The organism is Jatrophihabitans sp. YIM 134969 (assembly GCF_054456675.1).
The window spans coordinates 1-57215 of record NZ_JBTJEQ010000014.1; the positions used below are offsets into that span (position 1 = coordinate 1).

The window sequence follows — 57215 nt, forward strand, 5'->3', positions numbered from 1 at the left end:
GGTACGGCGACCAGCTCGCCCGCCTCGCCCGCGCCCTGCCCCGCCGGGCGGACGTCCAGGTGTTCGCCGCGCTGGCGCCGAGGTGCCGGGCGGAGGCCGCGACCGGCGAGTACGGGACGGCCCTCTCGCTCGCCTCGGCGCTCGGCGCCGCCCGGCGGGTGCGACTCCCCGAGCTGGAAGAGCTGGTCGCCGCGGCCACCCGCGCGACCGACGACCAGGTGGTCCGCCGGGCGATCCGGTTGTGGCTCGAGCCGTCGGCGACCCGCGACGACCGGGTGGCCCGGGTGGTCGCGGCCGACCGGTCGACGATCACGATCGACGAGGTGGCGACCGCGGTGGCCGCGCGCCGCACCGACCTGCTCGACGACGTGCTGCGCCGGCCGTCCGAGGGGCGGTTCCTCCCGCGCAAGCTGCGGCTGCTGCCGGGAGTGGGGCAGTGGTCGGCGCGGTGGAACGCCACGCAGGTGGCGGCGTTCCGTACCGCTGCGACCGCGCTCGCCACCGACCCCGGCCAGACCGCGGCCAACCGGCTCGCGGGACTGCGGCAGCTGCGACTGGTGCCCGGTTCGGACCCGGTGTTGCTGGGGTTGGCCGGAGATGCCGACGTGGTCATCGCGGAGGCCGCGCTCTCGGCGTTGGGGGAGAGCGAGGAACCCCGGGCGGTGCTGCGCGAGCTGGTGGCGGCCGCGACGACCGACCGGTCCCGCGTCGCGGTGCCCGCGCTGCGGCGGTGTCTGGAACGCCTCGCTCCGGACGAGCTCGCGGCACCGGTGCGCGACCTGCTCGTGGCGCCGAAGGTGACCGTGCGCAAGGACGCGGTCCGGCTGGTGGTGGATCTCGAGACACCCGACGCCGTCGGCCTGCTGGAGCGGGTGTGGCGCACGCCGGGCGAACACCGCGACGTGCGACGGGCCGTGGCGCCGTCGCTGCGCAGCCGTCTCGACGACGCGCGGGCCTGGACCGTGCTGGCCGAGGCGGCTGCGGATCCGCGGACGGCGTCAGCGGTCCTCGACCTCTCACCGGTCGGTGTGGCACCGCGGCACCGCGCCCGGTGGACCCGTCTGCTGATCGACGTGCTGACCCCGACGGTCGACGACGTCGTGGCCCGCTCCACCCTCGCGGCTCTCGCCCGGTGGCTCCGGTTCGCACCCGCCGAGGTCGCCGCGGCCATGGTCCCGGTCGTGACCGACCTCGGGCCGACAGGTCGTTGGCGCGCGGCGGTGACAACACTGGTGCACGGTGCAACAGTCCTCGCCGACCTCTCGCCGGTGCTCGGGGCGGCCCAGGAGCTGCTGCGGAACAGCGGGTCGGTCGCCGACGTCGACGCCGGCGCGGACCGCGACCGCCCGGTCCGGCAACGGCTCACCGTGCTCGCGGGTGTGGTGGCCGACCGGTCCGCCCATGACCCCGTCCTGCGGTCCCAGCTGGCCCCTCTGGTCGACCTGCTCGCCGGCACCCCGGCCACCCGCGACCTCGCGGTCGATCTCGCCGCCGCGGCGGTGGTGTGGGACGGGGACCCGGTCAGGGGCCTGGAACGCCTCGTCGCCGTGGCCGAGGGGCCGGTGCTGGCCGGTCGGGCGGGCTCGGCGGTGGGCGCCCGGCTGCGGTCGGTCATCGGCGTCGTCGGTCACCGCGCCGTGCGCGGTGCCCTGGCTGCGGCGCCCAGCGGCTCGACCTCGGCCGCCGCCCTCGTCCGCCTCGGTGTGGTCCGCGTCGTCGGCGAGGACGCCGGGTGGCCGTCGTGGTGCCGCGATGCGCTGAGGGACCTCCGCGCACACGACGATCCCGACGTCGTGCGCGCCGCGGTGCAGGTGGTCACGGCTTCGGAATGACCGACGGGCCCCGAGGTGGACCGCTGCACTACGCAACGATCAGCGCGGCGAACAGTCGCTGGGGAAGCCGGCGTCGGCGACGGTGCGCAGGGTGTCCGGGCCGATCTGGGCGCCGACGCCGTCGGTCGCACCGGGTACCGGCTCGACCGGCAGGTCGCGCACCGCGACGTCGCCGAGGTCGGAGTCGGCGAGGCGCAGCAGGTCCGTGACCCCCGTGCCCGCGTCGGTCCGCAACGACCCGGTCGCCGTCCACGCCAGCGCCTGCACCGTCCACGGTCGTCCGGACGCGGTGCGGACCGCGCCGGCCAGCGCGCCGAACACCTCACCCACCGACGTCGTGCGTCGACCCGTCCCGGTCACGTCGTCGACCGGTGTCCAGCGTCCGTCGACCAGCGTCTCGGGGTGACGCGACCGCACCAGGGCCAGGGCCTGGGCGCCGTCCAACCGCAACCGGCCGGCGTGCGGGAGGTCGAGCCCGCTGCCGCGGTCGCGGACCGGCGAGGGGATCTCGACCGTCACGCCGCCGACGTCGTCGACCGCCCCGGCGAACGCGTCCATGCCGATGACGACCAGGTGGTCGACCGGCAGGTGCAACGTCCGGCACAACCCGTCGACGAGGTCCTGCGGGCGTGCCAACAGCAGGGCGAGTCGACTGATCGAACCGTCGCCCGCACTGAGGAGCAGGTCGCGCGGGACCGAGATGGCCGTGGTCCGGCCGTGCGCGACGTGCACCGCGACGACGGCGTCGGCGTGGTCGCCCGGAGCGTCGGCCGTGGTGCCGAAGGGCCCGGCGCCCGCGGGTGCGTCGGACCGGGCGTCGGACCCCACCAGCAACCAGGTCGCGCCGTCACCCCCGCCGGGCAGCGTCACGTCCAGGCGGTCGATGCGTCCGCGCAGCACCAGCACGTCGACCCCGACGGCGGCGACCAGCAGGACGACGACGAGCCCCACCAGCGCGAGCGACCGGCTCCACCACCGGCGCGGCAGGTGCATCCGCCGACGGAGGCGCCGCGGCCCGGTCTTCCGGCCGCGACGCGACCGGCCGACCGGGCTGCGTGACGTCACCCGCCGGGGGAGACGACGATCGCCGGACTGCTGCCCGTGTCGCCACCGACCGCTACGCACCGCGCGGCCGTCGGGCAGGCGACCGACGCCAGCGACGACGTCGTCGAGGCCGGCTCCGCGGTCCAGGAGCCCGCCGCGGTCCGACGCAGCAGAAGCGGCCCGTTGCCCGCCCCGACCGCGACGCACGACGTCGCGTCCGCGCACGCCACACCGAACAGCTGGGCGTACGCCCCGGTCGGTACCGGCAGTGGCTCGCTCGACCACGTCGTGCCGTCGAAGACCGTGGCTGTCGTCGCGTTGCCCGGCGAGCCGACCGCGACACAGGCGGCCACCTTGGCGCAGCTCAGGTCAGTGAGACCAGCGGGCGGCCGGGGCCCGACGGTGTACCTGGTGCCGTCCCATGCCAGGTCGATCCCGCGGGGGTCGAAGGTCTGCTTGTCGTAGCCGCTGCCGACCACCCGGCAGGTGCCCGCCGTGCAGGACACCGCGACCAGCCGCGGGTTGACGACGCCGCCGGTCGGAGGTGTACGCGTGACCTTCCACGTCGTCCCGGTCAGTGCGATCCCGATGACCCCCTGGTCGGACGGGCCCGCCGAGCCGACCGCGAGACACGACGTCGCCGAGCGGCACGCCACGTCGTTCAGCGCGGCCCCGTCGGCCTGGGGCAGCAGAGTGGACGTCCACGCCGTGCCACTCCGCTTCTGCAGCAGCAGCGGCTGCTGCCCACCGGAGGTCACGTCGTCGATCCACCCGACGGCGACGCACACGGTCGACGTCGGGCACGCCACGCCGGTGATCCGCCCGAACCCGATGTCGGGCAGGGTCTGCTGCGACCAGGTGTGGCCGTTCCAGCGGTTGACGAACGGCGTCGTCGTCTCGCTGTACGGGTCCCGCGCGACCCATCCGCCGGCCGTGCAGGCGTTCGCCCCGCTGCACGCGACGGATTCGAACCGGCCACCGAGGAAACCGTCGGGCGCCGCGGCGCCGAGGTCGTCCCAGCCGGACGAGGTCCGGACGGCGGCCAGCGGGACGTCACGGGCGTCGCCCACCGCGACGCACCCACCGGGCCGCACGCAGGAGACGCCCTGGTACTCGTTCGGGCTGCCCACTCCCGGATCGGCCTCGGCGATGGTCCACCGCCCGTCGACCGACGTCGCCGCCACCGCCGTCTGCGCGGCGGCCGGCTCGTTGCCTCCGGTCGACCCGACCGCGACGCAGGAGCGGGCCGAGGGGCAGGACACGGCGTCGAGTCCGGCGGCGAGGGTCGGGTCAGGCGAGGCGACGCGGGTCGACCGCCAGTTGGCGTCGGTGAGGCTCTCGACGAGCGGGTGTTCGACGCCGTCACCGTCGGAGGTGACGCCGACCGCGACGCACGAGGAGGTGGTGGCGCAGCTGATGTCCGACAGTCGCGGCGAGGACGAGAGCGGGACGTCGGCCAGGGTGCTGGAGTGCCACACCGTGCCGTCGAAGACCTGGGCCGTCGGCCGGTTGGGGTAGCTGTAGCTGTCGGAGCCCACGGCCACACACGTCTGGGCGCCGGCGCAGGACAGGGCGGACAGCCCCGAGCGTGGGCTCGACGGGATGGGGTCCGCGAGCTGGGTCCAGGTCGTGCCCCTCAGGCGGTAGGTCGTGGCGGAGTACCTGCTGCCCTCGGACAGGGAGCCGGTCGAGCCGATCGCGTAGCAGGTGGTGCTGGTCGGGCAGGACACGTCGACCAGCGATCCCTCCCGTTCACCCGCGGGCGCCGGCAGCACGCTCGTGCTCCACGTCGTGCCGGCCAGTTGCGCGACGAACGCCGCGTGACCGGTCGCGGTGGTGGCGTCGCCCACGGCGACACAACGGGTCGTGGCGGTGCAGTCGACAGCGGACAGGTACGCGGTGTCGGCGCCCGCCGGTGTCGACACCGCGACGACGGTCCACGCCGTCCCGTCCCACGTCTCGACCACCGGGGTCCTGGCGTTGTTCGCGTAGCCGACGGCCACGCAACCGGCGATCCCAGACGTGCCGGCGAGGGCCGCGGCGGGGGTGCAGTCGACGTCGGTGAGGGTGCCGTTCGGGACGTTCGGGAGGGCGGGAGTCTGCGGAGTCCACGGCGCGGCGGTGCTCGCGGTCACCGTCACGGCCCGCGAGCGGTACGGCGCCTGCGAGGCGTAGCTGTCGCAGGTCGCGGCGAGCGTGTACGTGCCGGGCGCGGTGGACACCGCGAGCGTGAGCGGGAGCGTCCAGGTGCCGTCAGGCTCCGGTTCGACCGAGGTCGCGGTGACGTAGCCGCCGCTCGCGTCGGTCAGCGTGACGTACACGCGCGTGGACCGCTTCGGGGTGCAGCGCACGCCGGTGACCGTCGCGGTGGTGCCGGCGGGGATCACGCTGGGGCTCACGACCGGGGCCGGGAGCAGGACGGCCTGGGGGGCGACCGGGGTGGCGTCGGCGGTGGTGGTTGTCGCGAGCACCGGCAGGACCGAGGCGACCAGCGCCGCGGCGAGGACGAGGAGGAGCCGGCGGGGCCGGGGGCTGGAGGTCGAGGTCATGCGGAGGGGCGCTCCTGGAGTCGGCGAGGCCGGGCGTCGCTCGCTCCGGGTCTCGCGGAGCGTGGCGGGAGTTTCGCGTCGTCGCAAGAGCATCCTGTGTTCGGGTCTCGTCAGCGCCGGGGACGATCCGTGCGTTCCCCGTCGAACAGGACACCGGCTCAGACCGGCAGGGTGGGCACCGCGATCCCGGGGTCGCGCCCGAGCAGCACGCCGCGGGTGACGGCACTGGTGCCGAACTTCTCCCGGACGGCGTCGAGGGCGCCGTCGAGCGCGCGCGTCGGCACCCCGAACGGCAGCTCCGGTTGCAGCACGTCGGCGCCGTCGAGGCCCCCGAGGGTCACGCCGACCAGCGACAGCCCGGAGGCGGCGATCAGCGACCAGTTCTCGTTGAGCAGCGCGCGTAGGGCGGACAGGACGAGGGCGGTGTCGTCGGTCGGGCGGGCCAGGGTGTGGGACCGGGTGACCCGGACACTGAGGTCGTCGAAGCGCAGGCGCAGCGTGACGGTCCGGCAGGTGCGCTCGGCGGAACGCAGCCGGCGGGTCGTGCGGTCGACCAGTGTGACCAGGTCGGCGTCGACTGTTGCACGCTGCAACGGTGAGTGGCGGCGGGCGCGTTGGGCGCCGATGGAGCGGCGACGCCGGCCGGTCTCGACCCGGCGTGGGTCGCGGTTGTGGGCCAGCGCGAACAGGTGGCGTCCGGAGGCCGGGCCGAGCATCGCGACCAGGGTGTCGGGGCCGAGTTCCGCGACCTGGCCGACGTCGTGGATCCCGCGCTCGTGCAGCTTCGCGGCCGTCTTGGCCCCGACGCCCCACAGTTTCTCGACCGGGAGGGCGTGGAGGAACGCGAGTTCGGCGAGGGGTGGCACGCAGAGCAGGCCGTCGGGTTTCGCGACGCCCGACGCGACCTTGGCGAGGAACTTGGTGCGGGCGACGCCCACGGTGATGGCGAGCCCGACCTCCTCGCGGACCCGTTCGCGCAGCCGCCCTGCGATCTGGACCGGGGTGCCGGAGACGGCCAGCAGGCCCGAGACGTCGAGGAACGCCTCGTCGATCGACATGGCCTCGACCACCGGCGAGGTGTCGTGGAAGACCGCGAAGACGTCCTTGCTGGCCTGGCTGTAGGCCTCCATCCGTGGGGGCACGACCACCAGTCCGGGACACAGTGACTTCGCGAGCCGCCCGCCCATCGCGGACCGCACGCCGTGCGCCTTGGCCTCGTAGCTCGCGGCCAGGACCACGCCGCCGCCGACCGCGACCGGCCGCCCACGTAGCGACGGGTCGTCGCGCTGCTCGACCGAGGCGAAGAACGAGTCGAGATCCGCGTGCAGGATCGACGACCCCAGCGGATCCACGAACACATGTTCCAATACCGGGGCGGGCCCCGTCAACCCGGGAGGGCGGCGACCACCTCGTCGACGAGGTCGCCGACCGGCCGGGTGGCGTCGACCCGCAGATCGGCCAGCTGCTCCAGCCACGGCCCGCGGCTCGCCAGCTGCGCGCGCAGCATGTGCCCGACGTCCTGCTCGTACCGCGGCCGGTGGGCCCGGCTCTCGAACCGGGCCCGCAGCACCTCGACCGGTGCGTCGACCCACACCACGAACGGCGTCGCCAGGGCCGCGCGGGTCTCGGCGCGGTCGACCACGCTGGCCGCCGCGGCGACGACCACCGTGGGGTCGGCCAACGCGTCGAGCAGGACCCGTGCCTCGATGTCGTGCAGCGCGTCCCGGCCGTCGGCGGCGGCGATCTCCGCCGCGGTGCGGCCTTCGTCACGCTCGATGTCCTCGTCGCTGTCGCGCACCGGACGACCGAGGCGGTCACCGAGCGCGTGGGCGAGGGTCGACTTGCCGGCGCCCATGAGCCCGAGGACGACGATGGCACTCACCGGGCGCGCCCGCAGACGTCAACGGTGTGGGAGGCCGTCATCGCGGCGGCATGCGGATCGCGCCGTCGAGGCGGATCGTCTCGCCGTTGAGCATGGGGTTCGCGACGACGTGCACGACCAGCGCCGCGAACTCGTCGGGACGGCCGAGCCGGCTCGGGTGGGGGATCTGCTGGCCGAGGGCCTCGCGGGCGGGCTCGGGCAGCGAGGCCAGCAGCGGGGTGTCGAACAGGCCGGGCGCGATCGTGACGACCCGGATGAGGTGCTGGGCGAGGTCACGCGCGATCGGCAACGTCATGCCCACCACGCCGCCCTTGCTGGCCGAGTACCCGGCCTGGCCGATCTGGCCGTCGAACGCCGCCGCCGACGCCGTGTTGACGATGACGCCGCGTTCCTCGCCGACCGGGTCCGCCGCGGCGATGCGTTCGGCGGCGAGCCGGATGACGTTGAAGGTGCCGACGAGGTTGATGTCGACGATCCGCTGGAACTTCTCCAACGGGTAGACGCCGTTCTTGCCGAGGACGCGGATCGCGTCGCCCGTGCCGGCGCAGTTGACCGCGATGCGCAGCGGCCCGAGTTCGGCGGCGACGTCGAGTGCGCCGGTGATCGACGCCTCGTCGCGGACGTCGCCCGCGACGAACCGCACGCGCGAGCCGAGTTGCTCTGCCACCGCCGGACCGTCGGAGTTCTCGAGGTCGACGACGACGACCGAGGCGCCGGCCGCGGCGAGGGCGGTGGTGGTGGCGAGGCCGAGGCCCGACGCCCCCCCGGTCACGACGGCGACGGCTCCGGTGATGTCCATGTGCCGACGGTATCCAGCCGCGACGGTGTGCACCGGCCCGGGCCCGCCCTCGCTTCGGTAGCGTCGCGCGCGTGGCTGCGGGCGGCGTCGAGGTCGAGCGTGACGGCGCGGTCGTGACCGTGCGGCTGTCCCGGCCGGAGGCGTTGAACGCACTCGACGTGCCGACGCTGGCCGCGCTCGCCGACGCCGTCGAGACCGCCGCCGCCGACGACACCGTGCGCGTCCTCGTGCTGGCCGGACGGGGGCGCGCGTTCTGCGCCGGCGCCGACCTCGGTGGCCTGGACCCGGCCGATGCCGGGGACGCCGGCGCGGTCAGCATGGAACTGTTGCACCGGATCACCACGGCCCTCGCCGGGGCGCCCAAGCCGACCGTCGCCGTGGTGCACGGCCCAGCCGCCGGCGTGGGAGCGAGCTTCGCGCTCGCCTGTGACCTGACCGTGGTCGCCGAGTCCGCCTACTTCCTGCTCGCGTTCGCGAACGTCGGCCTCATGCCCGACGGCGGCGCCACCGCGTTGGTCGCGGCGGCGGTCGGGCGCGCGCGGGCGATGCGGATGGCCCTGCTGGGTGAACGGATCCCGGCGCCGACGGCTTTCGAGTGGGGACTGTTCTCGCACCTCGTCCCCGACGACGAGCTGGCCGCCACGGTCGACACTCTCGTCACGAAACTGGTGTCCGGGCCGACCGCGGCGTACGCGCGCACGAAGACGGCGATCCGCGCGGCCGCGCTGGATCAGTTGCACGCTGCACTGGTCCGCGAACAGGACGGTCAACGCGAGCTGTTCGCGACGACCGACTTCGCGGAGGGGGTGGCCGCTTTCCGTGGAAGGCGGCCACCCCGTTTCACCGGCGCCTAGAAGATCGTTCGGTGACTGAGGCGAATCGGACTCGTCACTTCGCGGCTTGCACGGCTTTGTCCGACTTGACCGTGCCCATTCGGTCATGGGTCCGGTGAAGTGCTTGCGCAGTTGAACAGTGGCTTACATCATGTGGAACACACGGGGGCCGACAGACCCCCGATCGTCTGAGTTCGAACGACGCGTTCCGGAACCGCGAACGACGTCATGCAGGGGCTGTTCCCCATGCCAGCGCACGATCCGTGGATCGTGGTGCCGAACCCGTGTGCTCCGCACGGGCCCTCCACCCGTCTCGACTCCCGCGCCGTGCGGTCAGGAAACCCGCTGCTTCGCGTACCAGCCGATGTTCTTGATCGAGTAGACCGCGGGCAACTTCGACGCCGTACCGATCTGCGGACCCCAGTAGCTCGGCATCTCGCCGCCCATCTGCAGGTTGAACCGCAGGTGCCACCCCATGCGGCGCTGGAAGACCTCGCCGAACCACGGCGTGTTGGCCGGGTTGATCGTGTAGATCAGCCGCGAGTCGACGTACCACCGGATCTCCGAGGGATCCCACTCGACCGCGTAGGTGTGCCACTGCTGCGGATCGAACCCGAGCGAGACCGCCCGCGAGACCTGCTTCGGGTTGGTCGTGTACGACCGGTGGGCGGTGGCGACGGTCATGAACGGGGTGTGGCCGCCGACCTGTTCCATGACGTCGAGTTCGTCGCCGTCGGTCCCGTCGTCCGGCCGCAACCAGAACGCGGGCCACGTGCCGGCGGACGCCTGCGGCATCCGCAGCGTGGCCTGGATCCGGTAGCCGTTCGAACCGGTGGGCGGCGGGAAACTGACGAGACCACGCGACCAGAAGTACGCCGACGAGTAGGGGCGGTCGCCGCCGTCGCCGCGGTTCCCGATGAGGTCGACCTGGTTGTCGTGGACCTTCACGTTGTAGCCACGGATGCGTCCCTGGTCGATGGACAACGTGGTGTTGTCGAGCACCTGGTACTGCGTCGGCTTCAGGCTCGTGCCGGACAGGTCGGCCCGGTGCAGCGCGACGGGATAGCCCGTCGGCGCGCTGGCGGCGGTGCGGGTGCGCGCCTGGGTGGTGGGGGCGGCGACGACGAGCGTCCCCGCGAGCAGGGCGGCCGCGCCGACGGCGACGACCGCGTTCCTCGTGGTGCGCATGCGGTTCTCCTTCATGGGGGGATGACGCCTCCGACCCGTCGTGCGGCCGGCGTGAGGGCACGCGGCAGCAGGGTGAGGCGTCCGTGGGTGGACCGTCCGTCGGGACCGTCGCGTCACGACGGTGTGACGCGACGCGCGAGGCGTCCGCGCCTGGCTTCTTGCGGACGGCGGGAGGGCGCGGGTCCGGTGACCGGTTCCGACACCCTGTCCCGTGCGTCGAGGCCGTTGCTCGGCTCGTCCGACGCTGGTCGCGGTCGTGGTGAACCCCCCAAACGGTACACATGTGCACAGACGACTCCGTGCGCGTCCCGTCGGGTGCGCGCGGGGGGACGCTCGTGACCGCCACCCGACCCCGTCACGGCACGGTCAGCGTCGTCATCCCGACCCGTGATCGTCACGTCCTGATGCGTCGTGCGATCCAGGCCGTGGTGGCGCAGGATCACCCCGGTCCGATCGAGGTCATCGCCGTGTTCGACCACGCTCCGGTCGACGAGTCCGTGGTCGCACTGAGCACGCCGGACCGCGTGGTGCGCTGCGTGCCCAACACCCACGTGCCCGGGCTGGCCGGCGCGCGCAACAGTGGCGTCGCCGCGGCCGAGGGCGACGTGATCGCGTTCTGCGACGACGACGACGAGTGGCACCCCGACAAGCTGCGCCGTCAACTGGTGCACCTGACAACGACGACACCACTGGTGTCGTGTGGCGTGGAGATCGTCTACCGCGGCGAGCGGTTCACGCGTTTCCCGCCGACGGCGTTGACCACCCATCGTGACTTCCTCCGCCACCGCGTGCCGTCCGTCCACTCGAGCACGCTGCTCGCGGACGGGGACCTGCTCCGCGGCATGGCCGGTCCGTTGGACGAGGCGATCCCCGGCAGTTACGGCGAGGACTGGGACTTCCTGCTCAGAGCGACCGCGTCGAGACCGGTCTTCAGCGTCTCGGCCGCCCTGGTCACGGTCCACTGGCACGAGACGTCGTACTTCATCGACAACTGGACGACCGCGGCCGACGGCTTGGACTACATCGTCGACAAACACAGGGATTTCGCGACCGACCGCCGCGCCCGCGGCCGGGTCACCGGCCAGCGGGCGTTCTACCACGCGGCGGCGGGCCACCGCGGTCGTGCCGCGGTGATGGCCGTCGACGGCTTGCGTTCGGCGCCGACCGGCAAGCACGCCTGGGCGGCACTGCTCGTCTCGGCCGGCGTCGTGTCACCCGACCGCGTCCTCGGAGCGGCCCACACCATCGGGCGCGGGATCTGATGGCCGCCTCCGTCAGCCGGCGCGGCCACGCGCTTGCGCGGCGCGGAGCCCAGCCGCCCGGAACCCGGCGAGGTTGTCCGCTGACGCCGTCACGCGCAGCTCGCAGCGCTCGGTGGTCGAGTCGAACTGCACGACCGCCTTGATCCGCGGCAACAGTGCGAGGGCCGCCGGCACGCCGGCGTACCACGAGCCGACGGCGGTCCCGTGAGCCGCGTACTCCGACAACATCAGGGGTTTGTCCTGGCCGAACGGTGCGGTCTCGATCCAGCGGTACCACCGCGAGAACGCGTCGTACGGGTCACGCCAGACACTGTCGTTGCAGGTGTTGAAGTTGTACGGGTCCCAACTGATCCAGTCGACGACGTCGTCGCCCGGGTAGAGGTCGCGGTACCAGTCGTTGTGCACGGGCGTTCCCATCACCCACCACACGAACACGATTCCCGGCCCCTGGAGGACGTCGTGCACGTGGCGCCACGCCGCTCGGTAGTCGGCCGCGGTGCCGGCCACCCCGGTACCTCTCTCCAGTTCCTGTTCGGGTTCCTGGTTGAACGAGAAGAAGACCGGCCGACCGAGTCGGTGCAGTCCCTCCGCCGTTCGTTCCAGGTACGCGTCGTACCGCCCCGCGGCGATGTCCGCCCATCGGGCGTAGCCGCCGGTCTGGAAATCGCGCGCGCGGAGGTCGACGAGAAGGATGTGGTCGCGTGACAACTCGATGTCGACAGCATCGGGAACGATTTCGTTCCAACCGTGGTAACGCGTGAGGATGTCGAACTTGCGCCCGACGGCACGCTCGAGATCCTCGGTGTTGCCGATGAAATCGGTGGTCCGGGCGCCCGCAGCCGTGGTGCGCGGATAGATGCCCCAGAGGTATCCACACGGAACGACGAGTTGTGCGGTCGGCGGCGTTTCGCACGAGGTGACCGGGGCGCTGCTGCTGGCGCTGGTCGTCGCCGGCGGGACCGGGGGCGGCGGTGTCGTGCACGCTGACAGCAATCCGGTGATGAGTGCAACGATCGTCAGAAAGGTCGTGACGGTCGAGAAGAACGCGCGTGACAGGGCATGTCCGCGGCGGTGGTGATCGGAGCTGGTGGCCATGGCTGGCTCTCCTCGCAGGAGGGGCGCGTACTGGTCAGCACAGATCATTCGACGTCGAGCAGGCTCTTGACAAGGTTTCATCCCAGCATTCCAATGACGCATTCCCGAATCGTCGGCCGTGAAAGGCCGGACCTCCTGCACGGATGGTCGAAACCCGGTTCGGTCCGACACACGGGGGATCCACATGCACAGTCGTTCCGTCCTCGTCATCCCGCTGGTCGCGGCCCTCGTCGCCGTGGCGGCCACGGTCGTCCCGGCCGGCGCGGTGACACCACCGCCGGCACCCGGAACGGTCGCGTCCGCGAACCCGGCCGACACCACACCGAACGCCCTGAACGGAACGACCCGCGCCTTCGCCCAGATCGGTGACACCGTGTACGTCGGCGGTTCGTTCACCCAGGTCCGCGCTGCGGGTTCGTCGACGGTCGTGGCGCGCAACTACCTGTTCGCGTACGACCGCACCAGCGGTGCGATCTCCTCGGTGTTCACACCGAACATCAACGGCCTGGTCAACTCGCTGGCCGTGGTCGGCAACACGCTCTACGTCGGAGGCAACTTCACCACCGCCGACGGAGTGGCACGCCGGGCGGTGGCAGCGCTGGACGGAACGACCGGCCGCCTGGTCACGACCTTCAACGCCGCGATGGACTACAACGTCCGCTCCATCGCGGTGTCCGGTTCCTGGCTCTACCTCGGTGGCGCGTTCCACTACGTCGGGGCGCGGTCGCACGCCCTGCTGGCGCGGGTGAACCTCACGACCGGCGCGGTCGACCAGGGCTTCCAGATCAACGCCGACGTGCCCCGCTACAACTCGCCGTACGTCAGCACGATCGCGGTGTCGCCGGACGGCAAGTGGCTGGTCTTCGGAGGCAACTTCACCCAGGTCAACGGGCAGGCCCGCTGGCAGATCGGACTCGCCGACGTCTCGGGTCCGACCGCGGTGCTGTCGAGTTGGCAGACCGACGGTTACGTCGCCAACTGCTACTCGAGCCCCAACGCCTTCGACACCTACCTGATGGACGTGGCGTTCGACGAGGCCAGCTCCTACTTCGTGGTCGCGGCGGCCGGCGGACGGGGCAACGGTTCGACCGACTACTGCGACTCGACGACCCGGTGGGACCCGACCGCGACCGGCGGCGGTCAGGCGCCCACCTGGATCGACTGGACGGGCACGGACAGCGTTACGGCCGTCGTCGTGTCCCGAGGGGTCGTCTACAACGCGGGTCACTTCCGTTGGCAGAACAACTCCAACGGCAACGACGCCCCCGGCGGCGGCGCGATCGACCGGTACGGCCTGGCGGCGTTGGACCCGGCGAACGGCATGCCGGTCGCCTGGAACCCGTCGCGCAGCCCGGGTGGGAACCTGCCCCCCGGTGGTGTCTCCTGGGGCCCGCAGGTCTGGACGCTCTTCGCGGGGACTGACGGCATCTACGCGGGATACGACTCCGACGGACTCGGCTACGAGTACCACGGCCGGCTCGGCATGTTCCCCTGGCCGGGCGGTCACGCCCTCTACCAACCGGCGAACGTGAGCCTGCCGGCGAGGCTGGTGGCCGCGAACGCGGACGGCACCGCGACGGCCTCGACGCTCGGTGCGGGCGGGGTCGGAGCGCCGTCGCCGATCGCCACCGGTGTCGACTTCACCACGGCGCGCTCGCCGTTCGTCGCCGGGCGTCGACTGTTCTGGGGTGCACCGGACAACGTCCTGCACATCTCCTACTTCAACGGCACGACCGCGAGCGGCGGCGACTTCCCCCAGGGCAGCAACGCCTTCTTCGGCACCGCCGGGCTCACCGGGGCGTTCTACCAGGACGGCAAGATGTTCTACACGTCCAGCGGTAGCGACCAGCTCCGTTACCGCTACCTCGGCGTCGACGCCGTCGGCGTCGTGGGGTCGTGGAACTTCACGGCGAACTCGAGCATCCCGCTCGGCGCCGTGCGGGCGATGACCTACGCGGGCGGGTCGGTGTACTTCACCACCGGGGACGGCAACCTGTACGCGGTGGCGTTCGCCGCCGACGCGATCACGGGCAGCCCGTCGGTCGTGAGCGGCCCCACCGTCGACGGGCGCACCTGGAACCCCGTCGCCCTGTTCGCGACCAACTAGGGGGGTCTCGACGTGGGAATCGCGGCACCGGGGTTGGTGGTCCCGTCGGGCGCGCGGCGCAGCGTCCGCGTCCGCGCAGTCGAGCGGGTCTTCGCCGCCAAGGCCTGGTACTACAGCCGGCGCTACCCGCGCCTGGAACTGGGCCGCGGCGTGCAGATCCGGGGGCGGCTGCGGTTGCGGCTGGGGGTGCACGTGCGGATTGGCGACGGTTGCAGGGTGAACCGGTTCGTCCGGTTCACCGGCACCGGCGTCGTGACCATCGGGGCGCAGACCCTCTTGAACGGCTGCTGGATCGGCAGCTGGGAGGCTGTCGACGTCGGGGAGCGCTGCCTGCTCGCGAACTGCGAGATCACCGATTCCGACTTCCACAACGTCGATCCGGCTTCCCGTCACGAACCGGCCGCTGCCTCGACCCGTCGACCGGTGCATCTCGGCGACAACGTGTGGGTCGGGTCGCGGGCCCTCGTGCTCAAGGGTTCGACGATCGGTGACGACTCCGTGGTCGGCGCCGGCAGCGTCGTGCGCGGCCTGGTCCCCTCCCGGGTGGTGGCGGTCGGCAACCCGGCCGTCGTCGCGAGGCAGCTGTGACGGACGGCGCCGTGACCAACGGGCACAACGGCACACCGGTCGTGCGGAGGCGGGCGGGTCAACGACTCACCGGACCCGCCCTCGTCACGGTGCGGATCGGTCCGGACCAGGTTCCGACCGTCCCGCCGCCGGAGCCGGTGCGTCAGCGTCCGACCACGACGGAGCCCCCGGCCGTCGACGACTCCGGTGCCGGCGGTCGGGGGCCGTCGGCACCGGTTCCCCCGGTGGCGGATCCCCCGGAGCCGGTTCAGCTCGGCGCTCCGGCGGCGTCCCCGCTGCCGCCACCGGGGACTCCCTCCCCGGCGCCGCCGGTGCGACCTCCCGACGACGTCGTGCGGTTGCGGTGGGTCGTCGACGTCCTGGTCGGTCGGTTCCCCCTGGTCGCGGTGGTCACGGTGCTGGTCACCGCTGCGGTCGTGCTGCTGGTCGGCGCGCGGTCGGTCGTGTACACCGCGACGGCTGAGGTGGCGGTCCGGCCGATCACCCTGCAGCCGTTCACCGTCGCCAGCAGCGGCGTCGACCGTTCGGTGAGCATGCCGACCGAGGTGGCGGTCGCGACCGGCGGGGAGGTCGCGACCGCGACCGCCGCCGCGCTGCGGGTGGTCGACACGGCGGGGTTCCGCGCCGGCCTGTCCGTGACGACCCCCGACTCCTCGCAGGTGCTGACGATCAGCTACCGGTCGTCCTCGGCGACGACGGCCGCCACCCGGGCCGCCGCGTTCGCCCGGGTGTACCTCGCCGCCCGGTCCCACACCGCGGCGTCGTTGGCCGACGACCAACGTGCGGTCCTCGACGCCCGGACCAAGGCGCTGGTGACGCGGCGGGCGGCGCTCGTCGAACAGGTCCAGATCGCGGTCGCCGCCGCGAAGAACCCGGTGGAGGCCGACCCGTTGTCCGCGCCGATCCGTTCGGAGATCACCGCCATCGACGGCCAGCTCGCCGACATCGACGCCCAGCGGACCGACCTGGCCGGTCTGGACACCGGTGGCGGCACCCTGCTGAGCACACCCGACGCCCACGACGCCGTGAGCAACCGTCCGGGTCGCTCCATCCTGCTGGTCGGAGTGCTGGGCGGACTGCTCATCGGCGTCGTGACCGCTCTCGTCGTCGAGCGGCGGAACCCGCGACTGCGGGCCCGGCGCGAGCTCGACGTGGTGACCGGCGCACCCGTCGTCGCCGTGCCCCCACCCCGGCGGCTGCTGCCGCGTCGGGGGTCCACGCGTCGCGCGGCCTCGACGTCGCGGCTGCTGCACCTGGTGGTGGCACGGTCACGCCGGTCCCAGGAGTCGGTTGCGGGGGCGCCCCTGTTCGTCGTCCCGGCCGGTCCGCGCGACGCCGCGGGGTGGGTGGCCGACGGTCTGCGTGCAGCGGAGCACACGACGGGCCCGGCCGAGGCCGCCCCGGGGTCCACCGTGCACGTCGTCGACCCGTGGCACGACGACGGGGCGCTCGACGGCGTCGTCGACCGCCACGGCCACGTCGCCGGCGCGGCGGTGGTGGTGGCTCGGACCGGTCACACCCGGTTGCGCGACGTCGAGGAGACGACGGCCCGGCTGGGCCACGTCGGAGTCCCCGTCGCCGCCGTCGTCCTCGTGGACCGATCGGCCCGATGACCGCACCCACCACCTCCCACGCCGAGCGCGCCTGGAGTCCACCCGACGGCGACGCACGCGCGGCGGCCGGGGCGGGCGCCGACCTGCCCGCCTGGCCGTTCGCGCTGCCGCTGCTGCTGGCCCCGTTGTGGTGGGTGGTCGGCGCGTCGCTGCTCATCTGGGTCGTGGTCGCGGTCATCGGCGTCCTGCTGCTGTGCCAGTGCCGGGGGCTGGTCGCGCCCCGCACCGGCGCGTTGCTGTGGTGCCTCTACGGGGTGTGGTCGCTCGCGAGCGTCGTGCAGGTCGACGACGCCGGCCGCATGGTCGGTTTCGGCCTGCGCATCCTGCTGATCGGGGCCGTCGGGGTCAACCTCCTGTACCTGACCAACCTGCCCGAACGTCGCCTGGACCTGCGGCGCGGACTGCGGTGGCTGAGCGCGTACTGGTACCTCGTCGTGGCGGGCGGTTGGTGGGGTGTGCTCGCGCCGCGGTTCCGCGCCGAGACGCTCCTGCACCGGGTCCTGCCGGGGTCGCTCGCGTCCAACGACTTCGCCGACGTCCTGTTCAGCATCAACAGCGCCGAGGCCAGCAAGACCGCCGCGGGAACCTTCTACCGGCCCAGTGCGCCGTTCCCGTACACGAACGCCTGGGGCAGCGTGTTCGCGCTCCTGCTGCCCTGCATGCTCGCCCTGCTCGCGCTCGAGACCCGTCGGACGGTCAGGGTGTTGCTGGGTGCGACAGTCGTGCTCTCGCTGGTTCCGGCGTTCCTGACCCTGAACCGGATGATGTTCGTGAGCCTGGGCGTCGGTCTGGTGTACGCCGCGGTCCGCTTCGCAGCGCGCGGCAACCTCCGTGCCCTGTTCTCGGTGGGCGTGGTCGTCGGATCCGTCGGGCTCATGAGTCTGGTCATCCCGGTGTGGCAGCTGATCACCACACGGGTCGACAGCTCCGAGACCAACACCGCCCGAGCGGGTCTGTACCAGGAGGCCATCGTGCGGGTGGGGACCTCGCCGTGGTTCGGGTTCGGGACGCCGCTACCCAGCGAACGGGCCTACCAGACCTCGGTCGGCACGCAGGGTCAGGTGTGGGCCGTCCTGTTCTCCCACGGCTACCCCGGGGTCCTGCTGTTCGTGGCCTTCTTCCTGTGGGCGTTGTGGGCGACCCGCGGCTGCCCCTCCACGCCGGAGGTCTGGTTGCACGTGGTGACCGTCGTCGCGGCGGTCCAGATCGGCTTCTACGGGTTCGAGAACCAGAACATGCTGCTGTTCTCGGTCGTCCTCGGTCTCGCCTTGCGGCAACGTCGGTTCGCGTCGCGGTCGGGGTCCGGCCTCTCGCCGGAGCCGGCGACGTGAGGGTCGTGCGGGCCGCCGCCGCGCCGCGCCCCGAGACCACCCGGGCCCGGTCGCGCGTCGTGGCGAGTGTCGTGGGTGCGGGTGCCAGCGCCGTCGCCGGTCTGCTGCTCGTCGTCGTCGTCACCCACGGGCTCGACGTCGTCGACGCCGGCCGCGTCCTCACCGGCATCGCGTTGCTGACCGTCCTCACCGCGGCGTGCTGTGGGGGTGTGGACACGGGTCTCATCTGGTTGCTGCCGCGACTCACCGACACCGCCTCCCGCCGCGTCGTCGTCCGCACGGCGACCCAACGACCGTTGCTGCTAACAACGGTCGTCGGTGGGGCGCTGGCGGCCCTCACGGGTCCGACGGCCGCCCTCGTTTTTCCCGGCGCGCACGGGGGTCGCGTCGTCCTGGTCGTGGCGGTCACCCTGCCGGTGCTCGTCGGGTCGACGGTGCTGGTCGCGGCGGTGCGGGGCCTCGACCGGCTGCCGCTCTACCTGGTGCTGCAGTTCGGTGTGTTGCCCACCGGTCGGCTGGTCGGCGCGGGCGGGGTGATCGTGGCCGGCGGCCTCGCCGCGGCGACCCTCGTGGGGTGGGCCGCCGCGGCGGTGGTGAGCGGGGGCGCGGCGGCGACGGCCGTGTGGCGCGCGACCCGCACCGGTCACACCCTGGCGCCCCGCCACGCCGACCGGCTCACGCGACGACTGTGGACGTTCTGTCGTCCCCGGGCCGTGTCGTCGGTCATCGACGCCAGCGCGGGCTGGGTGGGTGTGCTGTTGGTCGCCGCGCTCGCCGGGTCGGCCGACGCGGCCCGCTTCGGCACGGTGAGCCGGTGCGCCCTCGCGGGCCTGCTGGTGATGCAGGCCGTGCGGGTGGCGACCGCCACCCAGTTCTCGGCCCTGCTGCGGCGCGGTGCCGTCGACGGCGTCGGGGAGCTGTACCGCGCGACGACCCGCTGGGTCGTGCTCGCGTCGTGGCCGGTGTTCGGCCTGCTCGCGACGTACGCCGGCCTGGTCCTCTCGGTCTTCGGCGAGGAGTACCGCTCGGCCGCGGCCGCGCTCGTGGTGGTCGCCGCGGCGATGGCCGTCAACACCGGCTGCGGCAACGCGCAGACCGTGCTGCTGATGAGTGGCGACAGTCGTCGCCACCTCGTCGCCACGGTCGCGGGCCTCGCCACCACGGTCGTGGGCGACGTGCTGTTCGTCCCCTCCCACGGCGTGCTCGCCGCGGCGGTCGCGTGGGCGGCGGGGATCGCGGTCGAGAACCTGCTGGTCCTCGGCTGGCTCGTCACGCGCCTGCACCTCGCGGTGGTGGACCGTTCGACCCTGCTGGTGTCCGTCGCCCTGCTCGGCGTCGTCCTGCCGCTCGTCGTGCTCGTCCGGCTGGTCGCGGGCCCGGGGTGGTACTCGTTCCTGCTCGCCGCGGTGGTCGCGGCGGCCGCGGTCGCGGTCGTCGGGCTCGCGCCGCTCCTGCTGCGCGGTCCCGGCTCCGAGCCGGGTCGGCGGGTGACAGCGTGAGCGGGCGCCGGGAGCGGTTGGCCGAGGCGCGAGCCCGCGCGTCGCAGGGGGCGAAGCCCCGCACCCAGACGCCCGCGTACCTGCTGTTCGTGAACCGTCCCCTCGGAGCCGTGGTGGCGCGGCACGCCTTCGCGGTGCGGGCCACCCCCGACCAGCTCACCGCCGCGGGTGTGGCGACCGCCGCGGTCGCCCTCGTCGCGGTCTCGGCCTCGCCCTGGGCGCCCCTGGCCTCGGTCGCCGGAGCGGCGTTGTTGCTGGTCGCGTACGTGTTCGACTCGGCCGACGGCCAGCTCGCTCGGCTACGCGGTGGGGGCAGCGCGGCCGGCGAGTGGCTCGACCACGTCGTGGACATCGCCAAGACCTCGGCGATCCACGCGGTGGTCGTGGTGGTCCTGCTGGCCGACCACCGCACGGGGTGGGTCGCCGTGCCTCTCGTGTTCGGCCTCGTGTCGGGCACCTCCTTCTTCTCGCTGACCCTGCGCGACCAGTTGCTCGCGCGGTCGCCGGCCCGCACGCCTCAGACGCGGTTCCAGCTCCGACGGGCCCTCACCGGCCTGCCGAACGACCACGCCGCGGTGTGTGTCGTCGTCGGCGCGGCGGGGTGGCCGTCGGTGTTCGTGCCGGCCTACACGGCGTTGTGCTTCGTCTCGGCCCTGCTGCTCGCGCGCTCGTTGCGACGGTCCCACGCCGCCCTGGCCGCCGGCGGGGACGTGGACGCCGCCGGGCCCCACCCGCTGGGCGCACGAGCCGGTCCGGACCCGCGGCACCTGACCCACTCGCGGACCGCGGTCCGCACCGCCACGTCACTCGGGGAGAAGTGAGATGACCGTCATCGGGTACGCGCCCGGCGCCTTCGACATGTTCCACGTCGGGCACCTCAACGTCGTCCGCAACGCGGCGGCGCGCTGTGACTGCTTGGTGGCAGGCGTCGTGTCCGACGCCCTGGTGAGCGCGGCGAAGGGGCGCACACCGGTCATCGACGAGCGGGAACGCCTCGCCGTGGTGGCGGCGATCAGGTACGTCGACGAGGCCGTGCTCGAGGACGTCCCGTCGAAGGTCGACATGTGGCACCGGTTGCACTTCGACGTGCTGTTCAAGGGCGACGACTGGAAGGGCACCGCGATGGGCGACCGGCTCGAGCGCGACTTCGCCCCGTGGGGGGTGCGGATCGAGTACCTGCCGTACACCGTGCACACGTCGAGCACGATCCTGCGGGCCGCCCTCGGGTTGCGCACCGCCGGTCCACACGCCGGCGGGATGTCGGAGGTCGGGTGATGGTCACTCCCACCACCGAGCGCACCACCCGCCGGCTGGGCTACCGGACGTTGCGCCCGACCCGGCTGATGCGGGCCCCGGAGGCGGCGGCCGCGCCGGTCCCCGATCGGGTGGTCGCGTCCCGACCCCCGGGCGCACCCGCGGATCCGCTCGTCGCGCTCGGGGTCCGGATCGACCGGGTGGACGTCGCCACCGCCCTCGCACGCGTCGAGGAACTGGTGCGTCGTCCGGGCTGTGCGCGGATCGCGTTCGTCAACGCCCACTCCCTCAACCTCTCCTGCGACCACCCCGGGTACCGCGCGGCCCTCAGTCGGACCGACCTCGTGCTCAACGACGGCGCCGGCGTGGCACTGCTGGGCCGCGCACTCGGCGCGCCGTTCCTCGCCAACCTCAACGGCACCGACTTCGTCCCGCAGGTCCTCGAGACGATCGGCACGGAGCACTCGGTGTTCCTCTACGGCGGCCGCCCCGGCGTCGCCGCCTCCGCGGCCGACCGGTTGCGCCGCCAGCATCCCGGCCTGCGCGTGGCGGGCTGTCTGGACGGGTACGCGCACGATGCTGCGGTCGCGGCCGAGGCGGTGCGCCGCAGCGGCGCGGGCGTCGTGCTCGTGGCGCTCGGGAACCCGCGTCAGGAGCTGTGGGTGCAGCAGTGGGGCGAGTACACCGGCGTGCGACTCGCGGTGTCGGTCGGTGCGTTCCTCGACTTCGCCGCGGGTGAGGTGGTCCGTGCTCCGGCGGTCGTGCGTGCCCTGCGGCTCGAGTGGGCGTTCCGGCTGGCGCAGGAGCCACGCCGCCTCGCGCGCCGTTACCTGGTCGGCATCCCGGTGTTCCTGCTGCGGGTCGCGCGGGCGTGGTGGGGCTCGGAGGTGGGGGAGCGGGCGACGGTGCTGACCTACGACTACCCGCCGCAGGCGCTGGGCGGCCTGTGCTGACGCCCCGCTGACGGAAGCGTCAGGTGGTGCCGCGTTCCAGACCCGCCCCGGACGCGGGGCGCCCGCGGCGCACGGCCTCCTCGACCGTGCGGCGGGCCAGTTCCGACACCTTGACGTGCTCGCGTTGGCTGCGCGCCCGCAGTCGCTGCAACGCGTCCTCCGGCGTGCCACCCCCGCGCGCGACGAGGATCCCGATCGCTTGGTCGATGCTCGCGCGCGAGCGCAGCGCGAGGTCGAGGTTGGCACGCACGCTGCGCAACTCCGTCGCGAGCGAGGCGCTGCGGACCGCGGGCCCGGCGACAGCCGCGAACCGGTGCGCAGCGTCCTCGTCCACGACGCCGAACCGGTCGGCGGTCTCGTCGAGCCAGAGCAGGGTCACCGGACCGGAACCGGGCCCGGGCAGGACGGTGGCGAGTGCGCTGCGCATCCCCGACGACGTCGCGCGACGGCTCCACCCCGGCCACCGCAGGTCGTGCGCGAGATCGCCCGACCGCGTCCCGCGCCCGGTCGCCCACGCATCGGACGCCGGCCCCCGCCCGAGGTCGAGTTCGGCACGGACGAGCGACTCCACGCGAGGTGACGTCGTGCCCACCTGGGCTCCCTCGGCGGAGGGGTACCGGGGGGCGACGGCGTAGGTGAGCGCGCACCCGGTCGCGGGCACGGCGGTCAACGCCAGTTCGCTCACCTCGGCGAGGACACGCTCGAAGGCGAGAGCCGCGACGTCGAGTCGCGAGAGCAGGTCGATGGCGTCGTCGGGGCGGCACAGCGGTGTGGCCGACGGTACGAGGGGGAAGTGGTCGACGTCCTTGATCGTCATCATCCACCGGTTTCGCGGCTGCGGAACCTGGCGAGCACGCGACTGGTCGCACGCCCGGGGGACTCGCCTGGGCTCGTTGTACTGATGTCTGCAGGCGGGGGACAGCAGTCCCAGACGGGCCGTCGGCCTCCGCGGGCGACCCGTCCCTGCACCGGCTCGGTTCCAGCACCGCAGATTCTGCGCGGGAGATGGTTGTCCGTCAAGCAACTTGGCGGAACGCCGAGTTGATCTTCCCCTTGAGGCACAGAGCGCCGGGGTGCGGAACCCGACCTGAGGTCGTACCCGGCCGTATGCCCCGAGGCATACCGGCACCGCCGAGGTGTGGCCCCGAGGCCGATGTGCGGACGGATCGGCTCGACCAGTGTCGTCGACGTCAACCAGTCACGAAGGGACGCACCGACATGATCGAGGTCGAGCACCTCAGCAAGCGGTACGGCAGCAAGCTCGCGGTCGACGACCTGAGCTTCGTCGCCCCGCCCGGGACCGTCACCGGGTTCCTCGGCCCGAACGGCGCCGGGAAGTCCACCACCATGCGCATGATCGCGGGCCTCGACCGGCCGACCGGCGGGCGGGTGCTCGTCAACGGCAAGCACTACCCGTCGTCCGACGCCCCGATGGCCGAACTCGGCACGCTGCTCGAGGCCAAGGCCGTCCACACCGGCCGGTCGGCCCGCAACCACCTGCTCGCGGTCGCCCAGACCGCGGGCATCGGCCGCCGCCGCGTCGACGAGGTCGTCGAGCTCGTCGGCCTCACGGGGGTCGCGGGCAAGCGGGTCGGCGGGTTCAGCCTCGGCATGGGGCAGCGGCTCGGGATCGCCGCGGCGCTGCTCGGCCGGCCGCAGACGCTGATCCTCGACGAGCCCGTCAACGGTCTGGACCCCGAGGGTGTGCGTTGGGTGCGCACGCTGCTCAAGGCGCTCGCCGACGAGGGCCGCACCGTCTTCGTCTCCTCGCACCTCATGAGCGAGATGGCGTTGACCGCGACGCGACTGGTCGTGGTCGGCCGCGGCCGGCTCATCGCCGACACCACCGTCGAGCAGTTCGTCGCCCAGACGATGGGCAGCTCGGTCCGGGTCCGTACGCCGGAGGCCCCGACCTTGCGATCCTTGCTGCAGGCACCGGACGTCACCGTCACCAGCGACGCCCCCGACGTCCTGCAGGTCACCGGCCTCACCGCCGAGCAGATCGGCACCGCCGCCTGGCAGTCGAACCTGCCGGTCTTCGAACTCACGACCGTGCAGGCCTCGCTCGAGGAGGCCTTCATGCAGGTCACCCAGGACAGCGTCGAGTACCGCACCGTCGGTGCCGACCACGACACCCACCAGGAGATGGCCCGATGACCGCCACCCTCGCCCACCCCGTCCCCGCCACGTCCGCGGGGCGCGTCACCACCACCGGGGTGCTCCGCTCGGAGCTGACGAAGTTCCGGTCGCTGCGCTCGTCGTGGTGGACCCTCGGCGTCGCCGTGCTCGTCATCGTCGGGTTCGGCGCCCTGGTCGCGGCGAACACCCCGAGCGACGCCGTGTCGGTCTCACCCAGCGACATCGCCACCGAGTCGTTGTTCGGCGTCCTGTTCGCGCAGCTGGCCGTGGCCGTGCTCGGCGTGCTCATGATCAGCGGCGAGTACGGCACCGGCATGATCCGCACGTCGATGACCGCGGTGCCGAAGCGGTTGCCGGTGCTGTGGGCCAAGGCGGCCGTCTACACGGTCGTGGTGCTGCCGGTCTCGTTGGTCGCCGCCTTCGTCTCCTTCTTCGTCAGCCAGGCGATCCGCTCCGGCCGCGGCATCCCGACCGCGGCGCTCGACGACCCCGGCGTGCTCCGTGACGTCATCGGGTCCTCGCTCTACGTCACCGTGGCGGGCCTGCTCGCGCTGGGCATCGCCACCTTGCTGCGGCACACCGCGGCCGGTCTCGCCGCCGTGGTCGGTCTGTTCTTCGTCGTGCCGATCGTCGTCAACTTCCTCCCGCAGAGCATCAACGGGTTCGCCCCGTACCTGCCGAACAACGCCGGCGGCGCCCTGTTCGGCCTGTCGATGTCGGACGACGCGCTCGCGCCGTGGACCGGGTTCGGTCTGCTCGTCGGCTACACCGTCGTGGTGCTCGTGGCGGCGGCCGTCCGGCTGCGGCGCAGCGACGTCTGAGTCGAGCACACTGCCTGTATGAGCACCTGGGCACGGGTCGAGGACCCACGAGCGCGGAGGAAGCGCTCGTGGGTGCTCGACGTGCTGGTGGCGCTGGTGGTCACCGGCATCGGGGTCGTCGGCGCGATCGCCGCATCGTCGGCGAACGTCGTCGTCGGCGGCCTCGTCGGGTTCGGACTCGGGGCGCTGTTGCTGGTTCGGCGGATCTGGCCGTCCCAGGTCTTCGCCGCGCAGTGGGGCCTGGCCGCCCTGCTGGGCTGGTGGGCGGGCGACAACGTCGTGTCCCCCGCGTTGCTGGTCGGGCTGTACACCGTGGCCGCCCTGAAGTCCCGCCGGGACGCGCTGGTCGCCGCGGGCTTCCTCGAACTCGGCGTCGTCGTCGCCGCGGTCCACCTGTACAACACCGACGGCCAGTGGTGGGCCGTGGCGATCGCGTTCACCGCGGTGCTCGTCGCCTCGCTCGCGGTCGGTCTCTACGTGGGGACCCGCCGGACGCTGCTCGCCGAACTCCGGGCCCGGGCGGACCGGCTGGAGCGCGAACGAGACCAGCAGGCCGCGATCGCGTCCGCCGCCGAACGGGCGCGGATCGCCCGCGAGATGCACGACATCGTCGCCCACCACCTCACCGTGATGGTGGCGCTGTCCGACGGCGCCGTCGCCGCCTCGGCCAGGAACCCCGACCAGGCCGCCGAGGCCATGCGCACCGTCTCGGCCACCGGGCGCGAGGCCCTCTCGGACACCCGCCGCCTGCTCGGGGTGCTCCGCGACGACACCGCTGACGGCGACGAGCGGCGCCCGTTGCCCGACCTGTCCGATCTCGACGAACTGCTGCACCGGGTGCGCGACGCCGGGCTACCCGTGCGCTACGAGGTCCACGGCATGACCCCCGAGGTCCCGCCGGCCGTCCAGCTCACGGTGTACCGGCTGGTGCAGGAGGCGTTGACCAACACCATGAAGCACGCCGGCCAGGGTGCGTCGGCGTCGGTGTCGTTGCACTATGCACCGGATGCGGTGAGCGTGGACGTCCGTGACGACGGTGGCAGCCACCTCCCGACCCCGTCGACCCAGGGGGCGGGCCGAGGTCTCGCCGGTATGCGTGAACGGGTCAGCGCGTTCGGTGGCGAGGTGTGGACCGGACCGGTCGACGGCCGCGGCTGGCGGGTCGCCGCGACGATGCGACTGCAGGAGGTCTCGTGACGTCGGTGCTGCTGGTGGACGACCAGTCCCTGCTGCGTATGGGGTTCCGCATGATCCTGGAGGCCGAGGACGACCTCGAGGTGGTGGGGGAGGCCGCCGACGGTGAGGCCGGGGTGGCGATGGCCGCCGCGACCCGGCCCGACGTCGTCCTCATGGACGTCCGCATGCCCAAGCTCGACGGCATCGCCGCCACCGAACGGATCGTGGCCGCAGGGTCGGAGGCCAGGGTCCTGATCCTCACGACGTTCGACCTCGACGAGTACGTCTTCGCGGGCCTGCGTGCGGGGGCCAGCGGGTTCCTGCTCAAGGACACCCCGCCCGGCGATCTGGTGGCGGCGATCCGGACCGTCGCGGGCGGGGAAGCCGTCCTCGCCCCGAAGGCCACCCGGCGGCTGCTCGACCGCTTCGCCCCGCTGCTGCCCGGGCCCGGGGTCTCGGAGCCGGACCGGGACGTCCTGGTCGGTCTCACCGACCGGGAACGCGAGGTGTTCGGCCTGGTCGCCGCCGGCCGGTCGAACCGTGAGATCGCGTCCGACCTGCACCTGTCCGAGGGCACGGTCAAGATCCACGTGGGGCGGGTGCTGGCCAAACTCGGCCTGCGGGACCGCGTGCAGGCCGTCGTCCTCGCCTACGAGTCGGGGTTCGTCGTGCCCGGTGGGGCCTGATCCCGACGCGCCACGAACACGAACTCCCGGCCGGGCCGGTCGGGAGCGTCACGCACCTCGTCGACGACGAAACCCGCGGCGCGCAGATCACGCGTGACTTCCTCGCGATCCCGGAAGCGCAGGGTCGACCGCGAGGTCAGGACCTCGCCGGTGGCCAGGAACCGGATGGTGTCGGTGAACGTGACCAGCGGCAGTGCCACCTCGAGCAGCTCGTGCACGCTCTCGACCACTCCGCGGCCGGGGAGGTCGGCGCTCACGCGTGACCTGTCCGGCGTCCAGTCGCGCCACCCCTGCGCCGCCGGGTCCCGGGTCTCGAACACCAACCGGCCGCCGGGACGCACGACGCGCCGGGCGGCGGCGAGGGTGGCCGACCAGTCGGCGTCGGTGACGATCGCCTGCGCCACGTTCGCCGTCATCGTCATCAGATCCGTCTGCAGCGACGGCAGATCTGCCGCGACACCGTGGATCCACCGCACCCGGTCCGCACCCGGCTTGGCCCGCGCGATGTCCAGCGACGCCGCCGCCGGGTCCACGCCGACCACGTCGTGTCCGAGTCCGGCGAGGCGCAGGGCGAACGTGCCGGTACCGCAACCGACGTCGACGACGTCGTGGGCGTCGAACTCCTCGGCCATCGCGACGTACGCGTCGAGGTCCGAGCGGTCGGGGTCGAGCGGGTCGTACGCGGCGGCCAGGCGGGGATCGTCGAACACGGCGTCGGGCACGGCGGTCAGCGTCCCAGCGAGGGCAACTCCCGCGCGATCTGCTCGAGCCGCGCGATCCGGTCCGGGATGGGCGGGTGGGTCGAGAACAGTCCCCGCACCCGGCTGCCGAACGGGTTGGCGATCATCAGGTGCGAGGTGTCCTGCAACCGCGGCACCTGCGGCAGCGGGCGCGCGTTCGTCCCCTGCTCCAGCTTGGCCAGCGCCGAGGCCAGGGCGAGCGGATCGCCCGTGAGGTGCGCGCCGGACGCGTCGGCCTGGTACTCCCGGGAGCGGCTCACACCGAGCTGGATGAGGCCCGCGGCCAGCGGTCCCAGCAGCAGCATCAGCAGGCCGACGAAGGGGTTGCGGTCACGGTCGTTGCCGCCGCCGAAGAACATCGCGAACTGCGCGATGGCGGTGATGGCCGCGGCCAGGGTCGCCGCGACCGAGGAGATGAGGATGTCGCGGTTGTAGACGTGCGACAGCTCGTGCCCGAGGACGGCGCGCAGCTCGCGGGGCGTGAGGATCTGCAGGATGCCCTCGGTGACGCACACAGCCGCGTGCTTCGGGTTGCGTCCGGTGGCGAAGGCGTTCGGGGCAGCGGTGGGCGAGACGTACAACCGGGGCATCGGCTGGTTCGCCGCGGCCGACAGTTCGCGCACCGTCGCGTGGAGCTGCGGCGCCTGGGCCTCGGTGACCGGCTGGGCGGCCATGCTGCGCAGGGCGATCTTGTCGCTGTTGAAGTAGCTGTAGCCGTTCATCACCACGGCGAGGCCCAGGCCGATGAGCAGCCCGGACTGCCCGGCGACCGCCCCGCCCGCCAGGACGAGGATCGCCGAGAGCAGGCCGAGCAACAGGGCGGTCTTGAGCCCGTTGGTCGTCGATCTCATGCCTGGTCAACACCTGCGGTCGTGTCGTGGTTCCCGGAGCGGGCCGTGGGGTGGCTGTGACGGGGAGACGTGTCGCTGGGACCTCTGCCTAGACCTGGAACAGGCGCAGCAGCAGGTACACCAGGGCCGCGACCACCCCGGCGGCCGGGATGGTGATGACCCAGGCGGCGACGATGCTGCGGGCCACACCCCACCGCACGGCCGACAGCCGTCGGGTGGCGCCCACGCCCATGATCGAGGTGCTGATGACGTGGGTGGTCGACAGCGGGACGCCGAGTTGCGCCGCCCCGATGAGCACGCCGCTCGCGACGGTCTGGGCCGCGAACCCGCTGACGGGGGTGAGGGCGTAGATGCGGCGCCCGACCGTGCGCATGATGCGGTAACCGCCGGCGTAGGTGCCCAACGAGATGGCTCCGGCGGCCGCGAGGATGACCCAGAGCGGGATGCCGGCGTCGGGGTCGAGGTGGCCGGAGACCACGAGCGTGAGGGCGATGACGCCCATGGTCTTCTGGGCGTCCTGCGTGCCGTGACCGAAGGCCATCGCCGCGGCGCTGGCGATCTGCGCCCAGCGAAAGCCCCTGGCGGCCCGGTGCGCGTTGGCGCGCCGGAAGATCCAGAGCAGCGCGACCATGAACAGGTAGCCGAGGACCAGTCCGATCACGGGCGAGACGACCATGGGCAGCACGACCTTCTCCCACACCCCGGCCCACTTCACGGTCTCCGCCGCGGCGAGGGCGGCGCCGACCAGGCCGCCGATGAGGGCGTGCGAGGACGACGACGGCAGACCGAACCACCACGTCAGCAGGTTCCAGGCGATCGCCCCGACGAGCGCGGCGAGGACCACGGTCAGCCCGTCGGTCCCGGTGGGCGGGTCGATGATGCCGGAGCCGACGGTCTTCGCGACCTCGGTCGAGATGAGGGCGCCGGCGACGTTGGCGAGCGCCGCCATCGCGAGCGCCACCCGCGGGGTGAGCGCCCGGGTCGACACGGACGTCGCGATCGCGTTGGCCGCGTCGTGGAAGCCGTTGGTGTAGTCGAAGCCCAAGGCCACGACCACGATCGTGACGACGAGGGCGAGGGTCACGACTCCTTCACCGCGATGGTCTCCACCGCGTGCGCGACGTGCTCGAGGGCGTCGGAGGAGTCCTCGAGCCGGTCGGCCACCTCGCGCAGCTTGAGCAGCTGGAGCGGCTCGTACATGCCGCTGAACAGCTTGGACAGCAGCTTGCGGTGGACGCGGTCGGCCTCGTTCTCGAGTCGGTTGACCTCGATCCAGTACGGCTCCAGGTCCGACAGCGTCCGCAGCCGGCTCATGGCCGTCGCGGTCTCCCGGGCGGACCGTTGCACGAGGCGCAGCTGGTCGCCGACCTGCTCGGGCAACACGCCGACGTCGGCGAGCTCGATGAAGTCCGAGACCTCCTCCATGGCGTCCAGCACGTCGTCGAGCGCGCTCGCGAGCCGGTAGATGTCGTCGCGGTCGAACGGCGTGATGAAGCTGGTGTTGACCTCCCGGAAGATCCGGTGGCTCACCGTGTCGCCCTGGTGTTCCAGCTCCCGCATGCGTTCGGCGATCGAGCGGCGGTCGGCGTCCTGGTTCGAGAGGACGACGAGGACATCGGCGGCCTGCGCGATGTTCGCCCCGGCTTCGGTGAACAAGTCGTAGAAGACGGACCCACGGGGCGTGATGCGCACAGCTGCGCAGGCTACCGAGGCGTCACCCCTCGTTCATGACCCGTTCACCTGACCTGGCCGGTGAGCACCCGTTGTCAGACCCCTGCGGCAGGTTCGGGTCCCGTGAGCTTCGCTCACAGCGGAACCGAATCAAAACGGTTGCGTTTCGTAAGTCGGAGCCGCCAGAGTGGGCGGACGTCCGGCGTGGGGTGTGCGGGCGCTGTGACGTGAGGGGGTCGGTCGTGCAGTTGTGTGCCGGTGGTCGGACCGGGCGTCCCCGCGACGCCGAGCGCGAGGCGGCCATCCTCACCGCGACCCGCGACCTGGTCGCCGAGTCCGGGTACGAGCGGCTGACGATCGAGGCGGTCGCCGCCCGCGCCAAGGCGAGCAAGGCCACGATCTACCGGCGCTGGTCCGGCAAGGCCGGGCTCGTCGCCGAGGCCCTGCGGTGCCGCCCGCTCGCGATGTCGGTCATGCCGGATTCCGGTGACCTGCGGACCGACATGGTGCAGGGCATCCTCGCGTTCGTCGCGGACCTCACCGAGAACGACGCCGGCCTCATGGTCGGCCTGGCGAGCGCGATGCGCTCGGATCCCGAGCTCGCCGCGATGGTGCGCGAGCAGACCGTGTCCTGCCGTCGCGAAGCCGCGGCGGCCTGGCTGCAGCGGGCCGTCGCCCGCGGCGACATCGAACCGGGGGTCGACACCGACGTCGTCGTCGACCTCGTCCCCGCCGTCGTGTTCATGCGACTGCTCGTCACCGGTGAGCCGGTCGACGAGCCGTTCGTGAGCCGACTCGTCGACTCCGTGCTGCTGCCGCTGCTCACGGGCAGCCGCGCGGTCGCGCACGTCTGAACCACCTGATCCCGAGAGGACCCGAGATGACCGCCGTACCCGACGACGCGACCCGCGTCGACGTCTCGAAGGGCGCGTCCACACCCGTGGCCGCGCCCGACCCCCGCCGATGGCTCGCGCTCGCGATCATCGCCGTCTCGCAGCTGATGGTCGTGCTCGACGCGTCCATCGTGAACGTCGCGCTGCCGTCCATCGAGCAGCCCAAGCCCACCGGTCTCGGCGTGAACCAGGTCGACGGCCAGTGGGTCATCACCGCGTACGCCCTGGCGTTCGGCAGCCTGCTGCTGCTCGGCGGCCGCATCGCCGACTACGTCGGCCGCAAGCGCATGTTCCTCATCGGCCTCATCGGCTTCGCCGGTGCGTCCGCGCTCGGTGGCGCCGCCGTCAACGGCGGGATGCTGTTCGGCGCCCGCGCCCTGCAGGGTGCGTTCGCCGCACTCCTCGCACCGGCCGCGCTGTCGCTGATCACGGTGTCGTTCACCGACGCCAAGGAACGCGCGAAGGCGTTCGGCGTCTACGGCGCGATCTCCGGCGGTGGTGCCGCCATCGGACTGATCCTCGGCGGCGTGCTGACCGAGTACCTCGACTGGCGCTGGTGCCTGTTCGTCAACGTGCCGATCGCGATCGTCGCGGCCGTCGCGGGCTTCGCCGTGGTGCACGAGAGCAAGGCCACGGGCAACACCAAGTACGACATCCCCGGAGCCGTGCTCATCACCGGCGGCCTGGTCGCGCTGGTCTACGGCTTCACCGAGGCGGCCAAGGAGGGTGTCGGTTGGACCGCCACCTCGACGCTGGTGTGCCTCGCGATCGCCGTGGTCGCCCTGGTGGCGTTCGTCGTGGTCGAGGCCCGCTCGCCGCACGCCCTGCTGCCGTTGTGGATCGTGCTCGACCGCAACCGCGGTGCGGCCTACCTGACCTCGCTGCTCATCGGTGCCGGGTTGTTCGCGATGTTCCTGTTCCTGACCTACTACTTCCAGATCAACCTGCAGTACTCGCCGGTCAAGGCGGGTCTCGCGTTCCTGCCGTTCAGCGGCGGCATCATCGTCACCGCCGGTCTGGCCAGCTCGCTGCTGCCGCGGTTCGGTCCGAAGCCGTTGATGGTCGTCGGTGGCGTGCTCGCCACGCTGGGCCTGTTCTACCTGACCCAGCTCGAGCAGGACTCGTCCTGGGCCGCGCACGTGCTGCCGTCGGAGCTGATCATGAGCATCGGCATGGCGCTGGTCTTCGTGCCGCTCGCGAGCCTGTCGCTCGTCGGCATCGGGGGCCAGGACGCCGGTGTGGCGAGCGCGATGCTCAACACCACCCAGCAGGTCGGTGGCGCGCTCGGCACGGCTTTGCTGTCCACGCTGTTCATCAGCGCCCGGGACTCGAAGGCCGACTCGTACGGCATCAGCATCCCGCAGGTCCAGGCGCAGATCGTCCAGAAGCAGGCGGCTCCGCAGGACGTCATGAGCTACCTGCAGTCGCTCATCACCGGGTACCACCACGCCTTCTTCATCGGCGCGATCCTCATCGGTGCGGCCACGCTCGTGACCGCCGTGATCGTCCGGGCCAAGAAGGACGACGTCAGCGCGACCGAGGGCGCGATCATCGCCTGACGTCCCCCGACGCACCACCGCTGCCCCTTTCCGCTCCGTGCGGGGAGGGGCAGCGGCGTCTCCGGCCCCAGGACCCGCTCGGCCCGGTGCTCGCACCCCGGGTGTTCGGCAGGGTGTTCGGCAGGGTGTCGGACGATCCGGAGCCCGACCACCGAGCGGGACGCAAAGTCGAACACGTGTTCTACTGATGTCCGTGTCGGTGGACCGGGAGGGCGCGCCGGGGTACCCGACCTCCGCGCCCTGGGCCGAGTGGATCGACCGGCACATGCGCTGCGTCGCCACCGGCCGTCACGGACGCTGTCAGCTGGTGCGCGGACACACCCAACCCCACGCCGTCGTCCTCGAGGTGCGGGCGGGCAAACGGGCCTGGCGGTGGCGCGACGCGCGCCCCGACGACCCCGGCTGGCTCGACGACGGCGGCCCGTGGGGCAACGTCGCCACCGACCGCGCACCGTGGATCCCAGGCTGGCCGTGACGGCGGTGGGCGCGGCCGTAGGGTTCGGTCCCGTGAACCCGCACGACGCACGTCCCGGTGACCCGGCCTGGCGCAGGGCCGAAGCCGCCCGCCTGCTCGACTTCGGGCGGGGTGCGGCCGATCCCGGCGGCGGCTTCGGGTGGCTCGACGACACCGGCGGCATCGACGCGTCCGAGGGCCGTCAGCTCTGGATCACCGCGCGGATGACCCACGTGTGGAGCCTCGCCGCGCGGCAGGGCATGCCCGGTGCGGCCGATCTCGCCACCCGCGGGGTGCGGTCGTTGGTCGACGACCACGCCGACACCGAGTACGGCGGCTGGTTCGCCGCCCTCGGTGCCGACGGCCGCCCCACCGACACCACCAAGGCGAACTACGAGCACTCGTTCGTCCTGCTGGCCTCGGCCAGTGCGACCGCCGCGGGGGTGGACGGCGCGCCGGAGTTGTTCGACCAGGCCCAGCGGACCGTGCTCGACCACTTCTGGCGCGACGACGAGGGCCGCGCGGTCGAGTCGTGGGACCACAGCTTCGGCAACCTCGAGCTCTACCGCGGCGCCAACAGCAACATGCACGCGGTCGAGGCCTACCTGGCCGCGGCCGACGTCTCGGGCGACGAGGCGTGGCGGCAGCGGGCGCTGTCGATCGCGCAGCACCTCATCCACACCGAGGCCCGCGCGCACGACTGGCGGGTGGTCGAGCACCACGACGCGCAGTGGTCGCCGCTGCCGGACTACAACGCCGACCGCCCGGGGGACCCGTTCCGCCCGTACGGCGCGACCCCGGGCCACGGTCTGGAGTGGTCCCGGTTGCTCGTCGACCTGCACTCCTCGCTGGCCCGGACCTCCGAGCCGCCGGCGTGGCTGGTGGAGTCGGCCGTGGCGCTGTTCGACCAGGCCGTCGGTGACGGCTGGCGTTCCGACGGCCACCCCGGGTTCGTCTACACCACCGACTGGGACGGCACACCCGTCACGACCACCCGGATGCACTGGGTGATGGCCGAAGGCGTGCTCGCGGCCGACGCCCTCGCCCGTTGCACCGGCGACGACCGGGTGGCCGAGGTCGCGCAGTCGTGGTGGCGGGAGATCGAGGACTACTTCGTCGACCGGCGGCAGGGGAGTTGGCACCACGAGCTCACGCCCGAGATGACGGTGTCGAGCACGACCTGGCACGGCAAGCCCGACGTCTACCACGCCTACCAGGCCTGCCTGCTGCCGTCGTTGCCGCTGACGTCGGTGGCGTCGGTCGCGCTCGCCGAGCCGGTCGACTGGTGACGGCCGCGCGGTGATGTCGAAGGACGTCGACCGGCTCCGACGTCTCCGGTGAGGCCGCGGCACCGGTCGCGGCCCACGACCGAGAGGAACACGACGTGAAGTACGTCCTGCTCATCCACTCCAACCCGCAGCCGTGGGGCCACCCGACCGGCGACTTCAACGCGGAGTTCCTCGAGCTGCCCGCGGAGCAGCGGGAGGCGATGTCCGCACAGTTCGACGCCCTGCTCGAGGAGCTGTCGGCGAACGGGGAACTGGTCGGCGGGGAGGCGCTGGGAGATCCGGCGAACGCCCGCCTCTACCGGTGGTCCGGAGGCGGCCCGACCACCCCGACCGACGGCCCGTACTCCGAGGCCAAGGAACACCTGGCCGGGTTCTTCCTGCTCGACGTGGAGAACGGGGCCCGCGCCGAGGAGATCGCCGTGCAGTTCGCCAGTCCCGGCGACACGATCGAGCTGCGTCCCGCGATGTGGCCGGGCGGCGACGACCAGTGACCCCGCTCGAGGACGTGTGGCGCCGCGAGACGCCGCACGTCCTCGGCGCGTTGGTCCGGCGCCACGGCGACGTCGCCGCGTGCGAGGACGCCACCCAGGAGGCGTTGCTCGCCGCGTCGCGGCAGTGGCCGGTGGAGGGTGTCCCGGACCGGCCGCGCGGGTGGCTGATCCGGGTCGCGTCGCGGCGTCTGGTGGACGCCCGGCGCAGCGAGACCGCCCGGACGAACCGGGAGCTCGCCGACTTCGTCACGCGCCCCGCGGACGCGGAGACCTCGGCGGGCGCTGACGTTCCCGTCCCCGACCGCGACGACACGCTCGCGTTGTTCGTGTGGTGCTGCCACCCCGCGCTGCGCCGCCCGGCGCAGGTCGCGCTGACGCTCCGAGCCGTGGGCGGACTGACGACCGCGCAGATCGCGGCGGCCTTCCTGGTGCCGGAGAGCACGATGGGGCAGCGGATCAGCCGGGCCAAGGCGACCCTCGCCGCCCAGGACACCCCCGTGCTCGCTCCCTCACCCGTCGATCTGCCGGCCCGCGTCGACGCCGTCCTCGACGTGCTGATGCTTGTGTTCACCGAGGGACACGCGACCAGCGGCGGCGACCGACTGCTCGACGTGTCGCTGACGAACGAGGCGATCCGCCTGACCCGGCAGCTGCACGCCGCCCTGCCCGGCCACGACGAGGTCACCGGCGCGCTCGCCACCATGCTGCTCACCCACGCGCGCAGCGCCGCCCGCACCGACGCGGCCGGCGACCTGGTCCCGCTGGCGGAACAGGACCGCACGCGGTGGGACCCGAGCCTCCTCGCCGAGGGCGTCGCGCTGGTCGAGGCCGTCCTCCCGCGCGGCCCCGTCGGGCCGCACCAACTGCGCGCCGCCATCGCCGCGGTCCACGCCGAGGCCCCGACGTACGCCGACACCGACTGGCCGCAGATCCGCGAGCTCTACCTCATGCTCGACGCCCTCGCCCCGGCCCCGCCGTCACCGTGAACCTCGCGGTCGCCGAGGCCATGGTGTCCGGCCCCGACGCCGGCCTCGCCCGCCTCGCCCCGCTGACCGACGACCCGGCCATGGCCCGCCACCACCGCCTGCACGCCGTCCGCGCCCACCTGCTGGAGACCGCCGGGCGGATCGAGGAATCCGACGCCGCCTACGCCACCGCCGCCCGCCTCACCCGCAGCGCCCCCGAACAGCGCTACCTGCACCGCCGCCGTGCCCGGCTCGCCGCGGCCCGTGTGGCACGCTGACGCCCCACGGGGCGGTAGCTCAGCCGGTCAGAGCAGGGGACTCATAATCCCTGGGTCGTGGGTTCGAGCCCCACCCGCCCCACCTGCCCCCCACCCGTCCGGAAGCCGGTCGATGTGTCGGTTCCCGGGGCGATGCACGCGCGATCCACCCCGGGAACCAGCACACGGACGCGGATGGTGGTCCGGGCGTTGTTGCGCGGGTCGGCCGGTGACGCTCACACCACCTTCCGCGCCGTCACGGCTCTGGCGCTGCTCGCACCGGCGCGAGCAGCGCCAGAGCGCGCCGGGTGGGATGCCCGGGGCGGCCGCGACACGCCGGGAGCGTGGCGCGTTGTCGGACCCGAGGCGCACGATGGTGGGCAGCCGGGGTGATGTCACCCGGGGAACGGAGAGGCAGTGCGGCCCCGGAGCCGCCAGACACGCGTGGCGTCGACGCCACGGGACACAGAAGGCGCGTCTCGTCCAGGAGGACCGCATGCCCGCAACACCGCTCGACCCGACCCGTGTCGCCGCTCGCTTCGAGCAGGTGCGCACGTTGACCGACACCCTGACCTCGAGGCTCTCGGCCGAGGATCAGACCCCGCAGTCGATGACCGACGCCAGCCCCACGAAGTGGCACCGGGCGCACACCACCTGGTTCTTCGAGGAGTTCGTGCTCCGCGACCGGCCCGACTACACCGAGTTCGACCCGACGTTCCGCTACCTGTTCAACTCCTACTACGAGGCCATCGGTCCGCGGCACCCGCGGCCGTACCGCGGCCTGGTCACCCGTCCGGGCGTCGAGGAGGTCGGCCGGTACCGCGCCCACGTCGACGACGCCGTCACCAAGTTGCTCGACGCCGGCGAACTCGACGACCGGGCGTTGACGCTGGTCGAGACCGGCACCCACCACGAGCAGCAGCACCAGGAACTGCTGCTCACCGACGTGAAGCACCTGCTCTCGACGCAGCCGTTCGGACCGGTCTACGTCGACCGCCCCGACGAGGACGACGTGCCCGCGCCGGAGCAGACGTGGCGGGCGGTGAGCGGCGGGTTGGTCGACGTCGGCCACGACGGCGAGGGTTTCGCGTTCGACAACGAGGGCCCGCGGCACCGCGTGTTCGTCGAGGACTTCGAGATCGCGAACCGGCAGGTCACGAACGCCGACTGGCTGGAGTTCATGGCCGACGGCGGGTACCGCACGTCGGCGCACTGGCTGTCCGACGGCTGGGGTCGCGTGCAGGCCGAGGGTCTGGAGGCGCCCGGCTACTGGGAGCGCGACGACGACGGCCGGTGGACCACGTTCACCCTGTCGGGCCGGCGTCCGGTGCGCGGGGGCGAGCCTGTGGTGCACGTGTCGTTCCACGAGGCCGACGCGTTCGCGAAGTGGGCGGGCGCCCGCCTGCCGACCGAGTTCGAGTGGGAGGTCGCGGCCGGCCCGATCGCCGACGGCCGGGGCGGCCTGCTCGACCCGGACCGGGTGCACCCCGGCCTCGCGGGCGACGCGATGATCGGCGACGTCTGGGAGTGGACCGCGAGCGCCTACCTGCCGTACCCCGGTTTCGTCGCCGCGGACGGCGCACTGGGGGAGTACAACGGCAAGTTCATGAGCGACCAGCACGTCCTGCGCGGGGCGTGTGCGGCCACCCCGCCCGGCCACGAACGCCTGACCTACCGCAACTTCTACCCGGCCGGCGCGCGCTGGACCTACAGCGGACTCCGACTCGCCCGCTGACCCGGGTCACGGTGTCGGGCCCGCTCCCGACAGCGTCATCGTCTCGATCCCGAGGTACGTGCGGGCGGCGTGCGAGGCCGGGTCCTCCGCGAACCAGCGGCGGGGGCCGCCGTGAGCGGTGAGGACGTCGGCCAGCGCGGCCATGATCATCGACTGGTCCAGCACCAGCCGGCGGTGGCCGACCTGACCGGTCAGCGGGTTCACGGCGTCGAAGAACCCGCCCTTCGCGGAGTACACGCCGGGGTACAGGCGGCGCAGGTTCGCGATGTTGCGGTACGCCGCGACTGGCGCGACGTCGAGCGCCAGGAACGACGCGTGCGGGGTCACGGCCGTCTCGGTCGCGCAGGTCGGGCAGATGGCCAGCTGCGACCGGGCCGGGAACTGCAACCCGCCGACGCCGTAGATGCCGTAGCCACCGGTGTCGTCGGCCGTGCTCGACGGCGACAACCCCCAGACCGGGAACCCGAGCGTCTCGAGCGCGTACCTCTTGTGCACCTGCACGGTGAGTGCGTCGGCCCGCCCGAGCCCGTTCGGTCCCCACGTCGTCTCCGGCACGACCAGGTTCGCCATCAGGCCCTCGAACATGCCGCCGGCGAACGTCGGTAGGTAGTCCAGGTCGGTGCCGGGGTAGGTGTAGTGCCCCTCCCACACCTTGAAAGCCTTGTGTGAACGGGGATCGGTGTAGGTCACCCACCTGCCGGCCGCCGGCCACTGCCCCTGCGACGCGTTCGACGGGTCGGTGCTGCACCGGCGCGGTGGCAGCGTGCGCCAGGTCCGCCACCACACGTCGCCCGGCATCTGGTTCAGCCCCATGCCGATGTACATGCTGATCCGCGGATCGCTGTACAGCGCACCGTTGTGGTAGTCGGCCGGGCCGGAACCGACGTAGTACCCGCCGTACTGCTGGCCGGTCGGTTGCCCGCCCAGGTCGGCGTTGACGTTGCAGTTCGTCTGCGGGCGGTCGTCGTAGAAGATCGAGAAGTCGAGGTCGGCCGTGAGCCGCGCGATCAGCGGCCGCAGCCCGGGCAGCGCCTGGCGGGCGACGAACAGACCGGAGGCGTACCAGCCGTTGTCGACGGCCGAGAGGAACGAGCAGTTGTCACGCGCCCGCGGCCCGTTCGTCGGGCACGCGGGCTCACCCGGGTTGCTGATGACCGCGGCCGTCGCGGTGTCGTACCACTGGTAGAGCAGCCCGTGCGAGCGTGACATCCGGGCCACGGTGCGCAGGGTCTTCGCCGCGAGCGCGGTGGCGTCGGCGCGGCTCACCAGTCCGAGGTCGGCGGCCGACACGACCGACCACAGGTAGACCCCGATGTTCGCGGCCGACGTGTAGCCCCCGCGTACCGTGCCCGGTCCGAGGTGGTCCAGCGGCAGCGCGGTGACCGGGTCGACGTCGGCGCCGAAGAAACGCCACGTGTCACGGGCGATCTGCAGCAGCTCGGCGGCCTGGTCGGGGGTGAGCCCGGACGTGGCCGCCGCGGGTGGCGCGCCCGGTGCTGCCTCCGCGGGGGACGCGGCCACGGCGCGCGAGACCGTGAGACCCGCGACGAGCATCGGGACGAGGACGAGGGAACGGCGCCACGCTGCAGCCACGGTGCCCGGTCTACCCGCATCCGCGCCGCGGCGGAAGAGCCCCACCCGACCAGCTGGCTACGCTCCGCGCCGTGGACCCCGCGACCGTCACCCTCGACGACCTCGCCGGGCCCCGCGCCGCGGACGTCCTCGCGGAACTGCGTCGCGACGCCCCGCTGACCCGGTTGCCCGCGATCGACGGCTGGTTGGTCACCGGTCACGCCACGGCCGTCGCGGTCATGCGGGACGACCGCTCCTTCACCGTCGACGACCCGCGGTTCTCGACCGCGCAGGTCGTGGGCCCCAGCATGCTGTCGCTCGACGGCGCCGCCCACCGTCGGCACCGGGCACCGTTCGTCGAGCCGTTCCGCCCCGCGCGGGTCGAGGGGCGTTTCGCGGGTCGGGTCGACACCCTGGCCGCCGAGTTGGTCGACCGCATCCGCCCCGACGGACACGCCGACCTGCGCGCGGCGGTCGCCGGGCCGCTGTCGGTCGCGGTGGTCGCGGGGGTCCTCGGACTGCCACCGACCGACTCCGCCACCGTCCTGCGCTGGTACGCCGCGATCGTGCAGGCCGTCTCCGACATCACGGCCGGCCGCCGCCCGGCGCCCGACGCCGCGACCGCGATGACGGCACTGCGCGAACACGTCACCGTTGCAGTGAGCAACACCGATTCGTTGCTCGGGGAAGCGGTCGGGGCGCTCGAGACCGACGAGATCGTGGCCGACGCCGCCGTGATGATGTTCGGCGGCATCGAGACCACCGAAGGCATGATCGCCAACGCCTTGGTCCACCTGCTCGACCACGACGACGTCCGCAGCGCGGTCACCGCCGACCCGTCGCTCGACGCGGTTGTCGTGGAGGAGTCGTTGCGGCTCGAACCCGCGGCGGCCGTCGTGGACCGTTACGCCACCGCCGACGTCGAGATCGCCGGGGTCACCGTGCCGCGCGGCGACCTGGTGCGCGTGTCGATCGCGGGCGCCAACCGTGACCCCGCCGTCTTCGCCGAGCCCGACCGGTTCCTGCCGACCCGACCCGACCTGCGCCAGCAGTTGGCGTTCGCCCGTGGGCCCCACGTGTGCATCGCGATGGACCTCGCCCGGCTCGAGGCCCGCCGCGCCGTGCGGGCCGTCCTCGACGGCCTGCCTGGTCTCCGCGCGGCGGGTGACGTGCCCCGCCCGCACGGTCTCGTGTTCCGCAAGCCCGACGAGGTGCCGGTGCGCTTCGAAGTGGGAACGACGTCCGGGTGAATCCCCACACAGGCACCGAGCGCGACGTCTCGGACCAGGTCGAGGGTCAGGTCCGTCGCGGTCGCCGCAGCCCGGTGGGGCGCGCCCTGGCGCGGGTCGGGATGGCGTCGCGGGCGGTCGTCTACGGCGCGCTCGCCGTCGTCGTGCTGCAGCTGGCCTTCGGGTCGCAACCCGACGACGCCGACCAGGCCGGGGCGTTGACGGCCCTGGGTCAGCAACCGGCCGGGAAGTTCGTGCTGTGGCTGCTGGTCGTCGGCGTCGCGTTCTACGTGCTGTGGCGCCTGTCCGAGCTCGTCGCGGGGACGTCGTCGGGGGAGCGGGACTGGAAGGGCCGGTTGAAGTCCGGTCTCGAGGGCGTCGCGTACATCCCGATCGCGATCATCTCGGCCAACATCGCCGCGGGTGATCCCGGTAAGGCGCAGCAGGGCGACAAGTACCGCACGTTGTCGGCGCGGGTCATGCAGGACTGGCCCGCGGGCCGGTTCCTGGTCGGCCTGGTCGGGGTCGTCGTCTTCGGCATCGGGGCGTACCTCGCGTCCGAGGGTCCGCGCCGGTCCTTCCGTGACGACCTGGAGTTCCACGGCAACCAGCAGGCCGAGAAGGTGGTCGTGACGTTGGGGGTCATCGGCAGCACGGCCCGTGGCGTGGTCTTCGCGCTCGCGGGCATCCTCGTCGTGGCCGCGGCCGTGACGGCCGATCCCGACAAGGCGGGTGGCGTCGACGCCGCGCTGCGGTCGGTGGCCGACGAGTCGTACGGGCCGTACCTGTTGACCGTGGTCGCGATCGGTCTGCTCTGCTACGCCGCCTTCGCCGTCGGCGACGCGATCTGGCACAAGCTCTAGCCGAGGACGACCGACCTCAGGCGGGTTCGGTCTCGCCGAGTCCGAGCAGGTCGACCAGCATGGCCTCGTCGACGGCGTCCACCGCGTACCGGTGGACCGTCACCCGGGCGCGGGCGATGGGGTCGGCTGCGGCGGCCGCAGCGGTGGGCAGGGACGCGGTGGCGTCGGGGCTGACGTCGAGCCCCTCGTAGGGGTTGTGACCCAGGAATGGCACGCAGCCCATGATGCCTGACGTTTGAACAGGTTCAAAACACCGGGGTGTGGGACGGGGGTGGCGCCCGTTCAGCGGGCCTGCTGGTAGGCCACGGCCGGCAGGAACTGGCCGCCGTAGCTGCCCGGACCGTTGCCGCAGTCGCCGTCGGACGTCCCCGGCTGCTTCACCCACAGCGTGGCGTCGAGCCCGGTCGCGTCGACGTAGAGCGCCGGCGGCACGCCCAGACGTCGACCGGCGGGGTTGCACCACGTGCCGTCCCACGTCGCGTTGCCGTTGCGGCTGGTGTCGACGACGAAACGCGGGTCGGTCAGTCCGAACCGCGTGCGCAGGGCCGAGCGGACCGCCGCGGCGTACGGCTCGATCTCGCCGTTGGGGGCGAACGAACTGACGTTGACCGCGAAGCCGCCGACCTTCGCCACCCCCGCGGCGTCGAGCAGCGCGGCCATGCGGGCCGGCGTCACCGAGCCCGACGAGGTGCCGGCGTCGAGGTAGAGCCGACTGCCGGGCGCCCGGGCGGTGAACGTGTCGACGACGTAGCGCAGCGAGGCCATCCGCTGCGTGTAGGCCTTGGTCCCCGGCGGGGTCTGGCGGTCGACGAACCACAGCGCGTCGGGCTCGACCACGACGGCCGCGCGGGTGGTGCCGAGGATCGCGACGACCCGGTCGACGAACGTCCGGTACTGCGCCGGGGTCACCGTCGAGGGTGGCGCGATGCCGTCGTTGCGGCCGGGGATGTCGTAGAGGGTCAGCACGAGCGTGCCGTCCGCGGCGCGAGCGCGGCGCACGGCGTCGGTGAGGTTGGGGTAGCTCTCCGGGCCGGTCAGCCACAGCGCGGCCGGTCGGCTGGTGATCCGGGACCGGATCCGCGGCGTGCGGCTGTCGTCCGGGTGGGCGGCGACCCACCGGGTGGCCTCGCTGGGCAGGGTGACGAAGCCGCTGCCGAGGTCGATCGCGGGCGCTGTGGCGGCGGGCGTCGCCCCCGCCGGGCTCGGCGCGGAGACCTGGAGCGAGACGAGCAGGGAACCCGCGACCAACGCGGCCACGGCCCACGCGGGGATCCGGCGGCGGACAGCAGGGCTCACGCGGCACTCCCGGAGCAGAACGGACGTCGGGTCACGGCATCGGACCCGGGAACGTGACTGTAACGACCGTGGGCCTAGTTTGGTGCCATCGTGAACGCGTGCACCCCGGACCGGCCACTCCGCGTGGTGGTCGTGGGCAACGCCCCGGCCGGCCCCGACAGCCGCGGGGGGATGGCGAGCGTCGTCCGGCTGATGGCGCTGGAGGCCGCAGCCGACCCGTCCGTCGCGCTCACCGTCGTGCCGACCTACCGCGACGTCGGCGCGCTCGGGCGGCTGGTCACCTGGGTGACCGGGGTGGCCCGCGTGGGCCTGCTGCTGCGCCGCCGCGAGGTCGACGTGCTGCACGTGCACCTCTCGCACGGCGGCAGCGTGGCCCGCAAGGCGATCCCGATGGCGCTCGCCCGCCGCCGCGGCGTGCCGGTCGTGCTGCACGCGCACAGCTTCAACTTCGCCACCTGGTACGACGGCCTGTCGGCGACGGCCCGGCGGCTCACCCGTCGCACGTTGCAGGCCGACGCCGTCGTGGTGCTGAGCCCGTCGCAGCGCGAGGTGTACCGCCACCGCCTCGACGTCGCCCCCGAGCACGTCGAGGAGGTCGCGAACCCGGCCAGCCTGCCCGACGACACCCGCGCCTGGCCCGACTCCGACGCCGACGCCCCGATGGGCGTGGTGTTCCTGGGGCGCTACGGCGAACGCAAGGGCGTCGGCGACCTGGTCGCGGCGGTGGCCCGGTTGACGCCGGACGAGCGGGCGCGCCTGCACGTGGTCACCGCGGGCGACGGCGAGATCGAGCAGGTCCGCGCCGACGTCGAGGCGCTCGGGCTCACCGGGACCGTCGAGGTGCACGGTTGGTTGGAGCCCGCGGCGCGCGACGACCTGCTGGCCCGGTCGCAGGTGTTCGTCCTGCCGAGCTACGACGAAGCGCTGCCCATGGCCCTGATCGAGGCCATGGCGTTCGGACTCGTCCCGATCGTCACGCCGGTCGGCGGCCTGCCGGACCTGGTCCACGACGGCGACAACGGTGTCCTCGTCGACGTCGGTGACCCCGAGGCGATCGCCCGGGCGCTGCGGGCGATGCTCGACGACCCGGAACGCCGGCGGGCGATCGCCGATCGCGCCCGGGCGAGTGTCGAGACGCTCGACGCCGCCGGGTGGTGGGAGCGGCTCACCGGGATCTGGGCGGGGCTCACCCCGCCGCGCGGCTGAGGACCTCGAGCCAGGCGGCCGCGGCGTGGTCGACCGCGTGGTGGTCGCGGTAGTGGCGACGGGCGGCGGTGCCCACCTCGGCGGCGACGAGCGGGTCGGCCAACCGGTCGAGGGCCGCCACGAGACCGTCCACGTCGTCGACGTCGACCACCGGCGCGTCCGGCGGCTGGGTCGTGAACAACGCCCCGCGCGGTGAGGCGATCGGTGCGACCCCGAGCTGCATGGCGAGCAGCTGGGTCCCGCTCTGCGACGCGTGCCGGTAGTGGACCAGGGACGCCTTGGCCGCGGCGAGGGTCGGGACGACGTCGTCGTACCGGTACGTCCCCTCGCGGTGGACGACCCCTGCGGGCAGCGGGCCGGGGTCACCTCCGCCGACGAGCACCAGCCGGTCGCCGCGGAACGCCGGGCCGGTCCGGTGACGCTCCCAGGCGGCGAAGGCGACCGGCGCGTTCTTGTACGGCAGCAACCGCCCGACCAGGACGACGTCGCGGCGTCGATCGGCCGGCACCAGCTCCGGGACGGCGGTGTCGGGCAGGTCCGAGGTGAGGGGCACGACCGTCGCCTCGACCCCGCGCACGGCCATGACGTCGGCGACGTACTCGCTGAACACGACGGTCTGGGCGGCGCTGCGTTGCCACGTGCCCTCGACAGCGCGTGTCCAGGGCGGCGGGCGCTCGGAGACGTCGTGCGGCTCGTCGTCGTGGACGGCGTGGACGACGGGTGCGAGCCGCGCGAAGACACTCCAGCGCGGGTCGCGCACGAGCTCGGCCACGACGACGTCCGGGGCGAACTGCCGGGCCTGTTGCCAGGCCTGGCGGAACTCCGGCCACGACGCGGGTCGCTTGGGTGAGGGTCGGACGACGATCTCGTCCGGCCGCGCGGCCCCACGGGTCTCGGGGTGCTGGTCCGAGGTGATCAGCAGCGTCTCTACCCCGCGCGCCGCCAACGCGTCGACCTGCACGCGGGCCAGACCGCGCAACCACGGCGACAACCACAGCACCTTCACCCGAACGCCTCCCGGACCAGCGTCTCGTACCGGTCGACGGTCGCCTCGAGGGTGTAGCTCGCGAGCATCCGTTCCCGCCCGGCGGCGCCGAGGGCGCGCAGCCGCGCGCGGTCGGGGAGCAGGTCGCCGAGCGCGGCGGCCCACGCCTCGACGGTCACGGGTTCGACGACGAGGCCTGCCCGGCCCCGATCGAGGATCTCGGGGACGGACGCGACGCCGGACGCGATCACCGGCACGCCGCGGGCCATGGCCTCGAGCACCGTCAGCGGGAACACCTCCGCCCGGCTGGGCAGGCACAGCAGGTCGGCCGCGGCGATCGCCGCCCCCGGGTCGGCGGCCCACCCACGCCACCGGACCCGCTCGCGTAGGTGCGACGGGGTGAGCGCCTCCAACCGGGCGCGGTCCGGGCCGTCACCCCAGAGGTCGAGCGTCCAGGGCAGGGACGGCGGCAACCGGTCCAACGCCGCGACGAGCAGGTGCGGGTTCTTGAGCTCGACCATCCGGCCGACGAAGACCAGTCGCACCGGCCCGTCGTCGGCGACCGGAGCGGTGGGTTCCGCGGTCGTCACACCGTTGCCGATGACGACGAAACGGTCGCCGAGGTGGTGGTGGCGGCGCAGGTCGGTCGCGTGCGACGACGACAGCGCGACGATGCCGTCGGCGCGCCGCATCGCCGCGACCAGGTGCCCTGAGTACGTCGGGCCGTCGGGCGCGACGGGTGTGTGGGCCGCGACGAACCAGCGGCGGTCACGGCGACCGGTGCGCCAGCCGAGGGCGAGACCGGCCTCGGTGTGGGTCTCGTTGGTCAACAGCACGGCGCGGCCGGGGCGGGACGGCAGCGAGCCGGCCGCCCACCACGGGCGGCGCACGAGCCGCACCGCGGGCGAGACCGACGGCGTGAGGGCGCCGAACCGTTGGACGCACACCATGGTGACGTCGAGCCCGCGTTCGGCCAGGGCGTTGGCGAGGTGGACCTGCAGGCGCTCGGCACCGCCGACGTCGAGGGTGTTGGTGGAGAACACCACGGCCGGCGAACCGGTGCGTGGTGCAACGGTGCGTTTGGATCGTTGCACCCGTTCCAGGACGCCCACCCCGGCCGCGTAGGCGTCGGCGCGGTGGACGCCCGCCGTCGTCTGCAGCCGGTGGGCCTGGGCCTCGTGCAACAGGTCGCGGCTGCGCCGGGCGAGCAGCGGGTCGTCGGCGACCGTCCCGGCCGTGGTGTGGGTGTGACCGGTCTCGGGCGCGAGGAGCAGCCGCCAGCCGGCCTCCCGTGCCCGGCGCTGCAGGTCCGCTTCCTCGCCGTAGAGCGCGAACGAGTCGTCGAACCCGCCGAGCTCGTCCCACGCCGCCCGGGCGATCAACAAGCAGGCGCCGGTGAGGTATCCCTCGACCTCGTCAGGTGTTCCGGCGTACAGATCGGACCACCGGCGTCCGCGGAACCGGTCGGCGTGGCCGGCCTCCGACACCAGCGCCCGGACCAGGGTGAGCGGCCGGTGGGCGGTGTCGGTGCCGTCGCCGCGTGGGGCGACGGCTGCCACCCGGGGCATCTCGAGCAGCGCGCGGCTCCGACCGAGGTCCCCGGTGAGGACGGCGTCGGGGTTGAGCAGCAGCAGGTCGTGGTCCGGCGCGAGCTCCGCCGCCAACCCGTTCACCGCGGCCGCGAACCCGACGTTGGTGGGGGAGAACACCCAGTGCACGTGGGGGTTCCGGCCCGCGACCTCGCGCACGGCCGGCGTGCCGTCCGACGCGTTGTCCCACACGGCCACCGGTGAGTCCGGCAGGTGCTCCGCGACCGAGCGCAGGCAGGCCTCCAGCAGCTCGGCCCGGCGGTAGGAGACCACGAGCACGGCGAGGGTCACGGGCTCACCGCCTCGACGTCCCCGCGCGCGAACAACCCGCGAAGGACCCGCGGTGTGACCGGGCCGATCGCGAGGTTGACCCCCAGGTAGGCCACGAGCGCCGCGGCGAGGGGCACGACCACCGGCAGGTGACGCAGCGGCACGAGCACCGCGACGCCGACCGCGACCGGCAGCAGCAGGCGGACCGGCCCCGCGACCGGCAGGCGCAACCCGCACACCCGTCGGAGTTTCCAGAGGCACACCACCAGACCCGACACCTCGCTGGCGATGAGTGCAGCACCGACGCCGACCGCGCCGAAGGCCGGCGCGAGCGCCAGGTTCAGGCCGATGTTGACGACCAGGTTCACGATGTTGAGCCCCAGCAGGAACTTCTGCTCGTGGGCGGCGAACAACGCCTGCCCGACCAGCCCGGTCCCGAACGTCAGCACGACCGCGACGAGCAGCAGCATCAGCGGCACGCGGGTGACGTCGACGAACTCGCGTGACCCGATGAGTTCGACGACCGGACCCGCGAGCGGCACGCCGAACGCGACGACCGGCGCCCCCATGAACAGCATGAGTTCGAGGCCGCGTCGGACGAGTCCTGCGAACTCGGCGCGGTCGCGGGGGAACGCCGTGGTCATCGTCGACAGCGAGGAGTTGAGGTAGAAGGTCGAGACCACCGCGAGGTTGAAGGCGATCGTGTAGCCCAGGCCGTACGCCGCGACCTCGGCGGCGTCGCCGACCAGGGTCAGGATCAGGCCGTCGGCGCGCCAGTAGAGGACCCCCACGATCCCCACCGCGGTGATCGGCAGGCTCTCGCGGACCAGTCGGCCGGCCGCGCGGACGTCGAACGACGGCCGCACCGGCCCGTGGGCGCGGGCCGCGAGGAACGACACGACGATGACGACGACGGGTGGCAGCAGTTGCACCGCGGCGATCCAGCGCAGCCCGCCGTCGGCCGTCACCACGAGCAAGGTCGCCGCGAGCGAGCCGATCCTCGAGAGTGCGTCGCCGAGCGCGACCGGTCCGAAGCGCACGGCGACGGCGAACACCGGGCCGAGGCAGGTCGACAGCGTCTGCAGCGCCAGGCCGAGCGAGACGATGACCAGCACCGGGGCGAGGTCGCTCTGGCCGCGGTGGACGAGCAGGACGCCGACCAGCGCACACACGGCCGTCAACGGGATGCCGTAGAGCAGCGAGAGACCGATGTTCACGCGGACCAACGTGTGCAGGTCGCCCGAACCGTCGCCGACCTTGCGCACGATGGTCGCGCCGACTCCGAGTTCGGTGAGGCTCGACCACAGGCTGACGAACACGATCGCCGCGGTGAGCACGCCGTACGCCTGGACCCCGAGGTAGCGGGTGGTGACCGCGACGGTGACCAGCGAGGCCAGGGTTCCCAGCGCGCGGCCCGCGAGCTGGACACCGACGGCGCGCGCGATGCTCGGGGCACGCGCGGGCATGCAGGTGAGACTACCGTGAGGTGAAACATCTTCCCACGCGATAGCGTGCTGGTGTGACGTCGGCGCGGGTCCGGGTGCGGGTGGAGTACGCCGCCCGGCTCGATCCGGCCGGGTGGGCCCGTCGCCACGCGGCCGAGGAGGTGCCCGACGCCCTGCCCTACGGCCTCGACCGGATGAGCGCCCACGGCCTGGAGGTCGATCCGCACACCGTGACCCTGCCCCGCGCCGCCGAGCGGGTCGCCCGCAGCGTGCGCCACCGCCTCGGCGGGCTCGAACTGGTCGAACTGGCCCGCACGTCGGGCCGCCGGGCCGACGTCGTGTTCGCCTACGACGAGCGCACCGGGGTGCCCGCGGCCCTGCGCCACCGCCGGACCCCGGTCGTCACCGGGATCGGCTGGCTCACCGACCCGGACGGCGTCCCGCCGCTGCAGGCGGCGCTCGTGCGCCGCGCGCTGGGCCGGGCCGAACGGGTGTTCACCCAGTGCCGACCGGTCCTGCCGCTGCTGGTCGACGGCTGGGGCGTGCCCGAGCACCGGGCGCGGTACGTCCCGGTCGGCATCGACACCGACTTCTACGCGCGTCAGCCGTGGCCCGAGCCCCTCGCCGCCACGGTGTTCACGGCGGGGGAGGACCGGTACCGCGACCACGACCTGCTCATCGGCGCCGTGCGGGACCTGCGGGGGCAACGGCCGTCGTTGCGCCTCGACCTCGCCACCGGACTCCCGACCTCGTTCACGTCCGACGTCGGGACGCTGCACACCGAACGCCTCGACGGCCGGATCCGCCCGCTGTACGCCGCGGCGGCCGTCGTCGCGGTCGCGTTGCACCCCACCGTGACCGGGTCGGGCCTCACCGTGGTGCTCGAGGCCATGGCGAGCGGACGGCCGGTCGTCGTTTCCGACAACCCGGGGATGTCCGACTACGTCGACGACGGCCGCACCGGTCTGCTCGTGCCGGCCGGCGACGCCCGGGCGCTCGCGTCCGCACTGGCGGCGTTGGTCGACGACCCGGCCCGGGCCCGCGCGATGGGCGAGGCCGCGGCCACGGAGGTCCGGCAGCGGTTCGGGACCGACGCCATGGCCGAGCGGCTCGCCGGACTCGTGGTGGAAGCAGCGGGCCGCCCCGAGCCGGGCCACCTAGGATCCCGACCGTGAACGTCGCCGACGTGGGTCGCGCCCTGCTGCGCCACCCCGTGTGGCTGGTGGTGGGCATCGTGCTCGCGGTCGTCGCGGGCGGCGCGACGTTCTCGAAGGTCGCGCCCGAGCAGCAGAGCACGGCCAGCCTGGTCATCCTCCCGCCGGCGTTCGGTGACCAGGTCACGAGCCAGAACCCCTACCTGAACCTCGACAACACCCTGGCCCAGCTCGCCACCATCGTCGGGTCCGCGCTGACGTCCGGCCGTGGTCAGCAGGCGCTGGCCGAGCAGGGCGCCACCGCGGCGTTCACCATCACCAACACCACCTCGGACAACCCGTCGTTCGCGCAGCTGTCTCCCGAGCTGGTCTTCACCGTGACCGACCCGGTCGCCCAGAAGGCCCGGTTCACGGCCGAGCGCCTCGTCGCGGAGGCGGCGATCCAGTTGGACGCGCTCCAGGACCGGGCCCAGGTGCCCGCGAAAGCCCGGGCCCGGGCGGTGACGGTGTCCGAACCGTCGCAGGCGACACTCGCGGGCGACGGCCAGATCCGCGCCGGCGGTGGGGTCGGGCTGATCGTGCTGGTCCTCGCCGCCGCGGCGATCGTGCTGCTCGACGCGGCCGTGTCGCGTCGTCGCCGCCGTCGGCAACTGGCCGCCGACGTCCGACGTCCCCGCATCGAACGTCCGACGGTGGCGAGCGACGCGGACCGCAGCCGGACCCGGTCCTGACCGCCGTCCGCGGCCCCGACCTCGACCGACGGCGGGTCCGCACCACGACCCGCGGGGTCACCCTCGGTGTCGGCGCCGTGGCCGTCACCGCGTTCCTCCTCGTCGCGACCCGGCAGAACTTCATCGTCCCGTTCACAGGGCTGGGTCAGGGCCCCGCGCAGTTGTTGGCGCTGGTCCTCACGGCGGCGTGGGGACTGACCCGGCTGCGCGGCGGGCGCGGGGTGCCGTACCTGCTGGCCTGGCGGATCGCGGTGGGCACGTACCTGCTGGCGGGCGTCGCGTCGTACGTGAACGGCATGGCCGACGGGTTGTCGTCGGAGGTCATCACGGCCTCGGACATCGGTCTGGTCACGCGGGTCGCGGTCACGGGCTTCGCCGTGCTCGTCGTCGAGGTGGTGCGCACCCGACGCCAGCTCGAGATCGTCGTCGGAGCGGTCGTCGTGGCCGGGGTGGTCTCGGCGCTCGCCGGTCTCGCCCAGTTCGTCACCGGGGTCGACGTCGGGAACCTCCTGAAGCTGCCGGGGTTGCAGGCGCTCGACACCGGCATCGGGGTGACCGCGTTGCGGGCCGGGTACGCCCGCGCGTCGGGGTCGGCGAGCGTGCCGCTGGAGTTCGGCGCGGTGATGACGGTGCTGGTGCCCCTGGCCGTCACGCTGTTCCTCGTCGCGCGGCGTCGGCGCGAGCGGGCCTGGCCGTGGGCGGTCGCGGCGCTGCTGCTCGTCGCGGCGGGTGGGGTGTCGTTGTCGCGCAGCGTCTTCGTCGGCATCGCGGTGGCGTTCGTCGTGCTGGCGGTGGGGTGGCCGGTGCGGCGGACCGGCGCGGTGCTGCTGGCCGCGGCGTGCGCCGCGGTGGTCGCCTGGCTCGCCGCGGGTGGGATCGTGTCCGATCTCGTGGGGCTCGTGACCCGGGGGTCCGGGGACTACTCGCTGCAGTCACGCACCGACGGCCGGTCCTACGTCCTGCAGCGGGTGCTCGAGCACACCTGGTTCGGTCAGGGCATCGGCACGTACCAGACGGGCGTGCAACCCGTGCTGGACAACCAGTACCTCTCGGAGCTCGTCGAGACCGGTCTGGTCGGAGTGGTCGCGTTCGTCCTGGTGTTCGTGGTGACGTTCGTGCTGGTGTCGTGGGCGCGCGCGGTCGACCCCGACCCGGACGGACGGGATCTCGCGGCGGGCCTCTCGGCCGCCCTCGCCGTCGTGGCGACGGTCAACCTGGTCATCGACACCGCCGGCTTCGCGCAGATCCTGTTGCTGGGGTGGCTCGTCGTCGGGTTGTGCGGTGCCGCGACGCACCTGTCGGTGGTCTCACACCGGCAGTTCGGGGACCAGTCGGACCGTCGGGTCGGCGACCGCCCAGCGACCACCTGAGCGTTCGACCTCGGGGTAGGCGCCCCGCACCTCGTCCAGCAGATCGGTGAGGAACAGCAGGACGATGTCGGGCGGGTCGTCCCGCAACGTCGCCGGGTCGCCGATCGGCACGTCCACACCGGGGATCACCCGGCCCTGCTTGCCCGTGGACGCGTCGACGACGAGCGGCAACAGGTCGGCCGTCACGTGCGCGCAGTTGAGCAGTGGCGTCGTGCGTGACGCGGCGCCGTAACCGATCACGCGCACACCGGCTGATCGTTGCAGTGTCAACCAGTCGTGCAGGTCGGCCGCCGACGCCGTCGCGATCGCCGCCAGTGGGCGGGCGTCGACGTCGGGCGGGATGGCCGCGAAGCTGTCACCTCCGGCGTGGGCGACGAGGAGGTCGGTACCGCCGTAGAGCGCGAACTCACGTGCCGCGAACGGCGGGGCGTGCAACGACCTCAGCATCAGGGTGATCGCGTTCCGGCTGTAGTACGCCATGTGTCCGTGGCGCAGGGCGTTCCACTGGCCGAGTTCGACGATGCGGTCGAGCGGTTGGAACTGCACCGCGATGACGCCACGGTCTCTCAGCAGCGCCGTCCGCCGTTCGAGCGCGGCGCGCTGGTCGGCGTCGTGCATCAGGCCGAAGACGTCGACCACGAGGTCCACTCCGGCGGCGTCCGGGTCGTCGGTGTGGTCCACCGCTCCGGCGGCGACGAGCAGCTCGCGCCAGCCGCCGCCGTGCGGACTGTCGAACTCCACGAAGGTGGTGCCGGGCCCGACCACCTGCCACTCGACGAGCGCGGCGACCGCGGCCTCGGCCTGCCGGGTGAGCGCCGCGGGCTCGACGCCGAGCGGTTCCTCGCGGACCCCCGGGTCCTCGAGCAGTTGGGCGAGGCCGCACGCGCGGCAGCGGCCCATGCGCAGCGGCGTCGTCTCGACCGGTTCGCCCGGCGCGGGGTAGGAGTCGGCGGCGGGTTGACGGCCGAGGTCGAGCACGGTGTCGAGCTCGTCACGACCACACCATCGACACCGCGTCACGGGCGTCAGTCTGACAAACTCCCGGTGTGGCCGAGGATCCGCACGCGCGTTCGCGGCAGTTGCGGGAACGGCTGCAGGCCGTCGTGCCCGGCGGTGCCCACACCTACGCGAAGGGCGACGACCAGTACCCCGATCACCTCGCACCGTTGCTGGTGAGGGGACTCGGTGCGCACGTCTGGGATGTCGACGGCCTCGAGTACGTCGAGTGGGGCAACGGGCTGCGGGCCGTGACCCTCGGCCACGCCGACCCGCGGGTGCTCGACGCCGTACGGGCGCAACTGCCGATGGGAGCGAACTTCGCGCGGCCCACCGAGCTCGAACTGGCGACCGCGGAGGACTTCCTCGCGATGCTCCCCGGTGCCGACATGGTGAAGTTCGCCAAGAACGGGTCGGACGCCACCACGGCCGCGGTCCGCCTCGCGCGCGCCGCGACCGGCCGCGACCTGGTGGCGGTCTGCGCCGACCAGCCGTTCTTCTCGACCGACGACTGGTTCATCGGCACCACGCCGATGAACGCGGGCATCCCGGCCGCGATCCGCGACCTGACCGTGCAGTTCCGCTACAACTCCCTGGACTCCGTACGCGAGCTGTTCGCCCTGTACCCGGGGCAGATCGCGTGCCTGGTGCTCGAGCCGTTGTCGGTGACGTGCGAACCCGAGCCCGGGTACCTGGAGGGTCTCCGGGCGCTGTGCGACGCCGAGCACACGCTGCTGGTCTTCGACGAGATGATCACCGGCTTCCGCTACCACGACGGTGGCGTCCAGACGCTGCTCGGAGTCCGCCCGGACCTGTCGACCTTCGGCAAGGCCCTCGGCAACGGGTTCGCGGTGTCGGCGCTGGCCGGGCGCCGGGAGCTCATGGAACTCGGAGGTTTCCCGCCGCCCGGTCGTCGCCGGGTGTTCCTGCTGTCGACCACGCACGGCGCCGAGGGGCACTCGCTGGCCGCGGCTCGGGCCGTGATGCGGGCCTACCGCGAGGACGACGTGGTGGCGACGATGTACCGGCAGGGTGAGCGACTCCGCGACGGTGTCCGCGCGGTCGTGGCCGCGCGCGGGTTGGCCGACCACGTCACGCTGAGCGGGCGTCCGTGCAACATGGTCTACGGGACCCGCGACGCCGCCGGTGTCCCGTCACAGGACTTCCGCACGCTGTTCCTGCAGGAGCTGCTGCGCGGCGGGGTGATCGCACCGTCGTTCGTGGTGAGCGCGGCCCACACCGACGCCGACGTCGACCGGACCGTCGAGGTCGTGGACGCCGCGCTCGCCGTCTACGCCGAGGCGGTCGACTCCGGCTCGGTCGACGGACTGTTGCACAGTCGTCCGGTCAAGCCGACGTTCCGGGAGTTCGCCTGATGCGCTGGGACCACGGCGCGATCGCCGGAGTCGTCGTCTTCACGCCGACGCCGCACCGCGACGACCGCGGGTTCTTCTCGCGGACGTTCGACGCCGCCGTGGCGCGCGAGGCCGGCATCGATCCCGACGCCTTCCTGCAGGACAGCCAGTCGCGATCCCACCGCGGGGTCGTCCGTGGGCTGCACCTGCGGCTCGGCGCGGGCGAAGCCAAGCTCGTGCGGTGCTCCTACGGTGCGGTCGTCGACGTCGTGGTGGACCTGCGGCCGTCCTCGCCGACCTTCCTCAGCGTCGAGACGTTCGAACTCGACGCCGAGTCGCACCGGTCGGTGTACCTCCCGGCCGGGTGCGGGCACGGCTGGCAGGCGCTCACCGAGCCCGCGGACGTGTGTTACCGCATCGACCGCCTGCACGACCCGGCCGAGGACCTCACCATCCGCTGGGACGATCCGACGCTGGGAGTGCCGTGGCCGTTGCCGGTGAGTGGGATGAGTGAGAAGGACCGACAGGCGCCGGGCCTCGACGAGGTCCGCGGTGCGCTGGGTTCCGCCTCGTGAAGGTGCCGTCGCGGCCCCCGCGCGAGGTGGTGCTGGGGCCGGTGCGACTCGACGAGGGCGTGCTGACCATGCGCACCCCGCGCCTGCGTGACGCCACGGCGTGGTCCGCGGCCCGCCTGGCGAACCGCCGGTGGCTGGAGCGGGCGTTCCCGGCCTGGGGTGACGACTGGGCCGTGGAGCAGAGCCCGGCGGCGTGGGTCGAGCGCTGGTGGCACCTGCAGGCGCTGCGTCGCACGGTCGGGGCGCGGCCGTTCGTGATCCTGCTCGACGGCCGGTTGATCGGGGAGCTCGGTGTCGACGCCGTGGACACCGACAGCGGCGGCGGGGAGGCATCGGTGTGGATGGTGCGCGACCACGGGTCGGCGGCCGTCATGAACGTCGCGTCGCTGCTGCTGATCGAGCACGTCTTCGGCGGCGACGCTCCGATGGACCGGTTGATCTCGCCGGTCGCGACGACCAGTCGGAAGGGACGCACGCCCGGGTTGACGGCGGTGGGGTTCGCGATCGAGGCGACGTTGCCGCGGCCGGTCGGTCGGGGCGAGGCTGTCGACCACGACATGTGGATCCTGCACAACACCCCGGCGATCCGTGGCCGGGCGGCCCGGACGCTCGCCGCCGTGGCGGGTACCGAGGTGGGCAACGGTGCGGTCACCGACGCGGCGCCAGCCGTCAACCGGTCCGCCGTACCGGACCTGCGGGCGGCCGTGCCACTCGCGCCGGCGGCGGCGCGGGCCGCGGTGCGGGGTGGCCGGGCGTTGGTGCACGGTGCAACGGAGCGGCGCAAGGCGCTGCCGGCTCCGGTCCGGCACACCGACGCCGACGGCGTGCGGGTGGCGGTCGACGGCGCCGGGATCGTCACCAGCAACGGCACCCCGGTCGGTCGGCTCGCGCTGGCGGCGGACGTCGGCACCTCGACCGCGACGCTCCTCCCACGGCTGGACGCCGTGGACGCCCCCGACGCCGCACGGGTCCTCGCCGCGGCGGCGTGCCTGCTGGCCGACGACGTCGCGACCTGGGCTCCGGGCGTGCGGTGGGTACACGTGCGGGTGCCGACGACGGCGGCGGGGGTGGCCGACCACCTGGCGCCGCACCGGTTCGCACACGCCGCGACGTTCCGCGGCAACCCCGAGGGCCCGCGGCGGTGGCCGGGCGAGCAGTTGTGGAGCCGCGAGGTCTGACCCGTCAGGCCGAGGTGAGCGGCAACCCGAAGCGGGGGAACAGAGTCGGGTCGAGGAACGACGTGACCGCTGCGACGCCGTCGTCGCGCACCTCGACGGCGTTGACGGACCAGGCCTCGAACGTGGTCCCGCCGGGCGGGCGCAGCCACAGCGCGAACCCCGGCGTCGCGTTGACGTCCACCGGTTCGGCCCGCCAGTCCCCGCAGCTGCCGAGGGGCACCAGCCGGGTGAAGGCGGCGACCGCGGTGCGGCCGTCGTACCAACCGGGCAGCGGTGGCATGGCCCAGGTGACGTCGTCGGTGAGCAGGTCGACGAGGGCGTCGGCGTCGCCGCGTTCCAGCGCAGCCGCGAAGGCCGTGGCGAGGTCCCGGGCGCCGCGGTCCGGGGTGACGTCGGCGCGGGCCGGGAGCCGGTCACCGATCGTCGCGCGGGCCCGCTGCAGCGCACTGTTCACCGACGCCGTCGAGGTCTGCATCATCGTGGCGATCTCGGCGACCGGGAACCCGAGGACCTCGAACAGCAGCAACGCGGCGCGTTGGTTGCCCGGCAGGCGTTGCAGCGCGGCGATGAACGCCAGCTGCACGGATTCCCCGCGTTCGTAGACCTCCTCGGGGTCGGTCGGGTAGGGCTCGAGCCAGGCCACGTCCGTCCGGGGCGTGTCGGCGAGCAGGGTCTCGGGCGCCGCGGGTCCGAGGTCGACCGGGAGCGCCCGCCGGCCCCGGGCCCGGGCGGCGTCGAGGCAGCAGCGGGTGGCGACGGTGTAGAGCCACGTCCGGACCGAGCTGCGTCCCTCGAACCGGCCGGACGCGCGCCAGGCCTTGACCAGTGTCTCCTGCACGGCGTCGTCGGCATCGTGGGCGGACCCCAACATGCGGTAGCAGTGGGCGTGCAGTTCCCGGCGCAGCGGGGCGACGGTGTCCTCGAAGGCCGTCTCGGAGAGCAGTTCCGTCACGACCGATGATTCTGCCCGGGCCGCGGCGTCTCACCCGTCGACAGCCACGCGACGACGAGGAGTGCCCATGTTCTCCAGCACGGCGACCACGATCACGGCCCAGCGGCGGGCGGTGGTCGAGATCGTGGAAGGGCTCACCGAGGAGCAACTGCGCACCCCGGTCGTGCCCTCGGGGTGGACGGTGCTCGGGATGGTCCAGCACCTCGCCGGCGCGTTCGCGGTGTGGGGTGACTGGGCGATCCGGGGCGAGCAACCGCAGATCCCGTGGCGGCCGACGCCCGAGGGGCCGTTCAGCAGCGACCACACGACCGCCGAGGTCCTCGGCTTCCTCGAGGCGGCGGGGGACCGGTGGGACCGGACGGTGAGCGAGGCCGACGCGGACGCACCGCCGCGTGGTGACATGGGACCGGAGCTCGCCCACCTGTCGACTGATGTGGAGACGATCGTGGCCCACCTGCTCGAGGAGGTCGCCCGCCACGCGGGCCACCTCGACATCGCCCGTGAGTTGCTCGACGGCCGTACCGGGCTCGGTCCCCGGTGACCGCCGCCCACGCCGGCGATCCGCTGCTCCGCGCGTTGCGCGTCCAGCGCGAGCACGTGGTCGGCGTCCTCGCCGGCCTGGCCGACGACGCGTGGCGCCGGCCCTGCCTGCCCTCGGGCTGGACGCCGATCGCCCTGGTCTCGCATCTCACCGACGACGTCGAACGTTCTGGTTCGAGGCCGTGGTCGCGGGGGACTCGGACACCGTCGCCGCCGTGGCGGCCGGTCTCGACGGCTGGGCGGTGGCGCCGGACGCGGTCCCCGCCGAGGTGGTCGCGGCCTACCTCGCCGCGGGTGAACGTGCGGACGCGATCGTCGCCGGCACACCGCTCGACACCCCGCCCCGTTGGTGG

Annotated in this window: 50 protein-coding genes, 1 tRNA gene and 3 pseudogenes (1 of these 54 running past the window's edge); 34 read left to right on the forward strand and 20 right to left on the reverse strand. The window is 73.1% G+C overall.

The window, feature by feature from the left end:
* Positions 1 to 1832, forward strand: a pseudogene (locus ACXR2U_RS09355) (hypothetical protein); the annotation flags it as partial.
* Between the two features lie 39 nt (positions 1833 to 1871).
* On the opposite strand, the gene ACXR2U_RS09360 reads toward ACXR2U_RS09355, so the two are convergent.
* The 5 genes from ACXR2U_RS09360 to ACXR2U_RS09380 all read right to left on the reverse strand — a co-directional run bounded on the left by ACXR2U_RS09360 (position 1872) and on the right by ACXR2U_RS09380 (position 8106).
* Positions 1872 to 2825 carry an LCP family protein gene (locus tag ACXR2U_RS09360; protein WP_458824711.1) on the reverse strand — a complete coding sequence of 318 codons (954 nt, stop codon included), beginning with the start codon at positions 2823 to 2825 and terminating at the stop codon, positions 1872 to 1874.
* Between the two features lie 68 nt (positions 2826 to 2893).
* Entirely contained in the window at positions 2894 to 5425 is a 2532-nt protein-coding gene (locus ACXR2U_RS09365) for a hypothetical protein (protein ID WP_458824712.1), read from the reverse strand.
* 158 nt (positions 5426 to 5583) lie between these two features.
* Positions 5584 to 6783, reverse strand: a complete 1200-nt coding sequence (gene dinB, locus ACXR2U_RS09370; protein ID WP_458824713.1) for a DNA polymerase IV — start codon at positions 6781 to 6783, stop codon at positions 5584 to 5586.
* A gap of 26 nt (positions 6784 to 6809) precedes the next feature.
* Positions 6810 to 7307: a shikimate kinase gene (locus tag ACXR2U_RS09375; RefSeq protein ID WP_458824714.1), complete on the reverse strand. Its 498-nt coding sequence runs from the start codon at positions 7305 to 7307 to the stop codon at positions 6810 to 6812.
* A gap of 37 nt (positions 7308 to 7344) precedes the next feature.
* Positions 7345 to 8106 (reverse strand): SDR family NAD(P)-dependent oxidoreductase, encoded by a 762-nt coding sequence (locus ACXR2U_RS09380; RefSeq protein WP_458824715.1) that lies wholly within the window; start codon positions 8104 to 8106, stop codon positions 7345 to 7347.
* Between the two features lie 71 nt (positions 8107 to 8177).
* On the opposite strand from ACXR2U_RS09380, the gene ACXR2U_RS09385 reads away from it, so the two are divergent.
* Positions 8178 to 8960, forward strand: coding sequence for an enoyl-CoA hydratase-related protein (locus ACXR2U_RS09385; RefSeq protein WP_458824716.1), 783 nt, complete (start codon positions 8178 to 8180; stop codon positions 8958 to 8960).
* Between the two features lie 312 nt (positions 8961 to 9272).
* Here the strand turns inward: ACXR2U_RS09385 and ACXR2U_RS09390 are convergent, their stop codons facing one another.
* On the reverse strand, positions 9273 to 10127 hold the full coding sequence (locus ACXR2U_RS09390; protein WP_458824717.1) for a glycoside hydrolase family 16 protein: 855 nt from the start codon (positions 10125 to 10127) through the stop codon (positions 9273 to 9275).
* Positions 10128 to 10462: 335 nt separating this feature from the next.
* Here ACXR2U_RS09390 and ACXR2U_RS09395 point away from each other — a divergent pair, with 335 nt between their 5' ends.
* Positions 10463 to 11389 (forward strand): glycosyltransferase family 2 protein, encoded by a 927-nt coding sequence (locus ACXR2U_RS09395; RefSeq protein ID WP_458824718.1) that lies wholly within the window; start codon positions 10463 to 10465, stop codon positions 11387 to 11389.
* Between the two features lie 12 nt (positions 11390 to 11401).
* On the opposite strand, the gene ACXR2U_RS09400 is transcribed toward ACXR2U_RS09395, so the two are convergent.
* Positions 11402 to 12625 carry a glycoside hydrolase family 26 protein gene (locus ACXR2U_RS09400; RefSeq protein WP_458824719.1) on the reverse strand — a complete coding sequence of 408 codons (1224 nt, stop codon included), beginning with the start codon at positions 12623 to 12625 and terminating at the stop codon, positions 11402 to 11404.
* 43 nt (positions 12626 to 12668) lie between these two features.
* Here ACXR2U_RS09400 and ACXR2U_RS09405 point away from each other — a divergent pair, with 43 nt between their 5' ends.
* The 8 genes from ACXR2U_RS09405 (at position 12669) to ACXR2U_RS09440 (ending at position 21829) form a co-directional block, all read left to right on the forward strand.
* Positions 12669 to 14591, forward strand: a complete 1923-nt coding sequence (locus ACXR2U_RS09405; RefSeq protein ID WP_458824720.1) for a hypothetical protein — start codon at positions 12669 to 12671, stop codon at positions 14589 to 14591.
* Positions 14592 to 14627: 36 nt separating this feature from the next.
* Entirely contained in the window at positions 14628 to 15179 is a 552-nt protein-coding gene (locus tag ACXR2U_RS09410) for an acyltransferase (protein WP_458824797.1), read from the forward strand.
* Positions 15180 to 15490: 311 nt separating this feature from the next.
* Positions 15491 to 16792: a hypothetical protein gene (locus ACXR2U_RS09415; RefSeq protein WP_458824721.1), complete on the forward strand. Its 1302-nt coding sequence runs from the start codon at positions 15491 to 15493 to the stop codon at positions 16790 to 16792.
* The gene (locus ACXR2U_RS09420; RefSeq protein WP_458824722.1) at positions 16789 to 18123 is read left to right on the forward strand and encodes an O-antigen ligase family protein; all 1335 of its coding nucleotides are present in this window, start codon (positions 16789 to 16791) and stop codon (positions 18121 to 18123) included. Before ACXR2U_RS09415 ends, ACXR2U_RS09420 begins: the two co-directional genes overlap by 4 nt.
* A complete protein-coding gene (locus ACXR2U_RS09425) occupies positions 18120 to 19622 on the forward strand; it encodes a lipopolysaccharide biosynthesis protein (protein WP_458824723.1) in 1503 nt (500 codons plus the stop codon). The genes ACXR2U_RS09420 and ACXR2U_RS09425 overlap by 4 nt, the downstream gene beginning before the upstream one ends.
* Entirely contained in the window at positions 19619 to 20443 is an 825-nt protein-coding gene (locus tag ACXR2U_RS09430) for a CDP-alcohol phosphatidyltransferase family protein (RefSeq protein WP_458824724.1), read from the forward strand. The genes ACXR2U_RS09425 and ACXR2U_RS09430 overlap by 4 nt, the downstream gene beginning before the upstream one ends.
* 1 nt (position 20444) lies before the next feature.
* Entirely contained in the window at positions 20445 to 20897 is a 453-nt protein-coding gene (locus tag ACXR2U_RS09435) for an adenylyltransferase/cytidyltransferase family protein (protein ID WP_458824725.1), read from the forward strand.
* Positions 20897 to 21829, forward strand: a complete 933-nt coding sequence (locus tag ACXR2U_RS09440; protein WP_458824726.1) for a WecB/TagA/CpsF family glycosyltransferase — start codon at positions 20897 to 20899, stop codon at positions 21827 to 21829. Before ACXR2U_RS09435 ends, ACXR2U_RS09440 begins: the two co-directional genes overlap by 1 nt.
* A gap of 19 nt (positions 21830 to 21848) precedes the next feature.
* On the opposite strand, the gene ACXR2U_RS09445 is transcribed toward ACXR2U_RS09440, so the two are convergent.
* Positions 21849 to 22646, reverse strand: a complete 798-nt coding sequence (locus ACXR2U_RS09445; protein WP_458824727.1) for an ANTAR domain-containing protein — start codon at positions 22644 to 22646, stop codon at positions 21849 to 21851.
* Between the two features lie 401 nt (positions 22647 to 23047).
* Here ACXR2U_RS09445 and ACXR2U_RS09450 point away from each other — a divergent pair, with 401 nt between their 5' ends.
* The 4 genes from ACXR2U_RS09450 to ACXR2U_RS09465 are packed head-to-tail and all read left to right on the forward strand — an operon-like array spanning position 23048 to position 26651.
* A complete protein-coding gene (locus ACXR2U_RS09450; protein ID WP_458824728.1) occupies positions 23048 to 23986 on the forward strand; it encodes an ABC transporter ATP-binding protein in 939 nt (312 codons plus the stop codon).
* Positions 23983 to 24789, forward strand: coding sequence for an ABC transporter permease (locus tag ACXR2U_RS09455; RefSeq protein WP_458824729.1), 807 nt, complete (start codon positions 23983 to 23985; stop codon positions 24787 to 24789). Before ACXR2U_RS09450 ends, ACXR2U_RS09455 begins: the two co-directional genes overlap by 4 nt.
* 18 nt (positions 24790 to 24807) lie before the next feature.
* Complete coding sequence (locus tag ACXR2U_RS09460) at positions 24808 to 25986, forward strand: sensor histidine kinase (protein ID WP_458824730.1); 1179 nt, start codon at positions 24808 to 24810, stop codon at positions 25984 to 25986.
* Entirely contained in the window at positions 25983 to 26651 is a 669-nt protein-coding gene (locus ACXR2U_RS09465; protein ID WP_458824731.1) for a response regulator, read from the forward strand. The genes ACXR2U_RS09460 and ACXR2U_RS09465 overlap by 4 nt, the downstream gene beginning before the upstream one ends.
* On the opposite strand, the gene ACXR2U_RS09470 is transcribed toward ACXR2U_RS09465, so the two are convergent.
* The 4 genes from ACXR2U_RS09470 to ACXR2U_RS09485 all read right to left on the reverse strand — a co-directional run bounded on the left by ACXR2U_RS09470 (position 26615) and on the right by ACXR2U_RS09485 (position 29934).
* Positions 26615 to 27373 (reverse strand): class I SAM-dependent methyltransferase, encoded by a 759-nt coding sequence (locus tag ACXR2U_RS09470; protein ID WP_458824732.1) that lies wholly within the window; start codon positions 27371 to 27373, stop codon positions 26615 to 26617. The two genes, ACXR2U_RS09465 and ACXR2U_RS09470, sit on opposite strands and share 37 nt — an antisense overlap.
* A gap of 5 nt (positions 27374 to 27378) precedes the next feature.
* Complete coding sequence (htpX, locus tag ACXR2U_RS09475) at positions 27379 to 28242, reverse strand: zinc metalloprotease HtpX (protein WP_458824733.1); 864 nt, start codon at positions 28240 to 28242, stop codon at positions 27379 to 27381.
* An 88-nt stretch (positions 28243 to 28330) separates the two neighbouring features.
* Positions 28331 to 29326, reverse strand: a complete 996-nt coding sequence (locus ACXR2U_RS09480) for an inorganic phosphate transporter (RefSeq protein ID WP_458824734.1) — start codon at positions 29324 to 29326, stop codon at positions 28331 to 28333.
* The gene (locus ACXR2U_RS09485; RefSeq protein ID WP_458824735.1) at positions 29323 to 29934 is read right to left on the reverse strand and encodes a DUF47 domain-containing protein; all 612 of its coding nucleotides are present in this window, start codon (positions 29932 to 29934) and stop codon (positions 29323 to 29325) included. Before ACXR2U_RS09485 ends, ACXR2U_RS09480 begins: the two co-directional genes overlap by 4 nt.
* Positions 29935 to 30155: 221 nt before the next feature.
* On the opposite strand from ACXR2U_RS09485, the gene ACXR2U_RS09490 reads away from it, so the two are divergent.
* The 8 genes and pseudogenes from ACXR2U_RS09490 to egtB all read left to right on the forward strand — a co-directional run bounded on the left by ACXR2U_RS09490 (position 30156) and on the right by egtB (position 37556).
* Entirely contained in the window at positions 30156 to 30767 is a 612-nt protein-coding gene (locus ACXR2U_RS09490; RefSeq protein WP_458824736.1) for a TetR/AcrR family transcriptional regulator, read from the forward strand.
* 26 nt (positions 30768 to 30793) lie between these two features.
* Positions 30794 to 32365 carry an MFS transporter gene (locus ACXR2U_RS09495; protein ID WP_458824737.1) on the forward strand — a complete coding sequence of 524 codons (1572 nt, stop codon included), beginning with the start codon at positions 30794 to 30796 and terminating at the stop codon, positions 32363 to 32365.
* Positions 32366 to 32558: 193 nt separating this feature from the next.
* Positions 32559 to 32840: a hypothetical protein gene (locus ACXR2U_RS09500; protein WP_458824738.1), complete on the forward strand. Its 282-nt coding sequence runs from the start codon at positions 32559 to 32561 to the stop codon at positions 32838 to 32840.
* A gap of 32 nt (positions 32841 to 32872) precedes the next feature.
* Positions 32873 to 34108 (forward strand): AGE family epimerase/isomerase, encoded by a 1236-nt coding sequence (locus ACXR2U_RS09505; RefSeq protein ID WP_458824739.1) that lies wholly within the window; start codon positions 32873 to 32875, stop codon positions 34106 to 34108.
* Between the two features lie 95 nt (positions 34109 to 34203).
* Entirely contained in the window at positions 34204 to 34599 is a 396-nt protein-coding gene (locus ACXR2U_RS09510; protein ID WP_458824740.1) for a YciI family protein, read from the forward strand.
* Positions 34575 to 35842, forward strand: a pseudogene (locus ACXR2U_RS09515) (RNA polymerase sigma factor). Before ACXR2U_RS09510 ends, ACXR2U_RS09515 begins: the two are co-directional and overlap by 25 nt.
* 8 nt (positions 35843 to 35850) lie before the next feature.
* Positions 35851 to 35924, forward strand: a tRNA-Ile gene (locus ACXR2U_RS09520).
* A 393-nt stretch (positions 35925 to 36317) separates the two neighbouring features.
* The gene (egtB, locus tag ACXR2U_RS09525) at positions 36318 to 37556 is read left to right on the forward strand and encodes an ergothioneine biosynthesis protein EgtB (RefSeq protein WP_458824741.1); all 1239 of its coding nucleotides are present in this window, start codon (positions 36318 to 36320) and stop codon (positions 37554 to 37556) included.
* Positions 37557 to 37562: 6 nt separating this feature from the next.
* Here the strand turns inward: egtB and ACXR2U_RS09530 are convergent, their stop codons facing one another.
* Complete coding sequence (locus ACXR2U_RS09530; protein ID WP_458824742.1) at positions 37563 to 39149, reverse strand: glucoamylase family protein; 1587 nt, start codon at positions 39147 to 39149, stop codon at positions 37563 to 37565.
* 71 nt (positions 39150 to 39220) lie between these two features.
* Between ACXR2U_RS09530 and ACXR2U_RS09535 the strand changes: the two genes are divergently transcribed.
* On the forward strand, positions 39221 to 40378 hold the full coding sequence (locus ACXR2U_RS09535) for a cytochrome P450 (protein ID WP_458824743.1): 1158 nt from the start codon (positions 39221 to 39223) through the stop codon (positions 40376 to 40378).
* On the forward strand, positions 40375 to 41220 hold the full coding sequence (locus tag ACXR2U_RS09540) for a DUF1206 domain-containing protein (RefSeq protein ID WP_458824744.1): 846 nt from the start codon (positions 40375 to 40377) through the stop codon (positions 41218 to 41220). Before ACXR2U_RS09535 ends, ACXR2U_RS09540 begins: the two co-directional genes overlap by 4 nt.
* A 16-nt stretch (positions 41221 to 41236) precedes the next feature.
* Here the strand turns inward: ACXR2U_RS09540 and ACXR2U_RS09545 are convergent, their stop codons facing one another.
* Positions 41237 to 41434, reverse strand: coding sequence for a hypothetical protein (locus ACXR2U_RS09545; RefSeq protein WP_458824745.1), 198 nt, complete (start codon positions 41432 to 41434; stop codon positions 41237 to 41239).
* 68 nt (positions 41435 to 41502) lie between these two features.
* Positions 41503 to 42516: a glycoside hydrolase family 6 protein gene (locus tag ACXR2U_RS09550; RefSeq protein ID WP_458824746.1), complete on the reverse strand. Its 1014-nt coding sequence runs from the start codon at positions 42514 to 42516 to the stop codon at positions 41503 to 41505.
* A 90-nt stretch (positions 42517 to 42606) separates the two neighbouring features.
* Between ACXR2U_RS09550 and ACXR2U_RS09555 the strand changes: the two genes are divergently transcribed.
* Entirely contained in the window at positions 42607 to 43722 is a 1116-nt protein-coding gene (locus ACXR2U_RS09555; RefSeq protein ID WP_458824747.1) for a glycosyltransferase family 4 protein, read from the forward strand.
* Here ACXR2U_RS09555 and ACXR2U_RS09560 read toward each other — a convergent pair.
* Genes ACXR2U_RS09560 through ACXR2U_RS09570 form a run of 3 tightly spaced genes read right to left on the reverse strand, consistent with a single transcriptional unit; the run spans position 43703 to position 48032 of the window.
* Positions 43703 to 44722: a glycosyltransferase gene (locus ACXR2U_RS09560; RefSeq protein WP_458824798.1), complete on the reverse strand. Its 1020-nt coding sequence runs from the start codon at positions 44720 to 44722 to the stop codon at positions 43703 to 43705. The two genes, ACXR2U_RS09555 and ACXR2U_RS09560, sit on opposite strands and share 20 nt — an antisense overlap.
* A 2-nt stretch (positions 44723 to 44724) precedes the next feature.
* Positions 44725 to 46587: a glycosyltransferase gene (locus ACXR2U_RS09565; protein ID WP_458824748.1), complete on the reverse strand. Its 1863-nt coding sequence runs from the start codon at positions 46585 to 46587 to the stop codon at positions 44725 to 44727.
* On the reverse strand, positions 46584 to 48032 hold the full coding sequence (locus ACXR2U_RS09570; RefSeq protein ID WP_458824749.1) for an oligosaccharide flippase family protein: 1449 nt from the start codon (positions 48030 to 48032) through the stop codon (positions 46584 to 46586). The genes ACXR2U_RS09565 and ACXR2U_RS09570 overlap by 4 nt, the downstream gene beginning before the upstream one ends.
* Positions 48033 to 48085: 53 nt before the next feature.
* On the opposite strand from ACXR2U_RS09570, the gene ACXR2U_RS09575 reads away from it, so the two are divergent.
* From ACXR2U_RS09575 to ACXR2U_RS09585, 3 genes are all read left to right on the forward strand, one after another.
* Positions 48086 to 49186 carry a glycosyltransferase gene (locus ACXR2U_RS09575; protein ID WP_458824750.1) on the forward strand — a complete coding sequence of 367 codons (1101 nt, stop codon included), beginning with the start codon at positions 48086 to 48088 and terminating at the stop codon, positions 49184 to 49186.
* The gene (locus ACXR2U_RS09580) at positions 49183 to 49896 is read left to right on the forward strand and encodes a hypothetical protein (RefSeq protein WP_458824751.1); all 714 of its coding nucleotides are present in this window, start codon (positions 49183 to 49185) and stop codon (positions 49894 to 49896) included. Before ACXR2U_RS09575 ends, ACXR2U_RS09580 begins: the two co-directional genes overlap by 4 nt.
* Positions 49897 to 49973: 77 nt before the next feature.
* Entirely contained in the window at positions 49974 to 51266 is a 1293-nt protein-coding gene (locus tag ACXR2U_RS09585; protein WP_458824752.1) for an O-antigen ligase family protein, read from the forward strand.
* Here ACXR2U_RS09585 and ACXR2U_RS09590 read toward each other — a convergent pair.
* The gene (locus tag ACXR2U_RS09590; RefSeq protein ID WP_458824753.1) at positions 51204 to 52286 is read right to left on the reverse strand and encodes a class I SAM-dependent methyltransferase; all 1083 of its coding nucleotides are present in this window, start codon (positions 52284 to 52286) and stop codon (positions 51204 to 51206) included. The two genes, ACXR2U_RS09585 and ACXR2U_RS09590, sit on opposite strands and share 63 nt — an antisense overlap.
* Before the next feature lie 26 nt (positions 52287 to 52312).
* Here ACXR2U_RS09590 and ACXR2U_RS09595 point away from each other — a divergent pair, with 26 nt between their 5' ends.
* From ACXR2U_RS09595 to ACXR2U_RS09605, 3 genes are read left to right on the forward strand one after another with little or no spacing between them, the layout of a single operon-like run.
* Positions 52313 to 53638, forward strand: coding sequence for a glutamate-1-semialdehyde 2,1-aminomutase (locus ACXR2U_RS09595; protein ID WP_458824754.1), 1326 nt, complete (start codon positions 52313 to 52315; stop codon positions 53636 to 53638).
* Positions 53638 to 54192, forward strand: coding sequence for a dTDP-4-dehydrorhamnose 3,5-epimerase family protein (locus ACXR2U_RS09600; RefSeq protein ID WP_458824755.1), 555 nt, complete (start codon positions 53638 to 53640; stop codon positions 54190 to 54192). Before ACXR2U_RS09595 ends, ACXR2U_RS09600 begins: the two co-directional genes overlap by 1 nt.
* Positions 54189 to 55370, forward strand: coding sequence for a GNAT family N-acetyltransferase (locus ACXR2U_RS09605; protein ID WP_458824756.1), 1182 nt, complete (start codon positions 54189 to 54191; stop codon positions 55368 to 55370). Before ACXR2U_RS09600 ends, ACXR2U_RS09605 begins: the two co-directional genes overlap by 4 nt.
* A gap of 4 nt (positions 55371 to 55374) precedes the next feature.
* On the opposite strand, the gene ACXR2U_RS09610 is transcribed toward ACXR2U_RS09605, so the two are convergent.
* A complete protein-coding gene (locus ACXR2U_RS09610; RefSeq protein ID WP_458824757.1) occupies positions 55375 to 56322 on the reverse strand; it encodes an RNA polymerase subunit sigma-70 in 948 nt (315 codons plus the stop codon).
* Between the two features lie 67 nt (positions 56323 to 56389).
* On the opposite strand from ACXR2U_RS09610, the gene ACXR2U_RS09615 reads away from it, so the two are divergent.
* Positions 56390 to 56863, forward strand: coding sequence for a mycothiol transferase (locus ACXR2U_RS09615; RefSeq protein WP_458824758.1), 474 nt, complete (start codon positions 56390 to 56392; stop codon positions 56861 to 56863).
* A 56-nt stretch (positions 56864 to 56919) separates the two neighbouring features.
* Positions 56920 to 57215, forward strand: a pseudogene (locus ACXR2U_RS09620) (mycothiol transferase) (it continues 141 nt past the right edge of the window).

Bases quoted from the DNA above. Each gene is read 5' to 3' on its own strand.
- ACXR2U_RS09360 (WP_458824711.1), bottom strand. From the start codon at position 2,825: ATGCACCTGCCGCGCCGGTGGTGGAGCCGGTCGCTCGCGCTGGTGGGG.
- ACXR2U_RS09365 (WP_458824712.1), bottom strand. From the start codon at position 5,425: ATGACCTCGACCTCCAGCCCCCGGCCCCGCCGGCTCCTCCTCGTCCTC.
- ACXR2U_RS09380 (WP_458824715.1), bottom strand. From the start codon at position 8,106: ATGGACATCACCGGAGCCGTCGCCGTCGTGACCGGGGGGGCGTCGGGC.
- ACXR2U_RS09390 (WP_458824717.1), bottom strand. From the start codon at position 10,127: ATGCGCACCACGAGGAACGCGGTCGTCGCCGTCGGCGCGGCCGCCCTG.
- ACXR2U_RS09405 (WP_458824720.1), top strand. From the start codon at position 12,669: ATGCACAGTCGTTCCGTCCTCGTCATCCCGCTGGTCGCGGCCCTCGTC.
- ACXR2U_RS09420 (WP_458824722.1), top strand. From the start codon at position 16,789: ATGACCGCACCCACCACCTCCCACGCCGAGCGCGCCTGGAGTCCACCC.
- ACXR2U_RS09435 (WP_458824725.1), top strand. From the start codon at position 20,445: ATGACCGTCATCGGGTACGCGCCCGGCGCCTTCGACATGTTCCACGTC.
- ACXR2U_RS09440 (WP_458824726.1), top strand. From the start codon at position 20,897: ATGGTCACTCCCACCACCGAGCGCACCACCCGCCGGCTGGGCTACCGG.
- ACXR2U_RS09445 (WP_458824727.1), bottom strand. From the start codon at position 22,646: ATGACGATCAAGGACGTCGACCACTTCCCCCTCGTACCGTCGGCCACA.
- ACXR2U_RS09450 (WP_458824728.1), top strand. From the start codon at position 23,048: ATGATCGAGGTCGAGCACCTCAGCAAGCGGTACGGCAGCAAGCTCGCG.
- ACXR2U_RS09455 (WP_458824729.1), top strand. From the start codon at position 23,983: ATGACCGCCACCCTCGCCCACCCCGTCCCCGCCACGTCCGCGGGGCGC.
- ACXR2U_RS09460 (WP_458824730.1), top strand. From the start codon at position 24,808: ATGAGCACCTGGGCACGGGTCGAGGACCCACGAGCGCGGAGGAAGCGC.
- htpX (WP_458824733.1), bottom strand. From the start codon at position 28,242: ATGAGATCGACGACCAACGGGCTCAAGACCGCCCTGTTGCTCGGCCTG.
- ACXR2U_RS09495 (WP_458824737.1), top strand. From the start codon at position 30,794: ATGACCGCCGTACCCGACGACGCGACCCGCGTCGACGTCTCGAAGGGC.
- egtB (WP_458824741.1), top strand. From the start codon at position 36,318: ATGCCCGCAACACCGCTCGACCCGACCCGTGTCGCCGCTCGCTTCGAG.
- ACXR2U_RS09570 (WP_458824749.1), bottom strand. From the start codon at position 48,032: ATGCCCGCGCGTGCCCCGAGCATCGCGCGCGCCGTCGGTGTCCAGCTC.
- ACXR2U_RS09600 (WP_458824755.1), top strand. From the start codon at position 53,638: ATGCGCTGGGACCACGGCGCGATCGCCGGAGTCGTCGTCTTCACGCCG.
- ACXR2U_RS09615 (WP_458824758.1), top strand. From the start codon at position 56,390: ATGTTCTCCAGCACGGCGACCACGATCACGGCCCAGCGGCGGGCGGTG.